Origin of the sequence: Chelatococcus albus (assembly GCF_030067675.1) — a bacterium.
In the GTDB taxonomy this organism is placed as follows: domain Bacteria; phylum Pseudomonadota; class Alphaproteobacteria; order Rhizobiales; family Beijerinckiaceae; genus Chelatococcus_A; species Chelatococcus_A albus.
Genome location: NZ_JASJEV010000002.1, coordinates 1 through 55418, shown reverse-complemented (window position 1 = coordinate 55418; position 55418 = coordinate 1). Strand labels below are relative to the sequence as shown.

At 69.6% G+C, this 55418-nt stretch carries 53 protein-coding genes and 1 tRNA gene (1 of these 54 running past the window's edge); 25 read left to right on the top strand and 29 right to left on the bottom strand.

What is annotated here, in order from left to right:
• The 4 genes in view from atpD to QNA08_RS03845 are tightly spaced (at most 34 nt apart) and all read right to left on the bottom strand, a layout consistent with a single transcriptional unit that may run on beyond the window.
• Positions 1–533 carry the beginning of a F0F1 ATP synthase subunit beta gene (atpD, locus tag QNA08_RS03860; protein ID WP_283739374.1) on the bottom strand. 904 nt of this gene lie to the left of the window's left edge, so the window shows 533 of its 1437 coding nt (coding positions 1–533); its start codon is at positions 531–533; the stop codon falls past the left edge of the window.
• A 34-nt stretch (positions 534–567) separates the two neighbouring features.
• Positions 568–1446 carry a F0F1 ATP synthase subunit gamma gene (locus tag QNA08_RS03855; protein ID WP_283739373.1) on the bottom strand — a complete coding sequence of 293 codons (879 nt, stop codon included), beginning with the start codon at positions 1444–1446 and terminating at the stop codon, positions 568–570.
• A 33-nt stretch (positions 1447–1479) separates the two neighbouring features.
• The gene (gene atpA, locus QNA08_RS03850; protein WP_283739372.1) at positions 1480–3009 is read right to left on the bottom strand and encodes a F0F1 ATP synthase subunit alpha; all 1530 of its coding nucleotides are present in this window, start codon (positions 3007–3009) and stop codon (positions 1480–1482) included.
• Positions 3009–3569, bottom strand: a complete 561-nt coding sequence (locus QNA08_RS03845) for a F0F1 ATP synthase subunit delta (RefSeq protein ID WP_283739371.1) — start codon at positions 3567–3569, stop codon at positions 3009–3011. Before QNA08_RS03845 ends, atpA begins: the two co-directional genes overlap by 1 nt.
• A gap of 305 nt (positions 3570–3874) precedes the next feature.
• On the opposite strand from QNA08_RS03845, the gene QNA08_RS03840 reads away from it, so the two are divergent.
• On the top strand, positions 3875–5086 hold the full coding sequence (locus QNA08_RS03840) for a carbohydrate kinase (RefSeq protein WP_283739370.1): 1212 nt from the start codon (positions 3875–3877) through the stop codon (positions 5084–5086).
• Positions 5083–6000, top strand: a complete 918-nt coding sequence (locus QNA08_RS03835; RefSeq protein WP_283739369.1) for a pseudouridine-5'-phosphate glycosidase — start codon at positions 5083–5085, stop codon at positions 5998–6000. The genes QNA08_RS03840 and QNA08_RS03835 overlap by 4 nt, the downstream gene beginning before the upstream one ends.
• On the opposite strand, the gene QNA08_RS03830 is transcribed toward QNA08_RS03835, so the two are convergent.
• Complete coding sequence (locus QNA08_RS03830; protein ID WP_283739368.1) at positions 5993–8200, bottom strand: primosomal protein N'; 2208 nt, start codon at positions 8198–8200, stop codon at positions 5993–5995. The genes QNA08_RS03835 and QNA08_RS03830 overlap by 8 nt on opposite strands.
• A 94-nt stretch (positions 8201–8294) precedes the next feature.
• On the opposite strand from QNA08_RS03830, the gene QNA08_RS03825 reads away from it, so the two are divergent.
• Complete coding sequence (locus QNA08_RS03825) at positions 8295–9230, top strand: tyrosine recombinase XerC (RefSeq protein WP_283739367.1); 936 nt, start codon at positions 8295–8297, stop codon at positions 9228–9230.
• A gap of 22 nt (positions 9231–9252) precedes the next feature.
• Here the strand turns inward: QNA08_RS03825 and QNA08_RS03820 are convergent, their stop codons facing one another.
• From QNA08_RS03820 to zapE, 9 genes are all read right to left on the bottom strand, one after another.
• Entirely contained in the window at positions 9253–9795 is a 543-nt protein-coding gene (locus QNA08_RS03820; protein ID WP_283739366.1) for a hypothetical protein, read from the bottom strand.
• 146 nt (positions 9796–9941) lie between these two features.
• Complete coding sequence (gene lpdA, locus QNA08_RS03815; RefSeq protein ID WP_283739365.1) at positions 9942–11342, bottom strand: dihydrolipoyl dehydrogenase; 1401 nt, start codon at positions 11340–11342, stop codon at positions 9942–9944.
• A 138-nt stretch (positions 11343–11480) separates the two neighbouring features.
• Complete coding sequence (odhB, locus tag QNA08_RS03810; RefSeq protein WP_283739364.1) at positions 11481–12728, bottom strand: 2-oxoglutarate dehydrogenase complex dihydrolipoyllysine-residue succinyltransferase; 1248 nt, start codon at positions 12726–12728, stop codon at positions 11481–11483.
• A gap of 152 nt (positions 12729–12880) precedes the next feature.
• Positions 12881–15841: a 2-oxoglutarate dehydrogenase E1 component gene (locus tag QNA08_RS03805; protein WP_283739363.1), complete on the bottom strand. Its 2961-nt coding sequence runs from the start codon at positions 15839–15841 to the stop codon at positions 12881–12883.
• Positions 15842–16139: 298 nt separating this feature from the next.
• Entirely contained in the window at positions 16140–17024 is an 885-nt protein-coding gene (gene sucD / locus QNA08_RS03800; protein WP_283739362.1) for a succinate--CoA ligase subunit alpha, read from the bottom strand.
• Positions 17024–18223, bottom strand: coding sequence for an ADP-forming succinate--CoA ligase subunit beta (gene sucC, locus QNA08_RS03795; protein WP_283739361.1), 1200 nt, complete (start codon positions 18221–18223; stop codon positions 17024–17026). The genes sucD and sucC overlap by 1 nt, the downstream gene beginning before the upstream one ends.
• Positions 18224–18299: 76 nt before the next feature.
• On the bottom strand, positions 18300–19265 hold the full coding sequence (gene mdh / locus QNA08_RS03790) for a malate dehydrogenase (RefSeq protein ID WP_283739360.1): 966 nt from the start codon (positions 19263–19265) through the stop codon (positions 18300–18302).
• 270 nt (positions 19266–19535) lie between these two features.
• On the bottom strand, positions 19536–20156 hold the full coding sequence (locus tag QNA08_RS03785) for a TetR/AcrR family transcriptional regulator (RefSeq protein ID WP_283739359.1): 621 nt from the start codon (positions 20154–20156) through the stop codon (positions 19536–19538).
• Entirely contained in the window at positions 20153–21358 is a 1206-nt protein-coding gene (gene zapE / locus QNA08_RS03780; protein WP_283739690.1) for a cell division protein ZapE, read from the bottom strand. Before zapE ends, QNA08_RS03785 begins: the two co-directional genes overlap by 4 nt.
• Positions 21359–21821: 463 nt before the next feature.
• Here zapE and QNA08_RS03775 point away from each other — a divergent pair, with 463 nt between their 5' ends.
• Entirely contained in the window at positions 21822–22055 is a 234-nt protein-coding gene (locus QNA08_RS03775; protein ID WP_283739358.1) for a hypothetical protein, read from the top strand.
• 40 nt (positions 22056–22095) lie between these two features.
• On the opposite strand, the gene QNA08_RS03770 is transcribed toward QNA08_RS03775, so the two are convergent.
• Positions 22096–22446, bottom strand: coding sequence for a LysR substrate-binding domain-containing protein (locus QNA08_RS03770; protein WP_283739357.1), 351 nt, complete (start codon positions 22444–22446; stop codon positions 22096–22098).
• Between QNA08_RS03770 and QNA08_RS03765 the strand changes: the two genes are divergently transcribed.
• Together QNA08_RS03765 and QNA08_RS03760 are read left to right on the top strand one after the other, a co-directional pair.
• A complete protein-coding gene (locus tag QNA08_RS03765; protein WP_283739356.1) occupies positions 22425–22919 on the top strand; it encodes an isochorismatase family protein in 495 nt (164 codons plus the stop codon). The two genes, QNA08_RS03770 and QNA08_RS03765, sit on opposite strands and share 22 nt — an antisense overlap.
• Before the next feature lie 322 nt (positions 22920–23241).
• Positions 23242–23655, top strand: coding sequence for an antibiotic biosynthesis monooxygenase family protein (locus QNA08_RS03760; RefSeq protein ID WP_283739355.1), 414 nt, complete (start codon positions 23242–23244; stop codon positions 23653–23655).
• On the opposite strand, the gene QNA08_RS03755 is transcribed toward QNA08_RS03760, so the two are convergent.
• Positions 23624–24259 (bottom strand): glutathione S-transferase family protein, encoded by a 636-nt coding sequence (locus QNA08_RS03755; RefSeq protein WP_283739354.1) that lies wholly within the window; start codon positions 24257–24259, stop codon positions 23624–23626. The two genes, QNA08_RS03760 and QNA08_RS03755, sit on opposite strands and share 32 nt — an antisense overlap.
• Before the next feature lie 205 nt (positions 24260–24464).
• Here QNA08_RS03755 and QNA08_RS03750 point away from each other — a divergent pair, with 205 nt between their 5' ends.
• Positions 24465–25097, top strand: coding sequence for a GNAT family N-acetyltransferase (locus tag QNA08_RS03750; RefSeq protein ID WP_283739353.1), 633 nt, complete (start codon positions 24465–24467; stop codon positions 25095–25097).
• 69 nt (positions 25098–25166) lie between these two features.
• Here QNA08_RS03750 and QNA08_RS03745 read toward each other — a convergent pair whose 3' ends face one another.
• The 6 genes from QNA08_RS03745 to QNA08_RS03720 form a co-directional block, all read right to left on the bottom strand.
• Positions 25167–25832 carry an AprI/Inh family metalloprotease inhibitor gene (locus QNA08_RS03745; protein WP_283739352.1) on the bottom strand — a complete coding sequence of 222 codons (666 nt, stop codon included), beginning with the start codon at positions 25830–25832 and terminating at the stop codon, positions 25167–25169.
• Between the two features lie 233 nt (positions 25833–26065).
• The gene (locus QNA08_RS03740) at positions 26066–26851 is read right to left on the bottom strand and encodes a succinate dehydrogenase iron-sulfur subunit (protein WP_283739351.1); all 786 of its coding nucleotides are present in this window, start codon (positions 26849–26851) and stop codon (positions 26066–26068) included.
• A 111-nt stretch (positions 26852–26962) separates the two neighbouring features.
• Positions 26963–28840 (bottom strand): succinate dehydrogenase flavoprotein subunit, encoded by a 1878-nt coding sequence (gene sdhA / locus QNA08_RS03735; RefSeq protein WP_283739350.1) that lies wholly within the window; start codon positions 28838–28840, stop codon positions 26963–26965.
• A 16-nt stretch (positions 28841–28856) separates the two neighbouring features.
• Positions 28857–29252: a succinate dehydrogenase, hydrophobic membrane anchor protein gene (sdhD, locus tag QNA08_RS03730; protein WP_283739349.1), complete on the bottom strand. Its 396-nt coding sequence runs from the start codon at positions 29250–29252 to the stop codon at positions 28857–28859.
• Between the two features lie 11 nt (positions 29253–29263).
• On the bottom strand, positions 29264–29677 hold the full coding sequence (gene sdhC / locus QNA08_RS03725; RefSeq protein ID WP_283739348.1) for a succinate dehydrogenase, cytochrome b556 subunit: 414 nt from the start codon (positions 29675–29677) through the stop codon (positions 29264–29266).
• A gap of 190 nt (positions 29678–29867) precedes the next feature.
• Positions 29868–30926: a MaoC family dehydratase gene (locus QNA08_RS03720; protein WP_283739689.1), complete on the bottom strand. Its 1059-nt coding sequence runs from the start codon at positions 30924–30926 to the stop codon at positions 29868–29870.
• Positions 30927–31093: 167 nt separating this feature from the next.
• On the opposite strand from QNA08_RS03720, the gene QNA08_RS03715 reads away from it, so the two are divergent.
• A complete protein-coding gene (locus QNA08_RS03715; protein ID WP_283739347.1) occupies positions 31094–32317 on the top strand; it encodes a lytic murein transglycosylase in 1224 nt (407 codons plus the stop codon).
• A 12-nt stretch (positions 32318–32329) separates the two neighbouring features.
• Here the strand turns inward: QNA08_RS03715 and folD are convergent, their stop codons facing one another.
• The 3 genes from folD to QNA08_RS03700 are packed head-to-tail and all read right to left on the bottom strand — an operon-like array spanning position 32330 to position 33851.
• Entirely contained in the window at positions 32330–33223 is an 894-nt protein-coding gene (gene folD / locus QNA08_RS03710) for a bifunctional methylenetetrahydrofolate dehydrogenase/methenyltetrahydrofolate cyclohydrolase FolD (protein WP_283739346.1), read from the bottom strand.
• On the bottom strand, positions 33220–33558 hold the full coding sequence (locus tag QNA08_RS03705) for a DUF167 family protein (protein ID WP_283739345.1): 339 nt from the start codon (positions 33556–33558) through the stop codon (positions 33220–33222). Before QNA08_RS03705 ends, folD begins: the two co-directional genes overlap by 4 nt.
• 2 nt (positions 33559–33560) lie before the next feature.
• Positions 33561–33851 (bottom strand): YggT family protein, encoded by a 291-nt coding sequence (locus QNA08_RS03700; RefSeq protein ID WP_283739344.1) that lies wholly within the window; start codon positions 33849–33851, stop codon positions 33561–33563.
• 138 nt (positions 33852–33989) lie between these two features.
• Here QNA08_RS03700 and QNA08_RS03695 point away from each other — a divergent pair.
• Positions 33990–34065: transfer RNA gene (locus QNA08_RS03695), tRNA-Ala, on the top strand.
• 188 nt (positions 34066–34253) lie between these two features.
• On the opposite strand, the gene QNA08_RS03690 is transcribed toward QNA08_RS03695, so the two are convergent.
• Together QNA08_RS03690 and QNA08_RS03685 are read right to left on the bottom strand one after the other, a co-directional pair.
• Positions 34254–34934 carry a flavin reductase family protein gene (locus QNA08_RS03690; RefSeq protein WP_283739343.1) on the bottom strand — a complete coding sequence of 227 codons (681 nt, stop codon included), beginning with the start codon at positions 34932–34934 and terminating at the stop codon, positions 34254–34256.
• An 81-nt stretch (positions 34935–35015) separates the two neighbouring features.
• The gene (locus QNA08_RS03685; RefSeq protein ID WP_283739342.1) at positions 35016–35732 is read right to left on the bottom strand and encodes a GntR family transcriptional regulator; all 717 of its coding nucleotides are present in this window, start codon (positions 35730–35732) and stop codon (positions 35016–35018) included.
• Positions 35733–36028: 296 nt separating this feature from the next.
• Between QNA08_RS03685 and QNA08_RS03680 the strand changes: the two genes are divergently transcribed.
• The 8 genes from QNA08_RS03680 (at position 36029) to QNA08_RS03645 (ending at position 45202) form a co-directional block, all read left to right on the top strand.
• Positions 36029–36781, top strand: a complete 753-nt coding sequence (locus QNA08_RS03680; RefSeq protein WP_283739341.1) for an aspartate/glutamate racemase family protein — start codon at positions 36029–36031, stop codon at positions 36779–36781.
• 47 nt (positions 36782–36828) lie between these two features.
• Complete coding sequence (locus tag QNA08_RS03675; protein ID WP_283739340.1) at positions 36829–38403, top strand: ABC transporter substrate-binding protein; 1575 nt, start codon at positions 36829–36831, stop codon at positions 38401–38403.
• A gap of 64 nt (positions 38404–38467) precedes the next feature.
• Complete coding sequence (locus QNA08_RS03670; protein WP_283739339.1) at positions 38468–39460, top strand: ABC transporter permease; 993 nt, start codon at positions 38468–38470, stop codon at positions 39458–39460.
• On the top strand, positions 39450–40418 hold the full coding sequence (locus QNA08_RS03665) for an ABC transporter permease (protein ID WP_422679850.1): 969 nt from the start codon (positions 39450–39452) through the stop codon (positions 40416–40418). Before QNA08_RS03670 ends, QNA08_RS03665 begins: the two co-directional genes overlap by 11 nt.
• A gap of 15 nt (positions 40419–40433) precedes the next feature.
• Positions 40434–41630, top strand: coding sequence for an amidohydrolase family protein (locus QNA08_RS03660; protein WP_283739338.1), 1197 nt, complete (start codon positions 40434–40436; stop codon positions 41628–41630).
• Positions 41630–43171 (top strand): amidohydrolase family protein, encoded by a 1542-nt coding sequence (locus tag QNA08_RS03655; protein WP_283739337.1) that lies wholly within the window; start codon positions 41630–41632, stop codon positions 43169–43171. Before QNA08_RS03660 ends, QNA08_RS03655 begins: the two co-directional genes overlap by 1 nt.
• Complete coding sequence (locus QNA08_RS03650) at positions 43168–44211, top strand: ABC transporter ATP-binding protein (protein WP_283739336.1); 1044 nt, start codon at positions 43168–43170, stop codon at positions 44209–44211. The genes QNA08_RS03655 and QNA08_RS03650 overlap by 4 nt, the downstream gene beginning before the upstream one ends.
• Entirely contained in the window at positions 44198–45202 is a 1005-nt protein-coding gene (locus tag QNA08_RS03645; RefSeq protein WP_283739335.1) for an ABC transporter ATP-binding protein, read from the top strand. Before QNA08_RS03650 ends, QNA08_RS03645 begins: the two co-directional genes overlap by 14 nt.
• 73 nt (positions 45203–45275) lie before the next feature.
• Here QNA08_RS03645 and QNA08_RS03640 read toward each other — a convergent pair whose 3' ends face one another.
• Together QNA08_RS03640 and QNA08_RS03635 are read right to left on the bottom strand one after the other, a co-directional pair.
• Positions 45276–46049, bottom strand: a complete 774-nt coding sequence (locus QNA08_RS03640) for a glutamine amidotransferase (protein ID WP_283739687.1) — start codon at positions 46047–46049, stop codon at positions 45276–45278.
• A gap of 3 nt (positions 46050–46052) precedes the next feature.
• Positions 46053–46505: a tellurite resistance TerB family protein gene (locus QNA08_RS03635; RefSeq protein ID WP_283739334.1), complete on the bottom strand. Its 453-nt coding sequence runs from the start codon at positions 46503–46505 to the stop codon at positions 46053–46055.
• A 297-nt stretch (positions 46506–46802) separates the two neighbouring features.
• Between QNA08_RS03635 and QNA08_RS03630 the strand changes: the two genes are divergently transcribed.
• The 8 genes from QNA08_RS03630 to QNA08_RS03600 all read left to right on the top strand — a co-directional run bounded on the left by QNA08_RS03630 (position 46803) and on the right by QNA08_RS03600 (position 55284).
• Positions 46803–46934: a hypothetical protein gene (locus tag QNA08_RS03630; protein ID WP_283739333.1), complete on the top strand. Its 132-nt coding sequence runs from the start codon at positions 46803–46805 to the stop codon at positions 46932–46934.
• Positions 46935–46943: 9 nt separating this feature from the next.
• The gene (gene kdpF / locus QNA08_RS19010) at positions 46944–47030 is read left to right on the top strand and encodes a K(+)-transporting ATPase subunit F (RefSeq protein ID WP_422679860.1); all 87 of its coding nucleotides are present in this window, start codon (positions 46944–46946) and stop codon (positions 47028–47030) included.
• Between the two features lie 48 nt (positions 47031–47078).
• Positions 47079–48788 (top strand): potassium-transporting ATPase subunit KdpA, encoded by a 1710-nt coding sequence (kdpA, locus tag QNA08_RS03625; RefSeq protein ID WP_283739332.1) that lies wholly within the window; start codon positions 47079–47081, stop codon positions 48786–48788.
• A gap of 26 nt (positions 48789–48814) precedes the next feature.
• Positions 48815–50866 (top strand): potassium-transporting ATPase subunit KdpB, encoded by a 2052-nt coding sequence (gene kdpB / locus QNA08_RS03620; protein WP_283739331.1) that lies wholly within the window; start codon positions 48815–48817, stop codon positions 50864–50866.
• Positions 50867–50878: 12 nt separating this feature from the next.
• Complete coding sequence (gene kdpC / locus QNA08_RS03615) at positions 50879–51487, top strand: potassium-transporting ATPase subunit KdpC (RefSeq protein ID WP_283739330.1); 609 nt, start codon at positions 50879–50881, stop codon at positions 51485–51487.
• A 16-nt stretch (positions 51488–51503) separates the two neighbouring features.
• Complete coding sequence (locus QNA08_RS03610) at positions 51504–54239, top strand: sensor histidine kinase (protein WP_283739329.1); 2736 nt, start codon at positions 51504–51506, stop codon at positions 54237–54239.
• The gene (locus tag QNA08_RS03605; protein ID WP_283739328.1) at positions 54236–54937 is read left to right on the top strand and encodes a response regulator; all 702 of its coding nucleotides are present in this window, start codon (positions 54236–54238) and stop codon (positions 54935–54937) included. Before QNA08_RS03610 ends, QNA08_RS03605 begins: the two co-directional genes overlap by 4 nt.
• A 98-nt stretch (positions 54938–55035) precedes the next feature.
• On the top strand, positions 55036–55284 hold the full coding sequence (locus tag QNA08_RS03600; RefSeq protein WP_283739327.1) for a hypothetical protein: 249 nt from the start codon (positions 55036–55038) through the stop codon (positions 55282–55284).
• Positions 55285–55418 lie beyond the last annotated feature (134 nt).

The window sequence follows — 55418 nt, the reverse complement described above, 5'->3', positions numbered from 1 at the left end:
CCGTGCGCCTTGGCGACGTTGTTGATGAGCTCCATGATGAGCACGGTCTTGCCGACGCCGGCGCCGCCGAAGAGGCCGATCTTGCCGCCGCGGGCGTAGGGGGCGAGGAGGTCGACGACCTTGATGCCGGTGACGAGGATCTGCGCCTCGGTCGACTGCTCGGCATAGCTCGGCGCCGGCTGATGGATGGCGCGCCGCGCTTCCGCCTCCACCGGTCCCGCCTCGTCCACCGGCTCGCCGATGACGTTCATGATGCGGCCGAGGGTGCCGGCGCCGACCGGCACGGCGATCGGCGCGCCCGTGTCCTTGACCGGCTGGCCGCGCACGAGGCCCTCGGAGGTGTCCATGGCGATGCAGCGGACGGTGTTCTCGCCAAGCTGCTGCGCTACCTCGAGGACGAGGCGGTTGCCCTGATTGGTGGTCTCCAGGGCGTTCAGGATCTCCGGCAGGTGGCCGTCGAACTGCACGTCCACGACGGCGCCGATGACCTGGGTGATGCGCCCGACCGTCTTGTCGCTCGCCTTGTTCGCCATTGTCGTACCCTCTCGATGCGGTCAGAGCGCGGCTTCAGAGAGCCTCGGCGCCCGAGATGATTTCGATGAGTTCCTTGGTGATCATCGCCTGACGCGTGCGGTTGTATTTCAGCGTCTGCTTCCTGATCATCTCGCCAGCGTTGCGCGTGGCGTTGTCCATCGCGGACATCTGCGCGCCATAGAACGAGGCGTTGTTCTCGAGGAGCGCGCGGAAGATCTGCACGGCGATGTTGCGCGGCAGGAGCGCCTCCAGGATCTCCTCCTCGCCCGGCTCATAGTCGTAGACCGCCTCCGCGCCCGCCGCGCCGGCACCCTCGCCGACCTGAGCGGGAATGAGCTGCTGGGCCGTCGGCACCTGCGCGATCACCGACCTGAAATGCGAGTAGTAGAGGGTGGCGACGTCGAAGCCGCCCTCGTTGAACAGCCTGAGAAGCTTCTTGGCGATGGCCTCGGCGTGGTCGAAGCCGAGCTGGCGCACGGAGCGCAGCTCGACATAGTCGACGATGTCCTTCTCGAACTGCCGCCGCAGCGCCTCGTAGCCCTTCTTGCCGACGCAGAAGAACTTCACCGTCTTGCCCTGCGCCTTGAGCGCGAGCGCCCGCTCGCGCGCCATGCGCACGATGGCCGAGTTGAAGGCGCCGCACAGGCCGCGCTCGCCCGTGCAGACGAGGAGCAGGTGCACATCGTCCTTGCCGGTGCCGATCAGGAGCCGCGGGGCCCCTTCGGTCGTGGTCAGGCGGCTGGCGAGATTCGCCAGCACGCTGCCCATGCGTTCGGCGTAGGGACGCGCCGCCTCGGCCGCACTCTGGGCGCGGCGGAGCTTGGCCGCCGCGACCATCTGCATGGCCTTGGTGATCTTCTGCGTCGCCTTCACCGAGGCGATGCGGTTGCGCAGATCCTTCAAGCTCGGCATGACGGGCGCCTATCTCTCCGCGGTCCTGGCCAATCAGCCGAAGGTCTTGGCGAAAGCCTCGACCGCGCTCTTCAGCTTGGCGGCCGTGTCGTCCGACAGATCCCGGGAGGTGCGGATGGCATCCAGGATGTCGGCGTGCTTCGCCCGCAGGACGTGCAGGAGGCCCTCCTCGAAGTCGCGCACGCGGTGGACCGGCAGCGGATCGAGATAGCCGTTGACGCCGGCATAGATCACGCAGACCTGCTCCTCCATCTTCAGCGGCGCGAACTGCGGCTGCTTCAGGAGTTCGGTCAGGCGGGCGCCGCGGTTGAGCAGGCGCTGGGTCGTCGCGTCGAGGTCGGAGCCGAACTGCGCGAAGGCCGCCATCTCGCGGTACTGCGCCAGCTCGCCCTTGATCTTGCCGGCGACCTTCTTCATCGCCTTGGTCTGCGCCGAGGAGCCGACGCGCGACACCGACAGGCCGACGTTCACGGCCGGACGGATGCCCTGGTAGAACAGGTCCGTCTCGAGGAAGATCTGGCCGTCGGTGATCGAGATGACGTTCGTCGGGATGTAGGCCGACACGTCATTGGCCTGCGTCTCGATGACCGGCAACGCGGTGAGCGACCCCGCCTTGTTGTCCTCGTTCATCTTGGCGGCGCGCTCGAGCAGGCGCGAATGCAGGTAGAAGACGTCACCCGGATAGGCTTCGCGGCCCGGCGGACGGCGCAGGAGGAGCGACATCTGGCGGTAGGCGACGGCCTGCTTCGACAGGTCGTCGTAGATGATCACGGCATGCATGCCGTTGTCGCGGAAGAACTCGCCCATGGCGCAGCCGGCGAAGGGCGCCAGGAACTGCATCGGCGCGGGATCGGAGGCGGTCGCCGCGACGATGATCGAATATTCGAGCGCGCCGTTCTCCTCGAGCACCTTCACGAACTGGGCGACGGTGGAGCGCTTCTGGCCGACGGCGACGTAGACGCAGTAGAGCTTCTGGCTCTCGTCGCCGCTCTGGTTCAGCGGCTTCTGGTTGAGGATGGTGTCGAGCGCGATCGCGGTCTTGCCGGTCTGACGGTCGCCGATGATGAGCTCGCGCTGGCCGCGGCCGATCGGAATGAGGGCGTCGACCGCCTTCAGGCCCGTGGCCATGGGCTCGTGCACCGACTTGCGCGGAATGATGCCCGGCGCCTTCACGTCGACGCGGCGGCGCTCGGTGGCCTCGATCGGCCCCTTGCCGTCGATCGGATTGCCGAGCGCGTCGACAACGCGCCCGAGCAGGCCCTTGCCGACAGGCACGTCGACGATGGCGCCCGTGCGCTTCACCGTCTGGCCTTCGGCGATGTCACGGTCGGAGCCGAAGATGACGACGCCGACGTTGTCGCTCTCGAGGTTCAGCGCCATGCCGCGGACGCCGGACTCGAACTCGACCATCTCACCGGCCTGGACATTGTCGAGCCCGAAGCAGCGGGCGATGCCGTCGCCGACCGACAGCACCTGGCCGACCTCGGTGACCTCGGCCTCGGAGCCGAAGTTCTTGATCTGCTCCTTGAGGATTGCGGAAATCTCCGCGGCGCGGATGTCCATCAGCCGACCTCTTTCATCGCGAGACGGATCGAATTGAGTTTGGAGCGCAAGCTGGCATCGACCATGCGGCTGCCGAGCTTGACGACGAGACCGCCGATGATGGCGGGATCGATCTTGACGTCGACGGACACCTCACCCCCGGCCACGCCCCTGAGCGCCGCCTTGATGTCGTCGAGAATCTTCTGGGAAGGCTCCTCGGCCAGCGTCACCTGGGCATGCGTGATGCCCTTCTTGTCGGCGACGAGGAGCTTGTAGGCCCTGACCATCTCGCGCACGGCGAAAAGGCGGCGCTTGGCGGCGACGAGGCGCAGGAAATTGGCGGCGAGCCCGCCGATGCCGGCCCTGTCGAGCACGGCGCCGAGCGCGCGCGCCTGTTCCTCGGCCGTGAACACCGGGCTCCTCACCAGGCGCTGCAGGTCAGCGCTCTCGGCGACGAGCGCGTCGAACCGGTCGAGATCGGTCTCGACCGCATCGACCGCATTCGATTCCTCGGCGAGCTCGAACAGAGCCGAGGCATAGCGTCCCGCGACGCCGGAAACGATCGAACCGCCTTGGGCCACCGGTTTTCTCTCTCTTCAAGGACCGGCACTCGTCACCGATGTCTCGGTGGCGCCCCGACCCTTTGCGCGGACTGTGATAGTGCGCGGGCGGAGCCTGAGTTCCGCCCGGAAGGCGCGGGTGCACTAACACATGGTTGCGGGGCGTGCAACGGCACGTCGGTGCTTATTCCGCGCCATCTCGGGCCGCTCCCCGCAGCATGTCCGCCCGCGGAACCGTCGTGGCTCCGGCAAAGACGCTGCGCGCTGCCTCTTCGGCTCCCGGGCGACGGTTTCTTTATTGATGTGAAGTGATATTTATATCTTCCATGTCGACTGCATTGACCGATCGTGAATGCCAGGTCCTCGACGCCCTGCGGGCCGATCCGCTGCTCGATGCGGCGGCGGTGGCGCGGCGCATCGGCAGCACCCGCGCCGCGGTCGCGGTGCACATTTCCGCCCTGATGAAGAAGGGTTTCATCGCCGGACGCGGCTATGTCCTCCGCTCGCCGGGCGCGGTCGTGGTCGTCGGCGGTGCCAATCTCGACATCAAATGCCGGACCTCCGCGCCTGCCCTCGCCGCCACCTCCAATCCGGGCGCGATCACGAGCACGCCCGGGGGCGTCGCCCGCAACATCGCCGCGAACCTCGCCCGGCTCGGCGTGCCGGTCCGCCTCTTCGCCGCCGTGGGCGAGGACGAGAGCGGCGACCGCATCATGCGCGAGACCGCCACGGCCGGCGTCGACCTGTCGCTCGTCCTGCGCCTGCCGCGGCCGACGGGCCTCTACACGGCCGTCCTCGGACCCGAGGGCGACCTCGTCGTCGCCGTCTCCGCCATGGACATCATGGCGGAGCTCACCCCGGAGCGCGTCCGCGCGCGGGCCGGCGCGCTGGCGCAGGCAGCACTCGTCGTCGCCGATGCCAACCTGCCGCAGGACACCCTCCTCGCCCTCTGCGAGACGACCGCGGCCGAGGGCGTGCGGCTCGTGCTCGAGCCCGTCTCCGTGCCCAAGGCAGAGCGCCTGCGCCCGCTCCTCGCCGCGCGCCTTCCCGTCTTCCTCGTGACGCCGAACCGCGACGAACTCGCTGCCCTCGCCGGGCGGGAGGTCGCAGACGACGGCGCTCTCACCGAGGCCACCGCCACACTCCATGCCCGCGGCGTCGCCCATGTCGCCGTCGGTCTGGGGCAGAGGGGCGTCCTCGTGTCGTCGGCGGATGCACCCGCCCGGCCTGTGATCGTTCCTGCGGCGGCCACGGCGGCCGTCGACGTCACGGGCGGCGGCGACGCGGCCCTTGCCGGCATGTTGTGGGCGCTCCTCGCCGGCCACGACCTCGCGACCGCGGCGCGCGCCGGCCAGGCGGCAGCGGCCCGGGCGGTGGCGAGCGTCGATTCGGATGCGGCGCTCGATGCGGCCGCCCTCGCTGCCGCCATTGGAACGGACGGCGCGGAGGGGCGGCCCGCCCCGTCCGCGCACCTTGCTCCCGACAGCGGCCTTGCCCCCGCGTCGCCCCTCCCTGCGAAGCCCATGGACATCCGATGACCGACCTGCCGCTCGACTTCTCCCCCGAGGTCGCCGAGGCACGCGCCTCCGGCCGCCCCCTCGTCGCACTCGAATCGACGATCATCGCCCACGGCATGGCCTATCCCGCCAATCTCGACACCGCGCGCCGGGTCGAGGCCATCATCCGCGAGAAGGGCGCCGTACCCGCAACCATCGCCGTCCTCGGCGGCCGCCTGAAGGTGGGCCTCGGCGACGCCGATCTCGAGCGGCTCGCCACGGCGAAGAACGTGATGAAGGCGAGCACGCGCGAACTGCCCCTCGCGCTCGCGACGCGCCGCGACGCCGCGACCACCGTCGCCTCGACGATGCGCATCGCGGCGCTCGCCGGCATCGCCGTCTTCGCCACGGGCGGCATCGGGGGCGTGCACCGGGGCGCCCCGGCCACCTTCGACATCTCCGCCGACCTGACGGAGCTCGCACGCACGCCCGTTGCCGTCGTCTCGGCCGGCGCCAAGGCAATCCTCGACCTCGGCCTGACGCTGGAGACATTGGAGACGCTCGGCGTGCCGGTGATCTGCGTCGGGACGGATGCCTTTCCCGCCTTCTACTCACGCGACAGCGGCCTTGCCGCCCCCGCCCGCCTCGACACGGCCGGGGAGATCGCCGCCCTCCTGGCGGCGCAGCGGCGCCTCGGCCTCGAGGCGGGGGCGCTCGTCGCCAATCCGATTCCGGCGGCCGCCGAGATCCCGGCGCCCGAGATCGAGCCGGTCATCACCGCGGCACTCGCGGAAGCCGCCGCCCGCGGCATCGCCGGCAAGGACGTGACGCCCTTCCTCCTCGCCCGCGTCGCCGTGGCGACCGAGGGCCGCAGTCTCAAGGCCAACATCGCCCTCGTCGAGAACAACGCCCGTCTCGGCGCCGAGATTGCCGCAGCCTACGCCGCCCTCACATGAAGCTCATCGGGTCGACGTCGATGGTGACGCGGATGCGCGCGGGGGGCTTCGGCGCGCGCGTCATCCAGCTGCGCAGGAACCCCTGCAGATCCGCGTCACGCGTGCCGCGCACGAGCAGGCGGAAGCGATAGCGCCCCCGCACCAGCGCAAGCGGCGCCTCGGCGGGGCCGAGAACGTCGATGCCCGGCGGCGCCGCCGCCGCGCGCGCCAGGGCGCGGGCGTGGGTCTCCGCCTCCGCCCGGTCCGCAGCCGCCACGACGATGCCGGCGAGCCGGCCGAAGGGCGGCAGACCCGCCGCCTCGCGCTGAGCCGTCTCCTCGCGGTAGAAGCGCTCGGCATCGCCAGAGACCAGGGCCTTCAGCACCGGATGCTCGGGCTGGTAGGTCTGGATCAGCGCCCGGCCGGGCTTCTCGCCGCGGCCGGCCCGGCCCGTCACCTGCTGCAGCAGCTGGAAGGTGCGCTCGGCCGCACGCGGATCGCCGTTGGCGAGGCCGACGTCGGCGTCGACGACGCCGACGAGAGTGAGCTGCGGGAAATTGTGCCCCTTGGCGACGAGCTGCGTGCCGATGACGATGTCGACCTCGCCTTCGGCGATGGCCTTGAGCTCCGCCCTGAGCCGTTCGGTGCCGCCGGGGAAGTCGCTCGACAGGACGATGCTGCGGCAGTCCGGGAAGAGCTCCGCCACCTCCTCGGCGAGCCGCTCGACGCCCGGCCCGCAGGCGGCGAGCACGTCGAGCCCGCCGCAGGCCGGACAGGCCTCCGGCCGCCGCTCCACATGGCCGCAGTGGTGGCACACGAGCGCCCGACGGAACCGGTGCTCCACCAGCCAGGCCGAGCAGTTGGGGCACTGGAAGCGGTGGCCGCAGGCGCGGCACAGCGTCAGCGGCGCATAGCCCCGCCGATTGAGGAAGAGGAGCGCCTGCTCGCGGCCGCCCACCGTCTCACGCACCGCCCGCACGAGGGGCGGCGAAAGCCAGCGCCCCGGCTCGGCCGGATCGCGCCTCAGATCGATCGCGTCGATGTCGGGCAGGCTGCGGCCGCCGAAGCGCTCGGGCAGGTGGAGATGCGCATAGCGGCCTCGTGCGGCGTTGACGCGCGTCTCGATGGAGGGGGTTGCCGAGGCGAGGACGACGGGGAATCGCTCGATGCGCCCGCGCACGATCGCCATGTCGCGGGCGTGATAATGGACCCCGTCCTCCTGCTTGTAGGCACCCTCGTGCTCCTCGTCGACGACGATGAGGCCGGGATCGCGAAAGGGCAGGAAGAGGGCCGAGCGCGCGCCGGCGACGACCTTCACCTCCCCCGATGCAACGCCTGCATGGATGCGCTCGCGCCGGCGACCCGGGACGCCCGAGTGCCATTCCGCCGGCCGCACGCCGAAGCGCGCCGCGAAGCGGTCGAGGAATTGGGCCGTGAGCGCGATCTCGGGCATGAGGATGAGGGCCTGCCGGCCCTGCCGCAAGGCCTCCGCCACCGCCTCGAAATAGACCTCCGTCTTGCCTGAGCCCGTGACGCCCTCGACGAGCGTGACGGAGAAGCCGCCACCGCGCATCGTCGCCCGCAGGGCCGCCGCCGCCCTCTCCTGAGCGGGCGAGAGGGCGGACCGGGCGTGCTCGGTATCGGGCGGCGGCGCCACCGGCTCGGGCGGCAGGGCGATCGTCTCGAGGGTCCCGGCGTCGACGAGACCGTCGACGACCGCCTGGCTGACGGCCGCCCGCTCGGCAAGCTCGCGGCGGGTGAAGACGAGCCCGCCCTCGGCCGCCGCGATGACGCGTGCGCGGCCCGGCGTCAGCCGCTCGGGCGGCGGCCCCGCGAGGCGGACCCCGATGCGCACCGCCTCCGCCCGATCGGGCGCCGGCAGGCGCAGCGCGAGCCGCATGGCGAGCCCCCGCGGCGCCACCGTGTACCAGGCGATCCAGTCGAGGAAACGGCGCATCGCCGCCGTGAAGGGCGGCACGTCGAACCGGGCGACGACGCGCTTGAGATTGGCCCCCGTCCCCTCGCGCAGGGCCCAGACGACGCCGACCGTCTCGCGCGGCCCGAACGGCACCACGACCACATCGCCCGCGGCGAGATCGAGATCATCCGGTACGGCATAGGAATAGGCCGTGTCGAGCGCCACGGGCACGAGGATGTCGGCGATGCGCGGCCCGCCAGCCGCCGCCTCGTCCCCCCCTCCTGTCGCCGGCACCTCGTTCATGCGCGAGGCATAGCACCGATTCGCCCCGCCGCGTCAGGACACAAGGCGGCGCGCCGCTAACCCGCCGTTATCCGCTTGGATGGACAATCGCCGCATGTCGCCAGACCTGCCCGACGATACCGCCCGCGCCGCGGGCGCCTGGCTTGCCCATCTCGCCGCCGAGCGGCGCCTGTCGCCGAAGACGGTCGAGGCCTATGCGCGCGACCTGCGGCAGTTCCTCGCCTTCCTCGGCACCCATCTCGACGCGCCACCGACGCTCGCCGCGCTGCGCTGCCTGACGCCCCTCAACCTGCGCGCCTTCCTCGCAGCGCGCCGGCGCGAGGGCATCGGCAGCCGGTCCCTCATGCGCCAGCTGGCGGCGCTGCGCTCCTTCGCCAAGCATCTCGAACGCGGCGGAGAGGCCTCGGCCTCCGCCTTCGCCGCCGTGCGCAGCCCCAAGGTGGCGCGAGGCCTGCCAAAACCCCTCACCGCCGCGGCCGCCCGCGCCGCGGCCAACCCCGACAGCCGGGCCGGCGAGGAAAAGGAGCCGTGGATCCTGTTGCGCGACGCGGCGGTCCTTGCCCTGCTTTACGGCTCGGGCCTGCGCATCGGCGAGGCCCTGTCGCTGACGCGCGCAGCCGCTCCCGTCGGCGGCGCCGACAGCGTGACGGTGACGGGCAAGGGGGGCAAGACGCGCACCGTGCCGGTGCTGCCGCAGGTCGCCCGCGCGATTGCCGACTACATCGCCGCCTGTCCCTACCACCTGCCGGCGGAGGGGCCGCTATTCGTCGGTGCCAGGGGCGGGGCGCTCAGCCCGCGCATCGTCCAGCTCGCCATGCAGCACCTGCGCGGCGCCCTCGGCCTGCCCGACACGGCGACGCCGCATGCGCTTCGCCATTCCTTCGCCACGCATCTGCTTGGCCGCGGCGGTGACCTGCGCGCCATCCAGGAGCTCCTGGGCCACGCCTCGCTCTCGACGACACAGGTCTACACCAAGGTGGACGCGACGCGCCTGCTCGCCGCCTACGACGCCGCCCACCCGCGCGCCTGAGGCGGCCGCAGGAGGCTGCGCCTCACGTCGCGCGACCGAAGCGGCGGGCGCGCAGGCGCAGGAGCACAAGGCGCCGTCGCAGCCGGCCGTCGAGACCGAGGCGTCGCCGCATCCCGGCGGCGGCGGCCCGGATGGCGCGGCGCGCGGGCTCGGTCTCGCGATGCGCCCAGTCCCTCAAGGCAAGAACCCGGACGTAGACCCAGGCGAACCACGGCAGCAGCAGGAGCTTGTCGCGACACAGGTCGAAGAGGAAGGCCGTGACCCCGAGCCCCAGGATCTTGGCGAGGACGAGGAGTGCCACCGCCGAGATCCAATGCTCCTGCGCGAAGAGCCAGAGGGCGAGGAACTTGACCGGCAGGAGCAGCCCCGCCGGAACGGCGAAGAGCGCGGCCGCGGCGAGCGGCGGCAGACGCTCGACGGCGGCCGCCACGGTCGCCTTCCAGGCGACCCAGGGCAGGAGCCTGACGATCGCGGCGATGACTGGCGCGAGCCTGTCCCACAGCCAGGCTTCGACGAGAAAGAGGACGGCGAGGACGAACCAGAAGAGCTTCAGCAGGCGGCGCATGCGGCATCGTTCCGTGGCGCGGCCGATCCTGCCCGCCCATCGCGTTCTTTCCAGGGCGGTTCCATGGCACCTGCATGAACGACAGAAGCCCGGGATGGAGGTCCCGGGCTTCCTGTTCATGCGCGGCACCGCCGGCCGGCCGGCGCTCACATGTGGATGGCGCGCTTCTCGACGGCGAGCGCCGCCTCCTTCACCGCCTCCGAGCGCGTCGGATGGGCGTGGCAGGTGCGGGCGAGGTCTTCCGAGGAGCCGCCGAATTCCATGAGCACGGCCGCCTCGTGGATCATCTCGCCGGCCTCGGCGCCGACGATGTGTACGCCGAGCACGCGGTCGGTCTTGGCATCGGCGATAACCTTCACAAAGCCTTCCGCCTGCTGGTTGACCTTGGCGCGGCCGTTGGCCGTGAAGGGAAACTTGCCGACGGTGTAGGCGATGCCCGCCTCCTTGAGCTCCTCCTCCGTCTTGCCGACGGCGGCGACCTCCGGGAAGGTGTAGACGACGCCGGGAATGACGTCGTAGTTCACGTGGCCCGCCTTGCCGGCGAGGATCTCGGCGACCGCCACGCCCTCGTCCTCGGCCTTGTGGGCGAGCATCGGCCCGGCGATGACGTCGCCGATGGCGTAAATGCCGGGCACCGACGTGCGGAAGTGGCCGTCGACGACGACACGGCCGCGGTTGTCCGTCTCGACGCCCGCCTCGGCGAGGCCGAGCCCGTTCGTGTAGGGCACGCGGCCGATGGCGACGAGCACCACGTCGACCTCGAGCGTCTCGTCCTCGCCGCCGGCGGCCGGCTCGATGGTGACGGTCGCGCCCTTCTTGCCCTGCTCCACCCTGGTGACCTTGGAGCCGAGCTTGAAGGTGAAGCCCTGCTTGGCGAGCATGCGCTGGAACTGCTTGGCCACCTCGCCGTCCATGCCCGGCAGGATGCGGTCGAGGAACTCGACGACGACGACCTCCGAGCCGAGGCGTCGCCACACGGAACCGAGCTCGAGGCCGATGACGCCGGCGCCCACGACGAGGAGCTTGCCGGGCACCTGCGCGAGTTCGAGTGCCCCGGTCGAGGAGACCACGACCTTCTCGTCGATCGTCACGCCCGGCAGCGGCGCGACGTCCGAGCCCGTGGCGATGACGATATTCTTCGTCTCGAGCGTTGTGACCGAGCCATCCTCGGCCTTCACCTCGACCGTGCCCGGCGCGGCAATGCGCCCGGTGCCGTTGAAGGCGTCGATCTTGTTCTTCTTCAGCAGGAACTCGACGCCCTTGGTGTTGCCGTCGACGCCCTCCTGCTTGAAGGCCTGCATGCGCGCGAGATCGAGCGTCGGCGCCGAGACGCCGATGCCCATCTTGGCAAAGTCGTGGCTCGCCTCCTCGAACATGTGCGAGGCGTGCAGGAGCGCCTTGGAGGGAATGCAGCCGACGTTCAGGCAGGTACCGCCGTGCGTCTTGCGCTTTTCGACGACGGCCGTCTTCAGGCCGAGCTGCGCCGCGCGGATGGCACAGACATAGCCGCCGGGGCCGGTGCCGATGACGACGAGATCGTAGGACATCGCTCGACTATCCTTGCTGCGTGGTCCGCCGCCGGTTCAGGCCCGGCGATCCGGGCGCCCGGTCGGGCCGGGTGCGCCACGGGTCGAGGGAGAGGAATGCCCGGCCGCAGTGCCGGGCATGACGAAGGAAGGGTGGGCTCAGAGGTCGAGGACGAGGCGCGCCGGATCCTCGAGGTTCTCCTTGACGCGCACGAGGAAGGTCACGGCTTCCTTGCCGTCGATGATGCGGTGGTCGTAGGAGAGCGCCAGATACATCATGGGGCGGATGACGACCTGGCCGCCGCGCGCCACCGGGCGCTCCTCGATGCGGTGCATGCCGAGGATGGCCGACTGCGGCGCATTGAGGATCGGCGTGGAGAGGAGCGAGCCGTAGATGCCGCCGTTCGAGATCGTGAAGGTGCCGCCCTGCATCTCCTCGATCTTGAGCTGGCCGTCACGGGCACGCTTGCCGAATTCGCCGATCTTCTTCTCGATCCCGGCGAGCGAGAGCATGTCCGCATCGCGCACGACGGGCACGACGAGGCCCTTCTCCGTGCCGACGGCAACGCCGATGTGGTAGTAGTTCTTGTAGATGATGTCCTGGCCGTCGATCTCGGCATTGACGGCGGGAAGCTCCTTGAGGGCCTGCACGCAGGCCTTCACGAAGAAGCCCATGAAGCCGAGCTTCACGCCGTGCTTCTTCTCGAAGACATCCTTGTACTGTGCGCGCAGCGCCATGACGGCGGACATGTCGACGTCGTTGAACGTCGTCAGCATGGCGGCGTTCGCCTGCGCCTCCTTGAGGCGGCGGGCGATCGTCTGACGCAGCTTCGTCATGCGCACCCGCTCCTCGCGGGCAGCGTCGTCCGGCGCCGAGGGGGCGCGCAGCTGCACGGGCGCCGCTGCCGGGGCGGGTGCGAGGCCGCCGGCGATCACGGCAAGCATGTCGCCCTTGGTGACGCGGCCGTCCTTGCCGGTGCCGGCGACGCTCGCCGGCGAGATACCGCTTTCGGCGGCGAGACGGGCGACAGCCGGGCCGTGCTCCATGGCAGCGGCCTTGGCCGCCGCCGGAGCGGCGGGAGCGGGTGCGGCCGCCGGAGCGGACTTCGCCTCGGGCTTGGGAGCTTCGGCCTTGGGCGCCTCGGCCTTCGCCGCAGCGGCGCCGGCGGCACCTTCCGCGATCGAGCCGAGCAGCGCGCCGACGCCGACCGTCTCGCCGTCCTTCACGACGATCTCGGAGAGGATGCCGGCGGCCGGCGCATTGACCTCGAGCGTCACCTTGTCGGTTTCGAGCTCGACGAGCGGCTCGTCCGCCTTGACGGCGTCGCCCGGCTTCTTGAACCAGCGGCCGATGGTGGCCTCGGAGACGGATTCGCCCAGGGTGGGCACGCGGATTTCGGTCGCCATGATCGTCGTTTCGTTTCGGTCGGGCCGATCGGCCGGGTTGATCGTCGAGGGGGCCGGTCAGGCCCTCTGGGCCTCCTCCACGGCCCGGAGGTCGCGGAGGCAATTGCTGCCGACGGGGCGCGCGAGCACCGCGGCTCCCGTCGCGATCCGCGCTACGCCGCGAAGGCCTCGTCGAGGAAGGCCTGCAGCTGCGCGAGGTGCTTCGACATGAGGCCCGTCGCGGTGGCGGCCGAGGCGGCGCGGCCGACATAGCGCGGACGCTTCACCTTGGCGCCGGCGTGGTCGAGCACCCATTCGAGATAGGGCTCGACGAAACTCCAGGCGCCCATGTTCTTGGGCTCCTCCTGGCACCAGACCACGTCCGCCTGGCGAAAGCGGGCGAGTTCGGTCGCCAGCGACTTCGCCGGGAAGGGGTAGAGCTGCTCGACGCGCAGGAGATAGACGTCGTCGATGCCGCGCTTCTCGCGCTCCTCGTAGAGGTCATAGTAGACCTTGCCGGAGCACAGCACGACGCGGCGGATCTTCTCGTCCTTGGCGAGCTTGATCGGCTCCTTCGGCAGCCGCTCGGCATCGTCCTTGACGATCCGGTGGAAGGACGTGCCGTCGGCGAGTTCCGCCAGCGTCGAGACGCAGCGCTTGTGGCGCAGCAGCGACTTCGGCGTCATCAGGATGAGCGGCTTGCGGAAGTCGCGTTTCAGCTGCCGGCGCAGGATGTGGAAATAGTTTGCAGGCGTCGAGCAGTTCGCCACCTGCATGTTGTCCTCGGCGCAGGCCTGGAGGTAGCGCTCGAGACGGGCGGAGGAGTGCTCCGGCCCCTGCCCCTCGTAGCCGTGCGGCAGGAGCATGACGAGGCCCGACATGCGCAGCCACTTGCGCTCGCCCGAGGAGATGAACTGGTCGACGACCACCTGCGCGCCGTTGGCGAAGTCGCCGAACTGCGCTTCCCAGAGCGTCAGACAGTTCGGCTCCGAGAGCGTGTAGCCGTATTCAAAGCCGAGAACCGCCTCCTCCGAGAGCATCGAGTTGATGACCTCGTAGCGCGCCTGCCCCTCGCGGATGTGGTTGAGGGGCGTGTAGCGCTCCTCGTTCTCCTGATCGACGAGGACGGAATGGCGCTGGCTGAAGGTGCCGCGCTCGCAGTCCTGGCCGGACAGGCGCACCGGGTGACCTTCCAGCATCAGCGAACCGAAGGCGAGCGCCTCGGCGGTGGCCCAGTCGATGCCATCGCCGGTCTCGATCATCTTCTTGCGGTTGTCGAGGAAGCGCTGGATCGTGCGGTGGACGTGGAAGCCCTTCGGCACTTCGGTGATGCGCTCGCCGATTTCCTTCAGCGTCGCGACGGCGATGCCGCTGGCGCCACGGCGCGGGTCGTCGGCGTCCTCGCTGGTCGCCTTCAGGCCGGCCCAGCGGCCGTCGAGCCAGTCGGCCTTGTTCGGCTTGTAGGCCTGGCCCGCTTCATATTCGGATTCGAGCTTCGCCTTCCAGGTCGCCTTCTGCTCCTCCACCTCGGCCTCGGTCACCACGCCTTCGGCGACGAGCTTCTTCGTGTAGAGGTCAAGCGTCGAGGGATGCTGCCGGATCTTCTTGTACATCAGCGGCTGGGTGAACGCGGGCTCGTCGCCCTCGTTGTGGCCGAACCGCCGGTAGCAGAACATGTCGATGACAACCGGCTTGTGGAACTTCTGCCGGAACTCGACCGCGATCTTGGCCGCGAAGACGACCGCCTCCGGGTCGTCGCCGTTCACGTGGAAGACCGGCGCCTCCACCATCTTCGCCACATCCGACGGATAGGGCGAGGAGCGCGAGTAGCGCGGATTGGTGGTGAAGCCTATCTGGTTGTTGATGATGAAATGGACGGAGCCGCCAGTGCGGTGCCCCTTCAGGCCCGACAGGCCGAGGCACTCGGCCACCACGCCCTGGCCGGCGAAGGCGGCGTCGCCGTGGATGAGGAGCGGCATCACCTTGGCGCGCTCGACCGTGTCGTTGAGCTGGTCCTGCTTGGCGCGCACCTTGCCGAGCACCACGGGATCGACGATCTCGAGATGCGAGGGGTTGGCGGTCAGCGACAGGTGCACCCGGTTGCCGTCGAACTCGCGGTCCGACGAAGCGCCGAGGTGATACTTCACGTCGCCCGAACCCTCCACGTCGTCGGGCGCGTAGGAGCCGCCCTTGAATTCGTGGAAGATGGCACGGTGCGGCTTGCCCATCACCTGGGCGAGCACGTTGAGGCGGCCACGGTGGGCCATGCCGAGGACGATATCCTCGACGCCGAGCGCGCCGCCACGCTTGATGATCTGCTCGAGCGCCGGGATCATTGCCTCGCCGCCGTCGAGCCCGAAGCGCTTGGTGCCCGTGTACTTCAGGTCGAGGAACTTCTCGAAGCCCTCGGCCTCGACGAGCTTGTTGAGGATCGCCCGCTTGCCCTCGCGCGTGAAGGTGATTTCCTTGTCCGGCCCTTCGATGCGCTCCTGGATCCAGGCCTTCTCGGCCGGATCGGAGATGTGCATGAACTCGACGCCGAGCGTCTGGCAATAGGTGCGCCGCAGGATCGCCAGCATCTCCTCGATGGTGGCGAACTCGAGCCCGAGGACGTTGTCGATGAAGATCTTGCGGCTGTAGTCGGCGGCGGTGAAGCCGTAGGTCGCCGGGTGCAGCTCCTCATGATCCTTCGGCGGCTCGATGGCGAGCGGATCGAGGTCGGCATGCAGGTGGCCGCGCATGCGGTAGGCGCGGATCATCATCAGCGCGCGCACGGAATCGCGCGTCGCCTGCTGCACGGCCGCAGGCGTGAGCTCGACGCGCTTGTCCTGCGCCTTGCCCCGGATCTTGTCGCTGATCGCCTTCTCGAGCGTCGCCCAGTTGCCGTCGAGCGCCGAGACGAGCTCGCCGTTGGCGTGCACCGGCCAGTTCGGCCGCCGCCATGAGGCTCCCCGCGCGTTCTGCTGCACGAGGGCGGCGTCCTCCTTCAGCCCGGCGAAGAACGCCTGCCACTCGGCGTCCACCGAGGCGGGGTTCTGCTCGTACCGGGCGTAGAGATCCTCGATGTAGGCCGCGTTGCCACCATAGAGGAAGGAGGTCTGGGCGAAGATGTCGTTGGCGTCCTGGCGTGCCATGGTCATCGGTCCTGCCGGCCCCGTGGAGCCCTTGCCCGGGCTTTCCAGGGGGGATGGGGCCGGTTGGCCGGCCCCGGAAGCCGCCGCTCCTGTTCTGGCGGCGGGTGGATCGCATCGGTCCGGAGCGTGTTCTCGGCCAAGCGGGCGGTCTGCCCACCGAGATTACGCGTCGAGCCGGGAATCTAGGGTGGTTTCGCGTGTCCGCTCAATAAGAAACCGCTCTGGAACGATGCGAGACTGGTGAATTCGACCCGGGCCCGCCCCTATATGGGTTCGCGGGCCCGGCCCGGTGAAGGCATCAGCCCTTCAGCACCTCGACAAGGGTCTTGCCGAGGCGCGCCGGCGACGGCGACACACGGATGCCGGCCGCCTCCATGGCCGCGATCTTGTCCTCCGCGCCGCCCTTGCCACCCGAGATGATGGCGCCGGCATGGCCCATGCGGCGGCCGGGAGGCGCCGTGCGGCCAGCGATGAAGCCGACCATCGGCTTCTTGCGGCCCTTCCTGGCCTCGCGGGCGATGAACTCGGCCGCGTCCTCCTCGGCCGAGCCGCCGATCTCGCCGATCATGATGATCGATTCGGTCTTGGGGTCGGAGAGGAACATGTCGAGCACCTCGATGAACTCGGTGCCCTTGACGGGGTCGCCGCCGATGCCGACGGCGGTCGTCTGGCCGAGGCCCTCGTTCGTGGTCTGGAACACCGCCTCGTAGGTCAGCGTGCCCGACCGCGACACGATGCCGACCGAGCCCGGCTTGAAGATGTTGCCCGGCATGATGCCGATCTTCGACTGGCTCGCCGTCACCACGCCCGGGCAGTTCGGCCCGATGAGGCGCGACCTGGAGCCCGACAGCGCCCGCTTCACCTTCACCATGTCGAGCACGGGGATGCCCTCGGTGATGCAGACAATGAGCGGGATCTCGGCGGCGATCGCCTCGCAGATCGCATCCGCGGCGCCCGCCGGCGGCACGTAGATCACGGACGCGTCAGCGCCGGTCTTCTCGCGCGCCTCGGCCACGGTGTCGAACACCGGCAGGCCCAGATGCGTGGAGCCGCCTTTGCCGGGCGAGGTGCCGCCGACCATCTTCGTGCCGTAGGCGATGGCTTGCTCGGAGTGGAAGGTGCCGTTCTTGCCGGTGAAGCCCTGGCAGATGACCCTCGTGTTGGCGTCGATCAGGATCGACATTACGCGACCTCCCTCACGGCCTTGACGATCTTCTGGGCGGCATCGTCGAGGTCGTTGGCCGAAATGACGTTGAGCCCCGATTCGTTGATGATCTTCTTGCCGAGCTCGACGTTGGTGCCCTCCAGGCGCACGACGAGCGGCACGGTCAGGCCCACCTCGCGCACCGCCGCCAGCACGCCCTCGGCGATGACGTCGCAGCGCATGATGCCGCCGAAGATGTTGACGAGGATGCCCTTCACGTTCGGGTCGGCGGTGATGATCTTGAAGGCCGCGGTGACCTTCTCCTTGCTCGCGCCGCCGCCGACGTCGAGGAAGTTCGCGGGCTCCTCGCCGTAGAGCTTGATGATGTCCATCGTCGCCATGGCAAGGCCCGCGCCATTGACCATGCAGCCGATCGTGCCGTCGAGGGCGATATAGGCGAGGTCGTGCTTGGAGGCCTCGATCTCCTTCTCGTCCTCCTCGGTGAGGTCGCGCAGGGCAACGACGTCCGGATGGCGGTAGAGGGCGTTGGAGTCGAAGGACACCTTGGCGTCCAGGCACTTGAGCTGCCCGTCCCTGGTGACGATCAGCGGATTGATCTCCAGCATGCTCATGTCCTTCGCGACGAAGGCGGCATAGAGCTTGGAGACGAGGCCCTCGGCCTGCTTGGCCAGGTCGCCGTTGAGGCCGAGTGCCTTGGCGACGCGGCGCCCGTGGTGCGGCATGACGCCGGTCGCCGGATCGACGGAGAAGGTGACGATCTTCTCGGGCGTCCTGTGGGCCACCTCCTCGATGTCCATGCCGCCTTCCGTCGAGACGACGAAGGCGACCTGACCCGTCCCGCGGTCGACCAGGGCCGAGAGGTAGAATTCGCGCTCGATGTCAGAGCCGTCCTCAATGTAGAGGCGGTTGACCTGCTTGCCGACAGGCCCCGTCTGAACGGTGACGAGCGTGGCGCCGAGCATCTGCTCGACGAAGGTCTTCACCTCGTCCACGGATTTCGCCAGGCGCACGCCGCCCTTCTCGCCGGCGCTCGCTTCCTTGAACTTGCCCTTGCCGCGGCCACCGGCGTGGATCTGGCTCTTCACCACCCACAGCGGGCCGCCGAGCTCCTTGGCGGCGGTCTCCGCCTCGGCCGCCGAGAACACGGCCTTGCCGCGCGACACCGGCGCGCCGAATTCCCTCAGGACCGCCTTCGCCTGATATTCATGAATGTTCATGCGTCGTCCCCGGATGAACGGGATGGCGTGGCGACGGCCCCGGCAGCGTGCGACCGCCCGGAACCGCCGCGCGGGATCAGGCCGCGAGGGCCGGGTTGATGGACTTGCAGGCGTCGACGAGGCCGCGCACGGAGGCGACGGACTTCTCGAACATCGCCTTCTCCTCGGCGTTCATCTCGATCTCGACGACGCGCTCGACACCGTTCTCGCCGATGACGATCGGCACGCCGACGAACATGTCCTTGACGCCGTACTGGCCGTCGAGATGGGCGGCGCAGGGCAGCACGCGCTTCTTGTCCTTCAGGTAGCTCTCGGCCATCGCGATGGCGGAAGCCGCCGGCGCGTAGAAGGCGGACCCCGTCTTGAGCAGGTTGACGATCTCGCCGCCGCCCTTGCGCGTGCGCTCGACGATGGCGTCGAGCTTGGCCTGCGTGGTCCAGCCCATCTTGACGAGGTCGGGCAGCGGGATGCCCGCCACCGTCGAGTAGCGCACCAGCGGCACCATGTCATCGCCGTGACCGCCGAGCACGAAGGCGGTGACGTCCTCGACGGACACGTTGAACTCCTCCGCCAGGAAGTAGCGGAAGCGGGCCGAGTCGAGCACGCCGGCCATGCCGACGATCTTGTTCTTGGGCAGGCCGGAGGCCTTCTGCAGCGCCCAGACCATGGCGTCGAGCGGGTTGGTGATGCAGATGACGAAGGCGTTGGGGGCATATTGCTTGATGCCCGCGCCGACGGCGTCCATCACCTTGAGGTTGATGCCGAGAAGATCGTCGCGGCTCATGCCGGGCTTCCGCGGCACGCCGGCGGTGACGATGATCACATCGGCGCCGGCGATGTCGGCGTAGGACTGCGTGCCCTTGTAGCCGGCGTCGAAGCCGTCGACCGGCGAGGATTCGGCGATGTCGAGGCCTTTGCCCTGCGGAATGCCTTCCGCGATGTCGAAGAGGACGACGTCGCCGAGTTCCTTGAGGCCGGCGAGATGGGCGAGCGTGCCGCCGATCTGTCCGGCGCCGATCAGAGCGATCTTCTTGCGGGCCATGTGCGAACCATCCTTGGGTACGTGGGAAGGAAGCCCCGGAAAGCCGGCGCTTCTTTGACTCAATCCGCGCTCGCCATCAAGTCGCGGCGATCGGGGCGGAAACGGGGCGAAGGGCGGCGACGCTCGCCGCGCCCAGCCTGCCTGACGTGCCGAAATTTCGCACGCGATCAACGGCTTGCGGGGCGCGCGAATGGGAAGGTGCCGGCTGCGCGTCGCCGCCAGAGGAAAGGAACAGATTTCAATTTATGTAATCAGAAACTTGTTTTTGCGTCACACCAGCCCGCTTGCGAGTGCCCGCAGGGCGACGCGCACGACATGGGCGAGCCGCGTCTCCAGGAGGTCACGCGGCCGGTCCACGTCGAGGCGGATCGCCGTCGGATGGGTGAAGCGAAACAGCGCATCGGTGAGCAGGGACAGCGCCTGCTCCCGGTCGCGGGGCTCGAAGGTGCCCGTGGCGATGCCCTCGTCCACCACGCGCCCGACCAGCATGCGCACGCGGCCGCGATGGCGGCGGGCGATGCTGCGGTTCGCCTCCGTCGCATCGACATAGAGCGCGAAGACGGCGCTGTCGCTCTCGGCGAGATCGCGGTAGTCACGCGCCAGCGCCAGGATCAGGCGCTCGAGCTTGTCGTCCGCGGGGTCAGGTGCGCTGGCGATGTCGGCGAGCAGGGTTTCCACGGGCCTGAGCGCCTGCGCCACCACCGCATCGAGCAGATGCTGCTTCGACGGGAAATAGCGGTAGACATTGGCATGCGTCATGCCGGCGGCTTCGGCGACGCCCACCACGGTGACCCGCTTCGGGCCGAAGCGACGCAGGTGCTCGGCGGCGATGGCGACGAGGCGCGAATCCACCGTCTCGGCACCCGCTCCCTGCCGTCCCGCACCGCTCATGTCTCGACCAGTCCCGTCGTATCGCCCGAGGCGGCGGAGTCCGGCCGGCCGTGTGGCAGCGCCAGATACTCCTGCGAACGCATCTCGATGAGGCGCGACACGGTCCGGTCGAACTCGAAGACCTCGCGCCCCTCGGCCGCGGTATAGAGGAGATGCGCCTCGGCCTCCGCCGAGGCGAGGAGCTTCACCCGGTTATCATAGAAGGCGTCGATGAGCGTGATGAAGCGCTTGGCCTCGTTGCGCTGGACCAGCCCCATGACGGGGATTCCGTCGACGATCACGGTGTGGAAGCGCTCGGCGAGCGCCAGATAGTCCGAAGCACCGAGGGGCTTGGCGCACAGATCGGCGAAGGCGAAGCGTGCCACGCCGTCGAGGGCTGAGGGTACGTCGACCGCATGGCCCTTGACCGTGAGTTGCATCGGCTGGCCGTCGCTGCGACCGGTGAGGCGGCGGAAGGCCTCCGTCAGGGCCGCATGCGCCCGGGCATCCGCAGGCACGTGGAAAACGGGCGCGCCGGCGAGCTTCTCCAGACGGAAGTCCGTGCGCGAATCGAGCCTCGTGACCTCCATGCGTCGCTCGATGAGCCCGATGAAGGGCAGGAAGAGCGCCCGATTGAGCCCTCCCTCATAAAGGCGCGTCGGCTCGACGTTGGAGGTCGCCACCACGACCACGCCCTCGCCGAACAGCGCCGTGAACAGACGGCCGAGGATCATCGCGTCGGCGATGTCGGTCACGGCGAATTCGTCGAAACACAGAACCCAGGCTTCGGCCGCAAGCTCGCGCGCGACATGGGGAATGGGATCGCCGTCCTTCTCCCGCCCGTCCTTGACACGCTGGCGGAAGGCATAGATGCGCTCGTGCACATCCGCCATGAAGGCGTGGAAATGGGCCCGGCGCTTGCGCTTCGCCGGCACGGCCTCGAAGAAGAGGTCCATGAGCATCGTCTTGCCGCGCCCCACCGAGCCCCAGACATAGAGGCCCCGGATGGGCTCGGCCTCCCGTTCGCGCCGGCCGAAGAGCCAGCCGAGCGGATTGGCCTTGCGCGCGAGGCGGTGCTCTCCCAGCCTGACAGCCAGGGCATCGAGGCGCGCGACGAGCTGCTGCTGGGCCGGATCGCGCTCGATGGTCCCGGTCGCGACCAGGGCATCATAGCGCGCACGAACCGGCGAGGCGCTTTGTGCTAGGGAGGAGGCGGGCTGGATCGTCACAGGGCCAAGCCATTAACCGCTCACGGCCCTCGGCTCAACGCCGCATTGCGCAGATCGACCTGCGCCCACCCCCAGAATGGGGCCCGCACGCCGCCGAGCCGGCATAGCACCTCCTTGCATGGCTGCAATGTCAGAATGCAGCCTCCGCCAGAGCCACCGTGGGCGCGCCGGCCGGCCGATCGCGCATCGCGTCGACGAAAGACAAGCGATATCAACAGCATATCGAGCAGACGCGCACTCGCCGGAGGCCGTGCGGCGGGCGCGAAACACTCCGCTACCGCCACCGGGTCGGTGGCGATTCGATCGGGCACTGCATAGTTCCTCCCTGACGAATGTGCGAAAGCGCACACCGCGGAGGCTCGGCCGACTCCATGTCCTTCCAACGACGCGCCGCACGGCGCGCTTCGGACCAACCGGCAGCCGCTGTCGGCGGCCGCCCTCCGAGAGGACAATCGTCATGCGCAAGATCACTGTTGCCGTTGTCGCCGCCCTCGGCGTGTCGATCGCCGCGCCCGCCATGGCCGACGGCGGTGGCCGCTATGTCGAGGATACCTACCGTTACATATCGAATGACAGGGTGCGGCAGCAGGACGGCCGCAACGCCGCGGCGACGGCGGAGGCGCAGGCCAATGTCGAGGCCTGGCAGCGGCTGCGCGCCAACCAGACTGGCAGCGTTCGCCCGGCCCCCTGATACCGGGGACACGGCCCCTCCGCCATCGACCGCCGGCCGCTCACGGCCGGCGGTTTTGCTCGGGCCGAGACCGAGCAGCCTCGGAGAAGCTCCTGACCACGTCCTCGACCCAGTTCACGACCGCGCCGACCGCCGGCGCCCGACGCCGCTGCGGATGCACGAGCAGCCATAACCCGCGCTCGACGACCACCGCGCCGCCCCCGTGCCTGACCAGTCGCGCGTCCGCATCGGCCAACGCCGTCGGCAGGAGTGCAAGACAGCCGGCCGTCGCCGCCGCCTCCGCCAGTGCCTCGAGCCGGTCGCTTCGGAAAGCGGTGCGCTCCTCCGGGAAGTGGCCCATGAGCCAGCGCATTTCTGGCAGATGCGCCAATGGCTCGTCATAGGCTGCCAACGGGACTGCCAACGACAAGTCGCGCCGCCCTGCTTGCCGGCGCACGTGCCGCCGGGGCCTGCGTCATCCACATCGTCCACCGCGGAGCCGCGGGCGGGGCGTTCGACCGGGTGGGGTGGCGCGGCGCCATCGTCGATGCCCTGATGCCGCGCGACGGCGAAATGGCGATCGAGAAGCCGCGGCCCAGTTCCTTTTCCGGCACTGATCTCGGCGCGCGCCTCGTCGCGCTCGGCCGGCCGCCGCTCGTCGTCGCCGGCTGCACGACGCACATGCGTGTCTCCACGACGGTACGCGCCGCGCTCGATGAAGGCTTCGCCGTCACCGTTGCCGCCGACGCCTGCGCGACGCGCGACCTGCCGAATCCCCCGGGCGGCGTGATCCGCGCCGAGACGATACACGCCGCCGCGCTCGCCGCTCTCGCCGACCGCTTCGCGCTGGTCACGAAGGTCGGGGTTCTGGCGGGATCCGCCTGAAGACCGACAGCCTCCCGACAACGACGAACGCCTCCTGCCGCCAACTGACAGGAGCACCGCGCTAAAAGATCGATCCCAAGGGACGGCACCTTCGGCCGCCGTCCGATTCACGAGGTCGATCAGGCACGGTCCGACCCGACGCGCGATGGAGCGCTTCCCGATTCCGCCGGATCGGGAAGCGCCCCTGACCTGTTGAAATGAGAGCATTCTCGCTGACGCCAGCCTTTGCTTCCGCGTCAGGACGGCACCCGTGTCGGCGAAAATGCTCGCAGCGTCCGGGAGGCCGTGCGGCGACCGTTGTCCCCGCCATGGGAGAACGTTCATGCCCGCTCCTTGCGTCGAAGTCGTCGTCTATCGCGTCAACTCCCCCGACGAGGCGGAGGCGGCGCGCCGGGAGGCCATGCCTGTCGTGGCGCGGCTTCCCGGCTTCCTGTCATGGCAAGCGCTGCGGGGCTTCGACGAGCCCGGCCTCTTCGCCGACGTCGTACTGTGGGAGACCCATGCAGCCGCCAAGGCCGCGGCCGACACCTTCGGCCGCGACCCGAATCTCGCCCGCTTCTCGCGCCTCGTCTCACAGCTCATCGTGATGTCCCATCACAAGGCGAGCATGACCGTGGAACGGGGAGCCGGCATGGCCTCGCCGGCCCGCACCGGCGGCAGTGCGGAGGCCGCAAGGCGGGCGGATACGCCCGACATGCCGGCCTTCAGGCTGGTGACGTCGCCTTACGCGGCATGAGGTCGTAGGGGTGGGCCCAGCCCGGCAGGGCTGCGATTCGCCCGGCCCAGGCATTGATCTGCGGGAAGGCGGTGCGGTCGATCCCCGTTTCCTCCGGATAGTAGAGGTAACCGACCATCGAGATGTCCGCGATGGTCGGCCTCTCGCCGAGGATGAAGGGACGGGTTGCGAGATGCTTCTCGACGATCCCGAAGGCGCCGAGCACGCGCCCGCGCAGAAATTCAGTGACCGGCGTCTCGCCGGTCTTCTGGATGCCGATCTGGAAGCGCAATGTGGCGAAATAGCTCGTGAACTTGTGGTTATCGAAGAGGATCCAGCGCAGGATCTCGAGCTTCTCGTCCTCGTCGCGGCCGCCGAAGCGGCCCGTGCGCTCGGCAAGGTAGGTCAGGATGGCGCCGCTCTGGCTGAGGCGCCGGCCGCCATGCTCCAGCACCGGCACCTCGCCGAGCTCGTTCAGACGCTCGCGGAAGGCTTCGCCGCGGGTCTCTCCATTGAAATAGTCGACCCAATGCGCTTCCCAGTCGCAGCCGGCGAGCGCAAGCATCAGCGCTGCCTTGTAGGCATTGCCGGATTCACCCATGCAATGGAGCCTGTATTCGGCCATGATCACCTCTTCCCGATTTGGTGAACGTCCACTGCGCAGTTGAGCCCGTCTCATGCCGTCGCGCCACCCCGAGGCGGCACCGCGACCGATCAAACTTTGTGCGCGCACCCATCTTGCATTTCATGTTGCGCCGCACAAAATACGCCGCGTTTAGGGAGTCGACGCTCGGAGGGTCGCAGTGCGATCCAACCGAGAGGACGACGTTATGGGTTACACCCATACGGGACCGGCGGACCGGTCTCGCGGCACGATCCGCAAGCTCTTCGGCACGGACATGCCGCTCTTCCGCGAGCATCTCCTGCGTCTCGACCCGCAGAGCCGGCGCGACCGGTTCGTGGGGGCCGTGAGCGATGCCTATCTTGCGGCCTATGCGGAGCGGTGCTTCGCCTCCGAGGGCCTCGTCTACGGCTATGTCGAGGACGGGCGTGTGCGCGGCGCCGCCGAACTGCAGCCCTATGGCGAATGGTCCGATCTGCGCGCCGAGGCGGCCTTCAGCGTGGAAGCTCCCTGGCGTTGCCAGGGCATCGGCAGCGCCCTGTTCGAGCACCTGCTGGTCGCAGCGCGCAACAGGCGCGTGCGGCAACTCGCCATGAGCTGCCTTGCCTACAATCGCCCGATGCAGGCGCTGGCGCGCAAGTACAGGGCCGACCTCGCGCTCGAGAGGGGCGAGGTCGTCGGCACGGTCGCGACCGCAGGTCCGACCCCCTTCACGCTGATGCAGGAGGCTGTCGACGACGCCCGCGGTTTCATGAGTGCGGCCGCCGACCTGCAGCAGCGCATCTGGCAACCGCTCGGCGCCGCCCCTGCGGCAACGCCGGCGACGCAAACGGCGCGCTGAAGCGCTCCCTCGAGCTTCGATGCGAGACGCCGCGCACCCGCGCGGCGTCGCTCGCAACAGGCCAGTGCCTCAGCGGCTGATGCTGAGCGGAGCGCCGGACTTGGCGATGACGCCGCTGAAGCCGCCGCCGCCGCCCTTGAGGCGTGCGACCACCGTGTCGCGCGAGAAGAGATAGACCTCCCCGTCGCGCAGATCCCAGGCATTGACGGCCTTCAGGTCCTGGTTGGCGCAGCCCGAGGTCGAGGCGCGGTAGCGGTCGAGGGCCGGCGAGCTCGACAGCGACACCTTGCACGAGCCGCCCGTCGCCTCGCGCGCCGTCCAGGTGCCGGTGACGGAGGTCCGGCTGGCGGGCGCGGCGGCGGCCGCCCCGGCGGGGCTCTGCGCGCCCGATGGCGTCCCGAGGCTTGCGACCGGGCCCGGCGTGCCACCGAGTTGCGAGCCGGCCGGCGGCGGCGCCGGCGGCTCGGCCGCCACGACCGTCCCCGGGGCTGGCGGCAACGGGCTCGCGATGACGGCCGAGGAGGAGCCGGGCGCGGGCGCGGGCTCATAGTCGTCGGGCGGCGGCGCCGAGGCGCGCGGCGCGGCGCCATAGCCCCCCGACGGCGGATAGGCCGGCCCGGATGCGTAGGGGCCCGAACCGAACCGGCTGGACCCGGCACAGGCGGCCAGGAACATGACCGGCAGGATCAGGAGGGCACGCGCGACGCGCGGTGCGGCGGCTCGCGGAAGGAACATGCGGCTCATCGGTCTGTGCTTCCCCAGCGGCGGTGCCCGCATGACCCCTCAGCATGGTGGCGGGATCATGGCACGGTCACGCATGGAACGGTCTTAGAGCATTTTCCCGCGATGTGGGAACCGGCTCGCCGACGAAAATGCAGGCGAGCGGCGCATGGCGCCCAAATGAGAGCGGCGCCCGAAGGCGCCGCACGCTCCCTTCGCAGGGCGGAACCGGTCCCGGAACGGCGCGGTCAGACCTGCCGCTCCACCATCATCTTCTTGATCTCGGCGATGGCCTTCGCCGGGTTGAGGCCCTTCGGGCAGGCGTTTGCGCAGTTCATGATGGTGTGGCAGCGATAGAGGCGGAAGGGATCTTCCAGATTGTCGAGGCGCTCGCCGGTGGCCTCGTCGCGGCTGTCGATGAGCCAGCGGTAGGCCTGCAGCAGCACGGCCGGGCCGAGGTAACGGTCGCCGTTCCACCAGTAGCTCGGGCAGGAGGTGGAGCAGCAGGCGCACAGGATGCACTCGTAGAGCCCGTCGAGCTTCTCGCGGTCCTCCTTCGACTGGCGCCACTCCTTCTCGGGCGCGGGCGTCGTCGTCTTGAGCCAGGGCTCGATCGAGGCATGCTGGGCGTAGAAGCGTGTGAGGTCGGGCACGAGATCCTTCACCACCGGCATGTGCGGCAGCGGGTAGATCTTCACCACGTTGTTTGACGCGCATTCGTCGATGCCGCGCGTGCAGGCGAGCGTGTTCGACCCGCCGATGTTCATGGCGCAGGAGCCGCAGATGCCCTCGCGGCAGGAGCGGCGGAAGGTGAGCGTCGAGTCGACCTTGTTCTTGATGTAGATCAGCGCGTCGAGGACCATCGGGCCGCAGTCGTCGCGGTCGACGGTATAGGTGTCGATGCGGGGGTTCTCGCGCGTGTCCGGATCCCAGCGGTAGACGCGGAACTCGGTCGTGCGGGCCGCGCCGGCGGGCTTCGGCCAGACCTTGCCCTCGGTGATCTGCGAGTTCTTGGGAAGGGTGAACTGGGCCATCGTTCTCGGCTCTACCTTGTCATGCCCGGGCTCTTCCCGGGCATCCCGGTGCGGCGGGCACCGCCTCGTTGACGGAGATGGCCGGGCCGAACCCGGCCATGACGGGCACCATCAATACACGCGCGCCTTCGGCTCGATGTACTCGATGTCGTTCGACATCGTGTAGGTGTGCACCGGCCGGTAATCGATGGTGACGGACTTCTTGTCCTCGTCGATCCAGGCGAGCGTGTGCTTCATCCACTCCTTGTCGTCGCGCTCGGGGAAGTCCTCGCGCGCGTGCGCGCCGCGGCTCTCCTTGCGGTTCGCCGCGCCCTCCATCGTCACCACGGCCTGGGTGATGAGGTTGTCGAACTCGAGCGTCTCGATGAGATCGGAGTTCCAGACAAGCGACCTGTCGGTGACGCCGATATCGGCGGCACCCGCCCAGACCTCGTGGATGAGCTTCTGCCCCTCCTCCAGCACCTCGCCGGTACGGAAGACAGCGCAGTTCGACTGCATGGTGCGCTGCATCCTGAGGCGCAGCTCCGCCGTCGGCGTCGCCCCGCGGGCATTGCGGAACCGGTCGAGCCGCGTGAGCGCAAGATCGGCCGAGCCGGCCGGCAGGTCAGCGTGCTTGTCCCCGGCCTTCACCAGTTCCGCGGCGCGCAGCCCCGCAGCCCGGCCGAAGACGACGAGGTCGATGAGCGAGTTCGAGCCCAGGCGGTTCGCCCCGTGTACGGAGACGCAGGCCGCCTCGCCGATGGCCATCAGGCCTGGCACCACGTGGTCCGGGTTGCCGTCGTGCTTGGTCAGCACCTCGCCGTGATAGTTCGTCGGAATGCCGCCCATGTTGTAGTGCACGGTGGGCAGTACCGGGATCGGCTCCTTTGTCACATCGACGCCGGCGAAGATCTTGGCGCTCTCCGAGATGCCGGGCAGGCGCTCGTGCAGGATCTTCGGGTCGAGATGGTCGAGGTGCAGGTAGATGTGGTCCTTGTTCTTGCCCACGCCCCGGCCCTCGCGGATCTCGATCGTCATCGAGCGCGAGACCACGTCGCGCGAGGCGAGGTCCTTGGCGGAGGGCGCGTAGCGCTCCATGAAGCGCTCGCCCTCGGAATTGGTGAGGTAGCCGCCCTCGCCGCGGGCCCCCTCGGTGATGAGGCAGCCCGAGCCGTAGATGCCGGTCGGGTGGAACTGCACGAACTCCATGTCCTGCAGCGGCAGGCCGGCGCGCAGCACCATGGCGTTGCCGTCGCCGGTGCAGGTGTGAGCGGAGGTGGCCGAGAAATAGGCGCGGCCGTAGCCACCCGTCGCCAGGATGACGAGATGGGCGCGGAAGCGGTGGATGGTGCCGTCGTCCATCTTCAGGGCGACGACGCCGCGGCAGCGGCCCTCGTCGTCCATGATCAGGTCGATGGCGAAATATTCGATGAAGAACTCGGTGTCGTTGCGCAGCGCCTGGCCGTAGAGCGTGTGCAGGATGGCGTGGCCCGTCCTGTCGGCGGCGGCGCAGGTGCGCTGGGCCGTGCCCTTGCCGAAGTGGGTCGTCATGCCACCGAAGGGGCGCTGGTAGATCTTGCCCTCCTCCGTGCGCGAGAAGGGCACGCCCCAGTGCTCGAGCTCATAGACGGCTGCCGGCGCGTTGCGCACGAGATATTCGATGGCGTCCTGATCCCCGAGCCAGTCCGACCCCTTGACGGTGTCGTACATGTGCCAGCGCCAGTCGTCCTCGCCCATATTGCCGAGCGAAGCGGAGATGCCGCCCTGCGCCGCCACCGTGTGCGAGCGCGTGGGGAACACCTTGGTGATGCAGGCCGTCTTGAGGCCCGCCTGGGCGCAGCCGACGGTGGCGCGCAGGCCCGCGCCGCCGGCGCCGACGATCACCACGTCGAAGCTGTGGTCGGTGATCGGATAGGCTTGGCCGGTATAGGCCGGACGCGCCGGGCGCTTCGGGGCGGAACCCGCCTCGGCCGCCTTGGTCTTCCTGGAGGTGGTCGCTGCCTTGGCCATCACATTCTGGTCCCGGTTACATCCCGAAGGAGATCTTGAGGACGGCGAAGGTCGCGGCTGCGCCGACGGCGATCGCGAAGAAGGTATTCGCCATCACGGCGAGGACCTTGGCCCCCTCGCCGTGCACGTAGTCCTCGATGATGACCTGCATGCCGAGGCGCATATGATAGACGCCCGACAGGACGAAGAGGAGGATGAGAAGCGCGACGAGCGGCTGCTTCAGGGTCGCCACCGCCGCCGCGTGATCCTTGCCGACGAGCGAGATCACGACGGCGAGGAAGGCGATGGCGAGCGGGACATTGGCGACGGCGGTGAGACGCTGGTGCCAGAAGTGCCGGGTGCCGGACTTGGCCGAGCCGAGGCCGCGGACGCGCCCCAGCGGCGTGCGCATGGACATGTTGGAACGGGCCATGGGGTGTCTCCTCAGCGCACCGCGTAGGCGATCAGCCACACCGCGAGGGCGAGGGCGATCGAGCCGACCAGCGTCAAGCGGGCGAGGTTCATCCGGGTGGCGAGGTCGTAACCCTTGCCGAGATCCCAGACGAAGTGGCGCAGACCGCCGAGCATGTGGTGCAGGAGCGCCCAAGTGTAGCCGAACAGCACCAGCCGGCCGAGCCACGAGCCGGCGACCCCCTGGAAGGTCGCGTAGGCCGCCGGGCCGCTCGCCATGGCGACGAGCCACCACACGAAGATGAGCGTGCCGACGTAGAGCGCCGACCCGGTGATGCGGTGCGCCACCGACATCGCCATCGTCCAGGTCCAGCGATAGATCTGCAGATGCGGCGAGAGGGGGCGGAACTCTTCGGGTCGCGCCCCGGGCGCTTTCGCCTCGGCCATGGGTCGGCTCTCCGACTAGGGGACAAAGGGAAGACTGCCCGGCCCCGCGATGCGGGTGGCAGTCTGGAGTCGCTCGAAGCTGCGTGGGTTCCTAACCCGAACCGGGCGGCCGCCGCAATGCAACATGCGACGGAGCGCGTGACAAATCTGATATATTGTCACTTGAGCGCCTGCGCACCGTCTCGCCCCCTCAGCGGGGGATGAGCGCCCAGTAGTCGAAGTCGAGGATCACCGCCGGATCGTACTCGCCGCCCGTCCTGTCGGGAAAGTCGGCGCAGGGCCTGTTCTTCGTCGCCACCGTGCGGATGCGCAGCGCGCCGACGTCCGGCCGGCCGGCGGCCTCGGCGACGTCGAGGATCTCGCTCCAGGCATAGACAGTGTCGCCGGCGAAGAGGGGCGCCACGTGCCGGCCGCCGTTGATGGCGGCGATGTGGAAGGCGTTGCCGAGGCCGTTGAAGGACAGCGCACGCGCGAGCGAGATGACGTGTCCGCCGTAGATCAGCCGGCGGGCGAAGCGCGTGCCGGCGGCGGCATGCTGGTCGAAATGGACCTTGGCCGTGTTCTGGTAGAGGCGGGTGGCGAGCTGGTGCTCTGCCTCCTCCACCGTCATGCCGTCCACGTGGTCGATGCGCTCGCCCCGGGCATAGTCGCCCCAGCGATGCAGGCTGCCGGCGAGCACGTCGTCATAGGCCTCGCCGTCGATCGGCGGGCAGCCGACACCGAGGGTTGAGGGATCGGCCGCCGCCGGCAGGTCCGGCACGTGCTCCTCCGGCGCCGGCGCCGCCTCGTCGCGCTTGCGCACCATGACCCAGCGCACGTAGTCGAGCACGCCGTAGCCGTGCTGGTTGAAACCGCGCGAGCGCACGTAGACGACGCCCGTCTTGCGGTTGGAGTTTTCCTTGAGGCCGATCACCTCCGACACGGTGGAGAGCGTGTCGCCGGGATAGACCGGGCGCAGGAAATGGCCATTGGCATAGCCGAGATTGGCGACCGCGTTGAGGGAGACGTCAGGCACCGTCTTGCCGAAGACGACGTGGAAGACGAGGAGGTCGTCGAGCGGGCTCCGCTCGTAGCCGATGCGATGGGCGAATTCGTCCGAGGACTGCACCGCGAAACGCGACCCGTAGAGCGCGGTGTAGAGGGCCGCGTCCGCCGCCGTCACCGTGCGGGGTGTGGCGTGGTGAATGGTCTCGCCGAGGCGAAAATCCTCGAAGAAGCGACCGGGATTGGTCTTCGTCGTCACCGTCATCATCGCCTGCCCCCGTCCTCCTCCTCGTTCCCCCTCTTCGTAGCGGATCGGCGGCGGGAGGCCAGTGCGACTTGCGGCTGACGCCCGGTCGCGCGCCCCCCTCCCGCGCCTTGACGCCCGCCGACCGGCTGGCAGAGTGGTACGGCCTTCCACGGGAGCGGACGACGATGCCACGCACGACTGCCGGATCAGCGATCGTGGCGGCTTTCCTGGCCGCTGTCACCGGGGCGCCGGCTGCGGCCGCGACCTGCGGCGGCGCCGCCGGATTCGACGCCTGGCTTGCCTCCTTCAAGCGCGAGGCCGCGGCGCAGGGTGTCAGGCCGGCAACCATCGCCGGCGCGCTCGACGGCGTCACCTTCGATCCCGGCATCGTGGCGCGCGACCGCGGCCAGGGCGTGTTCCAGCAGAGCTTCCTGCAATTCTCGGGGCGCATGGTCGCCGCCTACCGGCTGCAGAAGGGCGCCCAGCTCATCAAGCAATATGCCCGCATCCTCGACCGCATCGAGGCGGAGTACGGCGTGCCCGGCGCAGTCATCGTCGCCTTCTGGGGGCTCGAGACCGATTTCGGCGCCAATATCGGCGACGGCAACACCCTGCGCGCGCTCGCGACCCTCGCCTGGGACTGCCGCCGCCCGGACATGTTCCGGCGCGAGCTTCTCGCGGCGCTGCGCATCATCGACCGCGGCGACCTGACGCCCGCGCAGATGCGGGGGCCCTGGGCGGGCGAACTCGGCCAGCTCCAGTTCCTGCCCGCGCACTACTACGACTACGGTGTCGACTATGACGGCGACGGGCGGCGCGACCTCCTGCGCAGCGTGCCGGACGTGCTCGCCTCCGGCGCCAACTACCTGAAGAGCCTCGGCTGGCGGGCCGGCGAGCCCTGGCTGCAGGAGGTGCGCCTGCCTGCCGAGCTTCCCTGGGACCAGGCGGACCTCGCGATCCTGCACCCGCGCTCCTACTGGATCCGCGCGGGCGTGACCGCGGCGGACGGCGCAACGCTCCCGGCCGACGGCCTGCCCGCCTCCCTCCTCCTGCCCATGGGGCGCAACGGCCCGGCCTTCCTCGCCTATGCCAATTTCCGTGCGTTCCTCGGGTGGAACCGGTCCTTGGTCTATGCAACGACTGCCGCCTATTTCGCCACGCGCCTCGACGGCGCCGGCCCCGTCGGTCAGGGACGCGCCCCCGTGCAGACCCTGAGCGCGAGCGAAGTGGCCGAGCTGCAGCGGCTGCTCGCCGCCCGCGGCTACGACATCGGCAAGGTGGACGGCAAGCTCGGCCTCACGACACGCGCAGGCGTCAAGCAGGCGCAGCTCAAGCTCGGCCTGCCGGCCGATTCCTACCCGACGCGCGAACTCCTCGAACGCCTGCGCACCACGAACGGCACGAACTGAGACGGCTGAACGTCAGGGCGCTGCGAAAGGCAGCCCCCGCCGCCGGCAGCAGGATTCGAGCGTGTTGTGCAGGAGGCATGCAATCGTCATCGGCCCGACGCCGCCGGGCACGGGCGTGATGGCGCCGGCAACTGCCGAGGCTTCGGCATAGGCGACATCGCCGACAAGCCTGTTCTTGCCTTCGCCGAGCTCCGGCGCCGGCACACGGTTGATGCCGACGTCGATGACGATGGCGCCGGGCTTCACCCAGTCGCCCTTGATCATCTGCGGCCGGCCGACAGCCGCGACGAGGACGTCGGCCCGGCGGCAGACCCCCGGCAGGTCGCGCGTCCTGGAATGGGCGACCGTCACCGTGCAGCTCTCGGCGAGGAGGAGCTGCGCCATGGGCTTGCCGACAATGTTCGAGCGTCCGACGACGACGGCGTCGAGGCCGGCGAGATCCCGCCGGACGGACTTGATGAGCATCAGCGAGCCCAGCGGCGTGCAGGGCACGAGCCCGCCGCCGCCCGTCGCCACACGCCCGACGTTGACGGGGTGAAAGCCGTCCACGTCCTTGGCAGGATCGATCGCCTCCAACACCTTCTGCGCGTTGACATGAGGCGGGAGCGGCAGCTGCACGAGGATGCCGTCGACAGCCTCGTCGGCATTGAGGCGTGCGACGAGCGCGAGGAGCTCGGCCTCGCTCGTGGTCGCCGGCAGGCGGTGCTCGAAGGAGCGCATGCCCGCCTCCACCGTCTGCTTCGCCTTGTTGCGCACGTAGACCTGGCTCGCCGGATCCTCGCCCACGAGCACGACGGCGAGCCCGGGCTGCACCCCGTGTACACGGCCGAGTTCGGCCACCCGGCCTGCGATGCGCTGGCGCAGCCCCTCCGCGAAGGCCTTGCCGTCGATGATGGTGCCCGTCATGCGTTCCGTCCCCCGATCCCCGTTGCGGCGGCGAGCACCGCCGCGAGCGCGTCCGCATCCCCGTCGATTTGCACGCTCTTGACCCGTGCGGTGTGCCCGGCGACGACGGCGACCGCCGAGGGCGGCACGCCGAGGCTCTTCGCCAGCAGCCTCTCGAGCGCGGTGTTCGCGGCGCCGTCCTCCGGCACGGCGCGCACGCGCGCCTTCAGCACCGACCGGCCGTCGCTCAAGGTCGCCAGCCCCTCGAGCGCGTCGCGGCCGCCGCGCGGCGTCAGGCGCACGACGACCATGAGCCCGTCGCCCGCGGGCGCCCACGGCAGTGCCTCGCCGGCCATGGTCAGATCACGATCGGATAGACATAGAGCTGGATCACCCGCTGCACGAAGAAGATGAGAAGCAGCAGGATGATGGGCGAGACGTCGATACCGCCGAGATTGGGCAGGATGTTGCGGATGGGGCGCAGCGCCGGTTCCGTCACCTGATAGAGGAAGTTCCAGATCGAACGCACGAACTCGTTGCGCACGTTGATGACGCTGAAGGCGACCAGCCAGCTCACGATCGCCGAGGCGATGACGAGCCAGCTGTAGAAGTCGAGGGCGACCATGAGGACGTCGAGAAGGGCGCGCATGAACATCTCTGCAAGGATGTGACGCTCTCGTTTAGCGCCCGCGCCGGCTGTGAACAACCCGACGCCGGCGCCCGTCACGCCACCGCGAAGCGGATTGACAGCCTCCCCCGGGCCAGCCTAAAAGGCGCCCACCTGAAAGGGGCTGTAGCTCAGTTGGGAGAGCGCTGCAATCGCACTGCAGAGGTCAGGGGTTCGAATCCCCTCAGCTCCACCAGGTTCCAGGAATTTCCGCACAATCCACCCTCGGTGACCTCCGCCGTCGCACGGCGGTCCGGCGGTAACCTCTTGCCGGGCGCTCCCGAGCGTTCGGAATCGTTGCGATGGCGGTCACCCCGGCGTGCCGACACGCTCAATAGTCGCCACAGCGCGCAGGCTCCTGAGCACATGGGCTGAGAAGAGCGATCACCGCTCTCCTTCGGCGCGTTGGACGCGATCCGAAGGCCGCGCCCGGCGCTCCCATTCCTCCGTGCTCATCGTCGGCAGGTCGAAGTAGTCTCGGGTGCGGGCGTAGCCGTGCCCGCCCATGCGCCCGAGCGCGTCGAGCGCGAAGGGATCGACATGGAGCTTGTCGCGATCGACGATGTCCTCGCGCAGATGCGCCGCGACGACCTCGCCGAGAAAGATGACGCGCGAGCGGCTGATCTCCAGCGTCATGTAGCGCCGGCACTCCAGGGCCGCCGGCGATTCGAGGATGCGCGGGCATTTCACATGCGTGCCGGGCACCGCGGTCAGCCCGGCGGCGGCGACCTCGTCGACGCCCGGCGCGAAGGGGACCGCGCACACGTTCATGGCGGCGACGAGGGCGTCGGAGACGATGTTGACCGTGAACTCCTCGGTCAGGCGCACGTTGCGCGCCGTATCCTTGAAGCGCATGTCGGCCCTGTTCTCGACCCCGAGGGCGACGATCGCCGGATCCGCCGACAGGCAGTTGAAGAAGCTGTAGGGGGCGGCGTTGACGCGCCCCTCCTCGTCGGTGGTGGTGACAAGGGCGATCGGCCGCGGCACGACGGTGCCGATAAGCAGCTTGTAGCGCTCGCGGGCACTCAGTCGTGCGAAGTCGAAGGAGAGGTGGGTGGCAGTCATGGCATCACCGGCGGCTGGCTTTCGGGGCGGGCGCAAGGGCGGCCGCAGGCGACCTGGCAGGACGAGGCGCAGTTTGGGTGGTCAGGGTGCGTAGGCGTCGAGGATGGCGCGGATGTCGCGCTGTGGGGTGCGGGCGGAGGCGAGGAGGGCGCGCTCGGTGACCGCGTCGAGATGGTGCTCCATGACGGCGATGGCCTTGCCGGCATCGCCGGAGCGCAGGGCGGCGACGATCTCCAGATGCTCGTTGACGGCGCAGTCGGGGGAGTGCGGCCGCCCGTAGAGCGCCAGGATGAGCGAGCAGCGCGACACGAGCTCGTTGATGTAGCGGGCGATGACGGCATTGCCCGAGAGCTCGGCCAGGAGGATGTGGAACTCGCCGGCGAGGCGGATCGATTCGGCGGCGCCGCGCGCCCGCGCCTCCCCCTCGCGCGCCACATGCGCCTCGAGGAGGGCGATCTGCCTGGGCGTGACGCGGCCGACGAGGCGGCGCACCACGTCGCGCTCCAGGCTGCGGCGCACCTCGAAGATGTCGCAGGCCTCCTCGAGGCTCGGCCGGGCGACCGTGGCGCCACGGTTGAGCTTCAGCTCCACGAGGCCCTCGGCGTGCAAGCGGCCGAGGACGCCGCGCACGATGGTGCGGCTGACGCCGAAGCGCTCGCCGATCACGTCCTCCGGCAGCTTGTCTCCCGGGCGCAGCGCCTGCTCGATGATGGCCCGGCGCAGGGCGCGGTAGACGGCCTCGCCGCGCGGCAGGTCGTGGCGTCTGTTCGGCTTGCTGGGGGTGGCTCCGTCGCTCATGGCGGGTGAGGCATGGGGTGAGGCGGTGTGCGGGGGCGTGCGCCATCGTTTGTATCCGATCCGGTCTGGGGTTCTAGCCTCAATTTTCGTATCCATACATGATCTATAATTGTATACAATTACTGCCTTCGATCGCAAGGCATGCGCCACCATGCGGCGCCGCGCCGGCCCGGGGCTCCGCGGGAGGAGGGGCCGGGCTGCACGCATCGCGGTCGCGGGCTGCCTGCAATAGGGACTGGCGCCGGGCGCGCGGTTGTGCATCATGAGTCTGAATGCATACGCGAATGTACACAAAAATGACCGCCGCCCCGCGCAGCCTGCTCCTCATCAACGGCAACACCGATGCCGCCCTCACGCGCCGCCTCGTCGAGCGCGCCCGCGCCCTCCTGCCCCATGACCGGGAGGTCGTCGGCGCCACGGCGCTCTACGGGGCTGACTATATCGACACTCGTGCGGATGCGGTGGTGGCGGCTCATGCGATCGTCGAGACGATCACGGCGGAGCTTCGCCAGCGCCCGGCGGCGCACTTCGACGCCTGCCTCATCGCCTGTTTCGGAGAGCCGGGGATCGGTGCGGCGCGCGAACTCTTTCCCTTGCCGATCATCGGCATGGCCGAGGCATCGATCCTGTCGGCGCTCCAGCTCGGGGAGCGCTTCGCCATCGTCACGGCGGGCGCGCGCTGGCCGGGCATGCTGCGCGAGCTCATGCGGCAGCAGCGACTGGAGGAGCGCTGCTGTGCCGTCCTCGCGCTCGACGGACGCGCCCCCCACCTCGCCACGCGCCCGCACGAGGCACGCGACGCCATCGGCACGGCGGTCGTGGAGGCCGTCGAGGTGCACCGGGCGGAGGTTGTCATCATCGGCGGCGCCGCCCTCGCGGGCTTTGCGCAGGACCTGCAGCCGCGCTGCGACGTGCCGCTCGTCTGCTCATTCGCTGCCGCGCTGGCGCAGGCGGAGGCGCTCGCCGCCCTCCGCCGCGCCGGAACGGCGCCGCGGCGCGACGGGAAGACACCCCCAACCGTGCGGGAGATGGAGGCGGCGGGACGCTGAACGAGCCCGCCGCGACAACGACAACGAGACCCAGAGGAGAACCGGGCATGAAATCGCTGAAACTGATGCTGGCGGCGACGGCAGCCGTCATGACGCTCTCGACGGCCGCCCCGGCCAACACCCTCAAGTGGGGCGCGGCGCGCGATATCGACTCCCTCGACCCCTATGCCTTTGGCAGCACCTTCACACTGGCTTTCCTGAACCACGTCTACGAGGGGCTCGTCCGCTACGACGCCAATCTCAAGATCGAGCCCGCGCTCGCGGAATCCTGGGAGATCGTCGAGCCGACTGTGTGGCGCTTCAAGCTGCGCAAGGGCGTCAAGTTCCACAACGGCAGCGATTTCACAGCCGACGACGCCATGGCCTCGCTCAAGCGCATCAGTCACGAGACCTCGCCGCTGAAGGGCAACCTGCCGGCCTACAAGGACGCCCGGAAGATCGACGACCACACCGTCGACATCATGCTCAACTCGGCCTACCCGCTGCTCCTCAACGACCTCACCAACGTCTTCATGTTCGACAAGGAGTGGCTCGTCGCCAACAACAGCGAGCTGCCGACCGATGTCGCCAAGGGCGTCGAGGGCTACGCCACGCATCACGCCAACGGCACCGGGCCGTTCATGCTGGAGTCGCGGCGGCCGGATGCCAAGACCATCCTCGTCGTCAATCCCAAATGGTGGGATGCGCCCAGGCACAATCTGACGCGCATCGAGTTCACGCCCATCGCCTCGGCGCCGACGCGCGTTGCGGCCCTCCTGTCGGGTGACATCAACTACACCGAGGCCGCACCGCTCCAGGACCTGCAGCGCCTGCAGGCCTCTCCCGAGGTGAAGACCCTGCTCTCCACCGAGCTGCGCACCGTCTTCTTCGCGCTCAACTTCAAGGACAGGCTCACCGAGTCCGACGTCAAGGACAAGAACCCGCTGAAGGACAGGCGCGTGCGCCGGGCCCTCTACCAGGGCCTCGCCATGGACCAGATGCAGAAGCGCGCCATGCGCGGCCTCTCGCGCAACACGGGCGCGCTCGTCGCCCCGGCCATCCCCGGCTATACGCCCGACATGGACGCGCGCCTGCCCTTCGACGCCGAGGGGGCGAAGAAGCTGCTCGCCGAGGCGGGTTACCCGAACGGCTTCTCCCTCTCGCTCGTCTGCTCGACCGACAGCTACGTCAATGAGGAGGAGATCTGCCAGTCGGCCGCCGCCATGTGGGCGCGCATCGGCATCAAGGCGAACCTGAGCTCCGGTCCGCGCAGCATCCAGAATCCCAAGCGCGTCAAGGGCGAGTTCGACATCACGACGCTCGGCTGGGCCAACGAGCCGATGATCGACGCCTATTCGATCCTCGTGCAGGTCATGCACGGCAAGACGGGCTCGGCCGGTGTGTTCAACTGGGGCAACTGGGGCCATCCGCGCATCGACGAGCTCACCGACAAGGCCGCCAACGAGCTCAATCCGGAGAAGCGCATTCCGATGATGAGCGAGGCGCTGAAGATCGCGAAGGAGGAGATCCTGTTCCTGCCGCTGCACCAGCAGCCCATGGCCTGGGCGACCCGCACGGACGTGACCGGCGCGGTGCAGCTCTCCGACAACAAGGCGCGGCACTGGTTCACCCGCATGAAGTGAGGCCTGCGAAGCGGTCCGGTCGCCGCCCGCGGCCGGACCGCGCGCCCTGCCCAAGGAGGGACCGATGCTGGCCTTTCTCCTTCGACGTCTCGCCAATGCCGTGGCGGTGATGCTGACGGTGGCGCTCATCGCCTTCGTCATCTTCCGCTTCGTCGGCGATCCCGTCGAAATGATGCTCAACGAGCAGGCCACGCAGGCGCAGCGCGACGCCCTGCGCGAGCGGCTGGGGCTCAATGCGTCCCCGGCCATGCAGTTCGCCCGCTTCGTCACCAACGCGATCCAGGGCGATTTCGGAATTTCCTACCGCAATCAGCAGGATGTCTTCACCCTCATCGCCGAGCGCTTCCCGGCGACGCTCGAGCTCGTGCTCGTGGCGACCATCCTGTCGCTCGCGCTGGGCATCCCCTTCGGTGTCGTTACGGCCATCCGCCGCAATTCGGTGCTGGCGCAGGCCCTGCAGCTCGTCTCGATCGTCGGCATCTCCCTGCCGAGCTTCGCCCTCGGCATCCTCCTGATCCTCGTCTTCTCCGTGCAGCTCGGCTGGCTGCCCGGCTTCGGGCGCGGCGAGGTGGTCGATCTCGGCTTCTGGTCGACGGGCCTGCTCACGGCCTCCGGACGCAAGGCCCTCGTCCTGCCGAGCATCACGCTCGCGCTCTTCCAGATCACCCTCGTCATGCGCCTCGTGCGCGCCGAGATGCTGGAGACGCTGCGCACCGACTTCATCAAGTTCGCCCGCGCCCGTGGCCTGCCCGACCGCGTCGTGCATTTCCGCCACGCGCTCCGCAACTGCCTGATGCCCGTGATCACGGTGACAGGCATGCAGATCGGCAATCTCATCGCCTTCGCCCTCATCACCGAGACGGTGTTCCAGTGGCCGGGCACGGGCCTGCTCTTCATCCAGGCGGTGACCTTCGTCGACATCCCGGTGATGGCCGCCTATCTCGTCATCGTCTCCTTCATCTTCGTGGCGCTGAACACCGTCGTCGACATGCTCTATGCCGTCGTCGACCCGCGTCTGCGCATGCAGGGCAGCGGGGGAGGCGGCCATGGAGGTTGACGCGATGACCGCCCCGCCCACCCCCGCCGCAACCCCTCCCGCCAGGCCCGGCCTCCTGGCACGCCTCGCCGACAGCGACCTGTGCTGGAGCCTGCACAGGAGCCCGCTCGCGCTCGCCGCCGGCCTCGTGCTGATCCTCGTATCGCTTGCCGCCCTGTTCGCGCCGCTCCTCGCGACGCAGAACCCTTACGACCTCGCGCAGCTCGACCTGACGAACGCCGAGCTGCCGCCCATGTGGCTCGAGGACGGGCAGGCGGCCTACGCGCTCGGCTCCGACAACCAGGGCCGTGATGTCTACTCGGCCATCCTCTACGGCTCGCGCATCTCGCTCGTCATCGGTGCCGCCACCGTCGCGCTGTCGCTCGCGATCGGGCTCATCGTCGGCCTGTCGGCCGGCTATTCCGGCGGCTGGGTCGACAATCTGCTCATGCGCATCGGCGACACGCTGCTCAGTATCCCGACCATTCTGGTGGCGATCCTCGTCACGGCGGTGTTCCGGCAGCTCCTGCCCCCGGGCCTGCGCGAGGCCTTCTCCGCCATCATCCTGGTCGTCGCCATCTCGATGACGAACTGGGTGCAGTACGCCCGCACGGTGCGCGCCTCGACGCTCGTCGAGCGGCGTAAGGAATATGTGCAGGCGGCGCGCCTCATCGGCGTGAGGCCGCTGCGCATCATGATCGGCCACATCCTGCCGAACCCGCTCACCCCCGTGCTCGTCACGGCGACGCTCAACCTCGGCCTCGCCATCCTCATCGAGGCGACGCTGTCCTTCCTCGGCATCGGCATGCCGCCGACGGAACCCTCGCTCGGCACGCTGATCCGCATCGGCAACCAGTATCTGTTCTCCGGTCAGTGGTGGGTCGTCGTCTTCCCGGCCGCCTACCTCAGCCTCATCGTGCTCGCGGTCAACCTGCTGGGCGACTGGCTGCGCGACGCCCTCAATCCCAAACTCCGCTGACACAGGGACCCGACGATGCCTGCAAGCATGCTGCTCACCAACGTCCGCCCAGCGGGCGGTCCGACAACGACCGTCCTCGTGCGCGACGGCCGCATCGCGGTGGTCGGGAAGGGAGCGAAGGCCGACAGCGTGGACGTCGTCGACGCCGGCGGCGCGCTCATGCTGCCCGGCCTGGTCGAGGCGCATACGCATCTCGACAAGACGCTCTACGGCATGGCCTGGTACCGCAACGAGGTCGGCCCGCGCCTCATCGACAAGATCGACAACGAACGGGCGATGAAGAAGAAGCTGGGCATCGATCCGGCCCGCCAGTCCGCCCGGCAGGTCGTGCTCTCGGTCGGCCACGGCACCACGCACATCCGCACGCATGTGGACGTCGACACCGAGGTCGGCCTCGCCGGCATCGAGGGCGTGATGCGCACGCGCGAACGCTATCGCAACATCATCGACATCGAGATCGTCGCCTTTCCGCAGAGCGGCCTCCTGGTGCGCCCGGGCACGGTCGAACTGATGGAGGAGGCCCTGAAGATGGGGGCCGAGGTCGTCGGCGGGCTCGACCCCTCCGGCATCGACCGCGACCCCAAAGGCCACCTCGACGCGATCTTCGGCCTCGCCGAGCGCCACGGCCGCCCCCTCGACATCCACCTGCACGAAGCGGGCGAACTCGGCGCCTTCGCGGTCGAGCTCACCATCGAGCGCACCAAGGTGCTCGGCATGCAGGGCAGGGTGACACTGAGCCACGCCTTCTGCCTCGGCATGCCGGATCCGGTCGCGGTCGGCGCCCTGATCGACGGGCTGGCGGAGGCGGGCATCCACGTCATGACGACGGGCCCGGCCTCGCGCCCGGCGCCGCCGGTCAAGCGGCTCGTGGAGGCGGGCATCACGGTCTGCTCCGGCAACGACGGCATCCGTGACACCTGGGGCCCCTACGGCAACGGCGACATGCTGGAGCGGGCCATGTTCGTCGGCCTGCGCAACAACCTCCGTCGCGACGACGAGCTCGAGCTCGCCCTCGATGTCTGCACCCATGGCGGCGCCAGGGTCATGGCGCTCGCGGACTACGGCCTCGAGCCCGGCTGCCGGGCCGATTTCGTCCTCGTCGACGCCGAGACCGTGGCGGAGGCGGTCGCCGGACGGCCGCCGCGCAAGCTCGTCGTCAAGAACGGCCGCATCGTCGCCCGCGACGGGCGGGCGATCGTGGAGGCACCGTGATGGCGCGCCGCGAGCCCCTGCCCACGCACCACCAGTCAGTGCCCTCCGACCGTATCGACGGCCCCGTTCTCGTCACGGCGCGCTGGGTCGTCGGCCACGCGAAGGGGAGCCATCAGCTCCTCGAACGCGGTGAGGTCGTCTTCGAGCGCGACAGCATCGTCTTCGTCGGCCACGGCTACAGCGGGGAGGTGGCGCGCCGCGTCGATTTCGGCGAGGCGCTGATCGGCCCGGGCTTCATCGATCGCGACGCCCTGTCCGATCTCGACACGACGATCCTCGGCTTCGACAACCAGCCGTCCTGGGAGAAGGGCCGCGTCTGGCCCAAGTCCTACATGGATCGCGGGCCGTACGAGATGTACACGCCCGACGAGCTCGCCTTCCAGAAGCGCTACGCTTTCGCCCAGCTCATCCGCAACGGCATCACCACGGCCCTGCCGATCGCCTCGCTGTTCTACCGGGAGTGGGGCGAGACCTGGGACGAGTTCGCGGCGGCGGCGGACACCGCCGGGGACCTCGGGCTGCGCGTCTATCTCGGACCCGCCTACCGCACCGGCAACACCTTCATCCACGACGACGGCCGCATCGACTTCTTCTTCGACGAGCCGCGCGGCCTCGCCAATCTCGACGAGGCGATCCGTTTCTGCCGAACCTTCGAGGGACGGGCGGGAGGCCTCGTGCGCACCATGCTGGCGCCCGACCGCATCGAAACGTCGACGGCAGAACTGCTGCGCCGCTCGGCGGCCGCGGCGCGCGACCTCGACGTGCCGATCCGCCTGCACTGCTGCCAGTCGAAGCTCGAATACGATGCCGTGCTGCGGCAGCATGGCATGAGCCCGCCGGAATGGTTGAGGAGCCTCGGCTTCCTGTCGGAGCGGGCGCTCCTGCCCCACGGCGCCTATGTCTCGGGCTCGAGCCGCATCGACCGGCCCGGCCGCGACCTCGAGATCATCCGCGACGGCGGCGCCTCTGTCGTGCATTGCCCGCTCGTCTCGGCGCGGCACGGCAGCACGCTCGAATCCTTCGCGCGCTACCGCGCCATGGGCCTCAAGATCGGCCTCGGCACCGACACCTGGCCGGCCGACATGGTGCTCAACATGCAGGTTGGCATGATGCTGTGCCGGGTGGTCGACGCCTCGGCGACGGCGGTGCGCTCCGAGCACTATTACGACGCCGCCACGACCGGAGGGGCGGAGGCCCTGCGCCGACCGGACCTCGGCCGGCTCGCGCCCGGTGCGAAGGCCGATCTCGTTGTCTTCGACCTCGGCCACGACCGCATCGGCCAGGTGATCGATCCGATCCAGACGCTGATGGTCGGCGGGTCCGGTCGCGACGTCGACACCGTCGTCATCGACGGGCGCTTCGTCATGAGCAGCGGCGTCATCCCCGGTTTCGACGCGGCCGAGGCGCATCGGCAGGCGCAGGCGCAATTCGACCGGCTCACGGCGCGCTATCCGGAGCGAACCTGGAAGCACCCGCCCGTCGAAGAGATCTTCTCGTCGAGCTACCCGCGCGTCGAGCCGAACCAGGAGAGCACCGCATGACCCATTCCGCCGCCGAGGCACGGGGCGCGACGCCCCTGCCATCACCCGCCGCGCGGCCGGTCCTCGAAGTGCGCGGCGCCCGGGTGGAGTTCCCCACACGGCGCGGCACGCTCGTCGCCACCGACGGGGTGTCCTTCGACATCGGCCCCGGGGAGATCCTGGGCATGGTCGGCGAGTCGGGCGCGGGCAAGTCGCTCACCGGCATGGCGGTCATTGGCCTCCTGGAGCCGCCCGGGCGCCTCGCCGCCGGCGAAATCCATCTCGACGGCGAGCGCATCGACAACCTGCCGCCGCGCCGGCGCCAGGCGATCCGCGGCCGCAGGATCGGCGCAATCTTCCAGGATCCGCTGACGAGTCTGCACCCGCTGTTCACGGTGGGCCGGCAGCTCGTCGAGACCATCCGCTTCCACCTCGACGTCTCCGAGAAGGAGGGACGCGAGCGGGCGCTGGCCCTTCTCAAGGACGTCGGCATCCCAGCGGCAGAAGAGCGCATCAACCACTATCCGCACCAGTTTTCGGGCGGCATGCGCCAGCGCGTCGTCATTGCCCTCGCCCTCGCCGCCAATCCCTCTCTCGTCATCGCCGACGAGCCGACGACCGCGCTCGATGTGTCGATCCAGGCGCAGATCACGGCCCTCCTCAAGCGCCTGTGCCGCGAGCACGGCACGGCCGTATTGCTCGTCACCCACGACATGGGCGTCATCGCCGAAACGGCCGACCGCGTCGCGGTGATGTATGCCGGACGCATCGTCGAGATCGGTCCCGTGCTCGACGTCATCCGCCGGCCGCGCCATCCCTACAGCCGCGGCCTGATGGCCTCCATCCCGGGCCTGCGCGAGCGGGCGGAGCGGCTCAACCAGATCGAAGGCTCGATGCCGCGCCTCACCACCATGCCACCGGGCTGCGCGTTCCACCCGCGCTGCCCGGAGGCCGGTCCGCGCTGCCACGTGGCGCGCCCCATGCTCGCCGCCGTGCCAGGGGAGGTCACGTCCGCCGCCTGCTGGCTGCACCAGGGAGGTGTGACCCGTGCCGCGCAATAATGCCGCGACCGCCGCGCCCCTCCTCGAGGTCGAGGACCTCGCCTGCTGGTTCGACATTTCGCCGCCGCTCATGGAGCGGATGCTTGAAGGCAAGCCCCGGCAGATCCTGAAGGCCGTCGACGGCGTGAGCTTTTCCGTCGCGCGCGGAACGACCTTGAGCATCGTCGGCGAGTCGGGCTGCGGCAAGTCGACGATCGCGCGCCTCCTCGTCGGCCTGCACAAGCCGACGCGCGGCTCGATCCGCTTCAGCCAGGGGGCGCATGGCGCGCTCCGCGTGCAGATGATCTTCCAGGACCCCTATGCCAGCCTCAATCCGCGCTGGCGCGTCGGGGACATCGTTGCCGAGCCGATCCGCACCCTGAAGCTGCGTCCGGACGAGGCGGCGACCCGCCGGCGGGTGGACGAGCTGCTCAGCCTCGTCGGTCTCTCGCCGGCGGACGGCCGGAAATATCCGCACGAGTTCTCCGGCGGCCAGCGCCAGCGCATCTCGATCGCGCGGGCACTCGCCACCGAGGCCGAGTTCCTGGTCTGCGACGAGCCGACCTCTGCCCTCGACGTGTCGGTGCAGGCGCAGATCCTCAACCTGATGCGCGATCTGCAGCGCAAGTTCGGGCTGACCTACGTGTTCATCAGCCACAACCTCTCGGTCGTGCGCCACATGTCGGAACGGGTGGCGGTGATGTATCTCGGCCGGCTGGTCGAGGAGGCGGCAGCAGAGACGCTGTTCGCCGACCCGCGCCATCCCTACACGCGCCTGCTCCTCGACACGATCCCCGATCTCGAGGCGCCGAACCGCCATCGCCAGCCGATGGGCGGGGAGGTGCCGAGCCCGATCGCCCCGCCGCCGGGCTGCACCTTCCATCCCCGCTGCCCACTCGTGCGCGAGGCCTGCCGCAAGGGGCGCCCGGACCTGCGCCTGATGCCCGACGGCGCGCGTCTCGCCTGTATCGCGACGCAAGAGGCCGAGGCTCGCCTCGCCGTCCCCGCCTGACCAACCGAGGAGAGCAGGCTTCGCGACGGATCCGGCGGGCGGCACTGCCGCGGGGCGCGGCCAGATGTCCCGATCAGGGGGTGCAGAGCGGGCGCACGGACCGCGGCGGCTTGCCCGAGCCCGCCGCGAGCCAATGATCGAGAAAGGCGTGAAGCCACGCCGCCACCGCGGCATCGTGCATGAAGCGGCCGCGGTGGTGCATGGCCGGCGGCTGGGCGCCCGGCATCTCCAGGCGTTCGGCGCCGCGCGTCGTCCAGCGATAGACCATGGCGTGCGTGACCTCCGGGTGGAACTGGAAGCCGAAGGCCGCCGGCCCCACGCGGATTGCCTGGACGGGAAAGTCGTCGCCCTGGGCGAGAAGCTCCGCTCCGGCTGGGCAGTCGAGCCCCTCCCGATGCCACTGGTACACGTGCGAGGGCCAGAAAGCGCCTGTCTCGGCGGCGAAGCGCTCGCCCGCCGGCGTCGGATGCAGGGCGTAGTAGCCGATCTCAGCCCGGCCTTCGGGATGCGCCTCGACCCGGCCGCCGAGGTGGCGCGTCAGCATCTGGGCGCCCAGGCACAGGCCGAGGAACGGCTTGCGCTCCTTCAACGGCACGCCGATCCACTCGATCTCGGTGCGGATGAAGTCGTCGCCGTCATTGGCGCTCATCGGCCCACCGAAGATCACCGCCCCGGCATGGTCGGCGAGTGTCTTCGGCAGGGGATCACCATAGCGCGGCTTGCGGACGTCAAGGGCATAGCCGCGCTCGATCAGCAGGCGCCCGACGCGGCCGGGCGTCGAATGCTCCTGGTGCAGGACGACCAGGACCGGCAGGCGCCGTTCAGGCGGCTCGGGGGGGGAACGGATGGCTCATGCCGCCGCGCCGGTGCCCTCCGCAAGTGCGGCGGCCCGCGCGCCGGCTGCCGCCGATTCGTCCAGATCGAGAAGTTGCGCCGCGCGCCAGATGAGGTCGTCCTCGAACTCGTGGATCCGGCCGTCCGCCTTGGCGACCTCCCAGGCGAGGCCGATGAGCTGGAGGCGCGCGGCGTGATCGAGGCCGCGCTTGGCGAGGTCGACGAAATGCTCGATGTCGCCGCTTGCCCGGTCGGCGGCGTCGGCGCGGTTCACCAGCATCCGCGCGGCGGCAGGGCCCAGGGCGAACCGCTCGGCGAGCAGCGCCACGAGACGGTCGCGCTCGCTCGCCGCGACAACACCATCGACCCGGGCGACGTGCACGAGAAGGGCGGCGAGCGCCATGCGCTCGTCGGACACCTCCGGCGCCACCTCCTCTGCCTGGCGGAAGCGTTCGGCGACTTGGCGCACGAAGGCGCGAAGACCGGTTGTCGGCGATGTGGCGGGGGCGTGCGACGGTGATGCTTGTTGCGACATGGGACGGCGTTGATCCGCGAGGTCGATCACTGTGGCTCGGCCCGGCGCGCAAGGCGAGCCGCTTAGAGGAGACGGCGTAACGGCGCATTTGTCCACCGCTCGATCGCGACGGTCCTGCGCCTGCCGTGCATGCTCGCCATGCGCCCGGCGCACCGGCGGACGCCTGCTCTCCCCGTGGGAGAGGAGCTTTACGGCTTCCTTACACCCCGGCAGTGCCTTTCCCATCGAAGCTTGAGGCCGATCGGAGCATGTCACGGGCACCTGCAACGGGAGTGCATCATGCTCGACCTCGTCTATCTCGTGCTGGGGCTCGGCTTCTCCATCCTGATGAGCCTCTACGCCCTCGCCTGCGAACGCCTGTGAGGGCGCGTCATGGTGGAGCCTCTTCTCGGCCTCGCCGTGGCGCTGATCGTCGGCGGCTACCTCGTCGCCACGCTTCTCCGCCCCGAACGTTTCTGACCGCGCCCATCCGAAGGCGCGGGGCGGCCTATCCAGGAATCCCGTCCCATGACTCTCGCCGGCTGGCTGCAGATCGCCTGTCTCTTCCTGCTCGTCCTCCTCGCGGTGAAGCCCCTCGGCGGCTACATGGCGCGGCTCTTCTCGGGCGAGCGCACGCTCCTCGCTTCCCTCCTCGGCCCCCTCGAGCGCGGCTTCTACGCCGCGGCCGGCGTCGATGCGAGGAAGGAACAGGGCTGGCTCGCCTATGCGCTCGCCATGCTCACCTTCAACGCCGCGGGCTTCGCGTTCCTTTACGCGCTCCTGCGCCTGCAGGATGTCCTGCCGGGCAATCCGCAGGGCTTTGCGGGGGTCGCGCCGGACCTCGCCTTCAACACGGCGGCGAGCTTCGTCACCAACACCAACTGGCAGTCCTATGGCGGCGAGACGACCATGAGCCACCTGTCCCAGATGGCAGGGCTCACGGTGCAGAACTTCCTCTCCGCCGCCACGGGCATGGCCCTCGCCGTGGCGCTGATCCGCGCCCTCGCACGCGGCGGCGTCAAGACGCTCGGCAATTTCTGGGTCGACGCGACGCGCGCCACGCTCTATGTGCTCCTGCCGCTCGCCTTCCTCGTCGCCCTCGCCTATGTCGCGACCGGCGTGCCGCAGACGCTCGCCGGCGCGGTGGAGGCGACCACCGTGGAAGGCGCGCGGCAGACGATCGCGCTCGGCCCGGTCGCCTCGCAGGAAGCGATCAAGCAGCTCGGCACCAACGGTGGCGGCTTCTTCAATGCCAATTCGGCCCATCCCTTCGAGAACCCGACGCCGCTGTCGAATCTCATCACCCTGTGGTGCATCCTCGTCCTGCCGGCGGCGCTCACCGACACCTTCGGCCGCATGGTCGGCGACCGGCGCCAAGGCGCCGCGCTGCTCGCGGCGATGGCGCTCCTGCTCGCCGCCGCGATCGGCGCGACCTATTGGGCGGAGGCTTCGGGCAACCCGCTCCTGACTGCACTCGGCCTCGATCCGGCGGCGGGCAACATGGAAGGCAAGGAGGTGCGCTTCGGCGTTGCCGCTTCCGCGCTCTTCGCCGCCGTGACCACGGCCGTTTCGTGCGGCGCGGTCAACGCCATGCACGCCTCGCTCACGCCTATCGGCGGCCTCGTGCCGATGTTCCTGATGCAGCTCGGCGAAATCCTGCCCGGCGGTGTCGGCTCCGGCCTCTACGGCATGCTCGTGATGGCCATCCTGTCGGTCTTCGTCGCCGGCCTGATGGTCGGCCGCACGCCGGAATATCTCGGCAAGAAGATCGGCGCAAAGGAGATGAAGCTCCTCGTTCTGGCGATCCTCGTGCTGCCGCTCGCGATCCTCGGCTTCTCGGCGGTCGCCGCCATGCTGCCGAGCGCGCTCGCAAGCCTCGCCAACGCCGGCCCCCACGGCCTGTCGGAGATCCTCTACGCCTACACCTCCGGCGCGGCGAACAACGGCTCCGCCTTCGCCGGGCTGTCGGCGAACACCCTCTGGTACAACACGACCATCGGTCTCGCGATGCTCATGGGCCGCTTCGCCTATGTCGTGCCCGTCATGGCCATCGCCGGGTCGCTCGCCGCCAAGACGCGGGTGCCCGTCTCGGCCGGCACGCTGCCGACGCACACGCCGCTCTTCGTCGCCCTCCTCAGCGGCGTGATCCTCGTTCTCGGCGGCCTGCAGTTCTTCCCCGCCCTCGCCCTCGGCCCCCTCGTCGAGCATTTCCTGATGCTCGCGGGCAAGCTCTTCTGAGGCACAGCCCCATGTCTGCGAAAGCCATGTCTGCGAAAACCCATTCCCCGTCGCTCTTCGACGGCGCCGTCCTCGCCCGCGCCGCGTGGGACGCCCTGGCGAAGCTCGACCCACGCAAGCTCCTGCGCAACCCGGTGATCTTCGTCACCGAGATCGTAGCGGCCCTGGTCACCGCCATCTTCGCGCGCGACCTGACGGTGGGCGGCGGCGATCCCGCCTTCTCCGGCCAGATCGCCGCCTGGCTGTGGTTCACCGTGCTCTTCGCCAATTTCGCCGAAGCAGTGGCGGAGGGGCGCGGCCGGGCACAGGCCGACTCCCTGAAGCGCGCGCGCACCGACGCCGTGGCAAAGCGCCTCCTCGATCCCGGCGACCGCAGCCTCTTCGAGAAGGTCTCCGCCCTCGCCCTGCAGGCGGGCGACGTCATCCTCGTCGAGGCGGGCGACGTCATCCCGGCCGACGGCGAGGTGATCGAGGGCGTCGCCTCGGTCAACGAGTCGGCGATCACCGGCGAATCGGCGCCGGTCATCCGCGAGTCGGGCGGCGACCGCTCGGCGGTGACCGGCGGCACGACCGTCCTCTCCGACTGGATCGTGGTGCGGATCACGGCGGCCGCCGGCTCCACCTTCCTCGACCGCATGATCGCCCTCGTCGAAGGCGCGGCGCGGCAGAAGACGCCGAACGAGATCGCCCTGTCGATCCTGCTTTCGGGCATGACGCTCGTCTTCCTCGTCGCCGTCGTCACGCTCTGGGGCCTCGCCGGCTATTCCGGGACGACGCTGTCGGTGACGGTGCTCGTCGCGCTCCTCGTCACCCTCATCCCGACGACGATCGGCGGCCTCCTCTCGGCCATCGGCATCGCGGGGATGGACCGGCTGGTGCGCTTCAACGTGGTCGCCACCTCCGGCCGCGCCGTGGAAGCCGCCGGCGACGTCGACACACTGCTCCTCGACAAGACGGGCACCATCACCTTCGGCAACCGCCTTGCCACGGCCTTCATCCCGGCTCCCGGCTTCACCGACGCGCAAGTGGCGGAGGCTGCGCTCTTCGCGAGCCTCGCCGACGAGACGCCGGAAGGCCGCTCGATCGTGGCGCTCGCCTCGAACCACTACGGGCTGAAGGACCTGGTTGGTCGTGCCGGCGCCGGCATGGTCGTGCCCTTCTCCGCCCGCACGCGGCTGTCCGGCATCGACCTCGGCAACCGCGTCATCCGCAAGGGCGCCGTCGATGCCGTGCTGAAGCACCTGAACACGACCTCGGCAGCCGCGCCGCGTGCCTTCCACAAGGCCGTCGACGAGATCGCCCGCTCCGGCGGCACGCCGCTGGCGGTCGCCGAGAACGGCCGGCTCGTCGGCGTCATCCATCTCAAGGACGTGGTGAAGCCCGCCATCAAGGAGCGCTTCGATGCGCTGCGCGCCATGGGCATCAAGACGGTGATGGTGACGGGCGACAACCCGGTGACGGCGGCCGCCATCGCCTCCGAGGCCGGGGTGGACGACTTCATCGCCGAGGCGACGCCAGAGGACAAGCTCGCCTACATCCGCGCGGAACAGGCGAAGGGCCGCCTCATCGCTATGTGCGGCGACGGCACCAACGACGCGCCGGCGCTGGCGCAGGCGGATGTCGGCGTCGCCATGCAGACCGGCACGCAGGCAGCGCGCGAGGCCGGCAACATGGTCGACCTCGACTCGGATCCGACGAAGCTCATCGAGGTCGTGGAGATCGGCAAGCAGCTCCTCATGACCCGCGGCTCGCTGACCACCTTCTCGATCGCCAACGACGTGGCGAAGTACTTCGCCATCGTCCCGGCGCTCTTCGCCGCCACCTATCCCGAGCTGCAGGCGCTCAACGTGATGGGCCTCGCGACGCCGCAGAGCGCCATCCTGTCGGCGGTCATCTTCAACGCCCTCATCATCGTGGCGCTCATTCCGCTCGCGCTGAAGGGCGTCGCCTATCGCCCGGTGGGCGCGGCCGCACTCCTGCGCCGCAACCTCCTCGTCTACGGCCTCGGCGGCTTCGTCGTGCCCTTCCTCGGCATCAAGCTCATCGACCTCGCCGTCGCCGCCCTCGGTTTCGCGTGAAGGAGACAGCCCATGATCGCGCATCTTCGCCCGGCCCTGACGCTCGTCCTCATGCTGACGGCCGTGACCGGCATCGCCTATCCACTCGCCGTCACCGGCGTGGCACAGGCGGTTTTTCCCGGGGCCGCCAACGGCAGCCTCGTCACCGACGGCAAGGGTACCGTCGTCGGCTCGGCGCTCATCGGCCAGGCCTTTTCGGGGGAGCGCTACTTCCACCCGCGCCCGTCGGCCACCACCGGGGCCGACCCGGCCGATCCGTCGAAGACTGTCTACGCCCCCTATAACGCCGCCGCCTCGACCGGCTCCAACCTCGGCCCGACGAGCACCAGGCTCGTGGAGCGGGTGCGGGCGGACGCCGAGCGCCTGACGGCCGAGACCGGCGCACGCCTGCTGCCGGCCGACGCCGTGACCGCCTCGGGCTCCGGCCTCGATCCCCACATCTCACCTGCCCATGCGCTGCTGCAGGCCTCGCGCGTCGCCCGCGCGCGCGGCCTGCCTGTGGACCGGGTGGAGGCTCTGGTCGCCGCACATACGGAAGGGCGCACCTTCGGCATCCTCGGCGAGCCGCGCGTCAATGTCCTCCTCCTCAACCGGGCGCTCGACGCGCTACCCTCCGGCTGACGGAGGTTCGACCGGCATGGCAGAAGCCGAAGAGGCAGGCGACAAGCGGCCCTCACCCGAGGCGCTCCTCGCGCTCGCCGAGCGCGAGGAGCGAGGCCGCGGGCGCCTGCGCGTCTTCCTCGGTGCGGCGCCGGGTGTCGGCAAGACCTACGCCATGCTCTCCGGCGCCCGGCGCCTCAGGGCGGAGGGCGTCGACGTCGTCGTCGGCCTCGTCGAGACGCATGGGCGCGCGGACACCGCCGCCCTCATCGAAGGCATCGAGGTTCTCGCGCGCAAGCCCGTGCCCTATCGCGGCCGGGTGCTCATGGAGTTCGATATCGACGCAGCCCTCGCCCGCAGGCCTGCGCTTCTCGTCGTCGACGAGCTCGCCCACACGAACGCGCCTGACAGCCGCCACCCCAAGCGCTATCAGGACGTCGAGGAGCTCGTCGCCGCCGGCATCGACGTCTGGACCGCTCTCAACATCCAGCATCTCGAGAGCCTGTCGGACGTCGTCTCGCGCCTCACCGGCGTGCGTGTGCGCGAGACCGTGCCCGACACCGTCCTCGAAGCGGCGGACGAGGTCGTGGTCGTCGACATCACGCCGGACGAGCTGATCGCGCGGCTCAAGGAGGGCAAGGTCTACCTGCCCGAGAACGCGCGCCGCGCCGTCGATCACTTCTTCAAGCCGGCCAATCTCACCGCCCTGCGCGAGCTGGCCCTGCGCCGCACCGCCGACCGGGTAGACGACCAGATGGTCGCCTACCTGCGCCAGAACGCCATCGAAGGGCCGTGGCCGACGGCCGAGCGCCTGCTCGTCTGCGTCGGCCCGGATCCTCTGTCGGCAACCGTGGTGCGCACGGCCGGAAGGCTCGCGAGCGGCCTCAATGCGTCGTGGGTGGCGGTCCACCTTGACCGGCCGGACGCCCGGCCCCTGCCGGCCGAGGTGCGCCAGCGCCTCGACGAGACGCTCAGGCTCGCCGAGCGGCTGGGCGCGGAGACGGCGCGCCTCACGGCCAGGGACCTGCCCGAGGAGCTCCTGCGCTACGCCCGCCGCGAGAACATCACGCAGATCGTCCTCGGCCGCTCGCGCGCCGGCCTCCTCGCGCGGCTGATGCGCCACTCCCTGCCGGACGAGATCGTGCGCCGCGCCGCCGACATCGGCGTGCACATCGTCACCGATGCCGCGGCGGCCATGGGCCGGGAGCGCCGGCCACGGTCGAAGCCGGAGCCGCGCCGCCTCGCCCATGGCCTCGCCGGGGCGGCGCTTGCTGTCGCCGCCGCCGTGGCGCTCGGGCTCGGCATCAGCCATGTCATCGACCTGCCCAACATCTCGATGATCTTCCTGGCGGCGGTGGTGCTCTGCGCGCTCCTCCTCGGGCGGCTCAGCGCCGTCGCAGCCGCTGTCCTTTCCTTCCTCGCCTACAACTTCTTCTTCATCGAGCCGGTGCACACCTTCACGGTGGCCAAGCCGCACGAATTGTTCGCCCTCGTGATCTTCCTCTTCGTGGCGACGACGGTGGGCTCGCTTGCCGGCCGCGTGCGCGACCAGGCGGAAATGACGCGCCGGCGCGTCGTCACCACCCAGGCGCTCTACGACTTCAGCCGCAAGCTCTCGGGCACGGCCAAGCTCGAGGACGTGCTGTGGGCTGTCGTCGCGCAGGTGCAGGGCACGATCGGAGGACGCATCCTGCTCTTCCTGCCCGAGGGGCGGGACATCGCGCTCGCCGCCTCCTGGCCGCCGGAGGATCAGCTCGAGGCGACCGAATGGGCGGCGGCGCGCTGGGCCTATGTCCGCGGAGAGGTGGCCGGCTGGCGCTCCAAGACGCTGCCGAAGGCGCAGCATCAGTTCCGCCCCCTGCGCACGTCGCAGGGCACAGTGGGGGTGATCGGCGTGCAGCCCAAGGACACGACGAAGCCTCTCGCGGGCGAGGACGAGCGGGCGCTTGAAGCGATCCTCGACCAGGCGGCGGTCGCCATCGAGCGCACGCGTCTCGTCGACGAGACGGCGCAGGCGAAGGCGGCGGTGGAAAGCGAGCGCCTGCGCTCGGCCCTCCTCTCCTCCATCTCGCACGACCTGCGCACGCCGCTCGCCTCCATCCTCGGCGCCGTCACCAGCCTGCGCGACCTCGGCGGGCGCATGCCGCAGGAGGCGCGCGACGACCTCCTCGCGGCGATCGAGGAGGAGACGCGGCGGCTTTCGCGCTTCGTCTCCAACCTCCTCGACATGACACGCCTCGAAGCCGGCGCGCTCGACCTGGCGCGCGACTGGATCGACATGGCCGACGTGCTGCGCGCCGCGATGCGCAGCGCCGCCACCGCCTTCCCGGGCCGGGCGATCGATGTGCGCCGGCAGCCGGGCGCCATGCTCGTCAAGGGCAACGCCGCCCTCCTCGAACAGGTGCTGTTCAACCTTCTCGACAATGCCGACAAATATGCCGGCCGCGGCACGCCCACGGTGGTCTCGCTCACGCGCGAGGGAGATCGCGTCGTGCTCGCCGTCACCGACGAGGGTCCCGGCATCCCGGCGGACCAGCTCGACCGCGTCTTCGACAAGTTCCACCGCGTGGCGCACGGCGACGGCCGGGCGGCGGGCACCGGTCTCGGTCTCGCCATCTGCCGCGGTATCGTCGGCGCGCTCGGCGGCACGATTCGGGCCGAAAGCCCCGTGGCAGAAGGCAGGGGCACGCGCCTCGTCGTGACGCTCCCCGCCGGCGAGCCGGTCATCGAGGCCGAGGCGAAGGACGGCGATGCGAAGGAGGCAACCACGTGACGACGGCGACGCGCGTGCTCGTGGTGGACGACGAGCCGCAGATCCAGCGCTTCCTCAAGCCGAGCCTGACGGCGGCCGGCTACGAGGTCGCCGCCGCCGCCGACGGCCGCGAAGCCCTCAGGCTCATCGCCACCACGGCACCCGACGTCGTCGTCCTCGACCTCGGCCTGCCGGACATGGACGGCAAGGAGGTCATCGCCGCCGTGCGTGAATGGTCGCAGGTGCCGATCATCGTGCTGTCGGCGCGTGATCGCGAGGCCGAGAAGATCGCCGCCCTGGACCTCGGCGCCGACGACTATGTCAACAAGCCCTTCGGCATCGGAGAGCTCATGGCGCGGCTGCGCGCCGCCCTGCGCCACAAGGCGCGCGAGGCGGGCGAAACGGAGGTGTTCCGCTCCGGCGAGCTCGTCGTCGACACGGTGAAGCGCCTCGTCACGCGCAGGGGCGAGCGCGTGCGCCTGACGCCCAAGGAATACGACCTCCTGCACGTGCTCACGCGCCATGCGGGCCGCGTCGTCACCCACCGCCAGCTCCTGCAGGCGGTCTGGGGCCCGGCCCATGTCGAGGACACGCAGTACTTGCGCGTCTTCGTCGGGCAGTTGCGGCAGAAGATCGAGGAGGACCCGGCCGAGCCGCGCCTCGTCCTCACGGAGCCGGGGGTGGGCTACCGCTTCGCACCGGCCGGCGAGGGCTCATAGGACGGCGCCTCCCGGGGTGGCGCCTCCGCCCGGGCGTGTCGGGCTTGCCATCGGCGCCTGACGGACGATGATACCGCATGACCAGGAGGACGCGCGCGATGAAGACCCTCGACGCCATCGATGCCCACCTGCGCATCCTTGCCACGCCGGATGCGCCCGTCGTGCCGGACATGAGCACCATGGAATGCTCCCTGGTCTGCGACCGGCTGCGTCGTACGGAGGCGAGCCTCGCCCGCTGGCGGCGCCTGCTCGACCGGACGGGCAATGGCCTCGCGCGGGCGCCTGCCGCACGGCGGATCGCGCGTCTCAGCGGGGAATCGGTGCGCCTGCGCGCCCGGCTCGGTTGACGGACGCAGCGCATGATCCACGCGCCGGCGGCGCGACAGTCATCCGGCGATGTCGGGTGTCCAACCCGGACACATGGGTTGCAGAACGTACCTAAGACATGGGTGACAACCTCGGGCCGAACGGGTTGTCGAGG

Coding starts and splice junctions, on each gene's coding strand:
- QNA08_RS03855 (WP_283739373.1), bottom strand. CDS start 1,446: ATGCCGAGCTTGAAGGATCTGCGCAACCGCATCGCCTCGGTGAAGGCG.
- atpA (WP_283739372.1), bottom strand. CDS start 3,009: ATGGACATCCGCGCCGCGGAGATTTCCGCAATCCTCAAGGAGCAGATC.
- QNA08_RS03840 (WP_283739370.1), top strand. CDS start 3,875: ATGTCGACTGCATTGACCGATCGTGAATGCCAGGTCCTCGACGCCCTG.
- QNA08_RS03835 (WP_283739369.1), top strand. CDS start 5,083: ATGACCGACCTGCCGCTCGACTTCTCCCCCGAGGTCGCCGAGGCACGC.
- QNA08_RS03830 (WP_283739368.1), bottom strand. CDS start 8,200: ATGAACGAGGTGCCGGCGACAGGAGGGGGGGACGAGGCGGCGGCTGGC.
- QNA08_RS03825 (WP_283739367.1), top strand. CDS start 8,295: ATGTCGCCAGACCTGCCCGACGATACCGCCCGCGCCGCGGGCGCCTGG.
- QNA08_RS03820 (WP_283739366.1), bottom strand. CDS start 9,795: ATGCGCCGCCTGCTGAAGCTCTTCTGGTTCGTCCTCGCCGTCCTCTTT.
- lpdA (WP_283739365.1), bottom strand. CDS start 11,342: ATGTCCTACGATCTCGTCGTCATCGGCACCGGCCCCGGCGGCTATGTC.
- odhB (WP_283739364.1), bottom strand. CDS start 12,728: ATGGCGACCGAAATCCGCGTGCCCACCCTGGGCGAATCCGTCTCCGAG.
- QNA08_RS03805 (WP_283739363.1), bottom strand. CDS start 15,841: ATGGCACGCCAGGACGCCAACGACATCTTCGCCCAGACCTCCTTCCTC.
- sucD (WP_283739362.1), bottom strand. CDS start 17,024: ATGTCGATCCTGATCGACGCCAACACGAGGGTCATCTGCCAGGGCTTC.
- sucC (WP_283739361.1), bottom strand. CDS start 18,223: ATGAACATTCATGAATATCAGGCGAAGGCGGTCCTGAGGGAATTCGGC.
- mdh (WP_283739360.1), bottom strand. CDS start 19,265: ATGGCCCGCAAGAAGATCGCTCTGATCGGCGCCGGACAGATCGGCGGC.
- QNA08_RS03785 (WP_283739359.1), bottom strand. CDS start 20,156: ATGAGCGGTGCGGGACGGCAGGGAGCGGGTGCCGAGACGGTGGATTCG.
- QNA08_RS03775 (WP_283739358.1), top strand. CDS start 21,822: ATGCGCAAGATCACTGTTGCCGTTGTCGCCGCCCTCGGCGTGTCGATC.
- QNA08_RS03765 (WP_283739356.1), top strand. CDS start 22,425: ATGGCTCGTCATAGGCTGCCAACGGGACTGCCAACGACAAGTCGCGCC.
- QNA08_RS03760 (WP_283739355.1), top strand. CDS start 23,242: ATGCCCGCTCCTTGCGTCGAAGTCGTCGTCTATCGCGTCAACTCCCCC.
- QNA08_RS03755 (WP_283739354.1), bottom strand. CDS start 24,259: ATGGCCGAATACAGGCTCCATTGCATGGGTGAATCCGGCAATGCCTAC.
- QNA08_RS03750 (WP_283739353.1), top strand. CDS start 24,465: ATGGGTTACACCCATACGGGACCGGCGGACCGGTCTCGCGGCACGATC.
- QNA08_RS03745 (WP_283739352.1), bottom strand. CDS start 25,832: ATGTTCCTTCCGCGAGCCGCCGCACCGCGCGTCGCGCGTGCCCTCCTG.
- QNA08_RS03740 (WP_283739351.1), bottom strand. CDS start 26,851: ATGGCCCAGTTCACCCTTCCCAAGAACTCGCAGATCACCGAGGGCAAG.
- sdhA (WP_283739350.1), bottom strand. CDS start 28,840: ATGGCCAAGGCAGCGACCACCTCCAGGAAGACCAAGGCGGCCGAGGCG.
- sdhD (WP_283739349.1), bottom strand. CDS start 29,252: ATGGCCCGTTCCAACATGTCCATGCGCACGCCGCTGGGGCGCGTCCGC.
- sdhC (WP_283739348.1), bottom strand. CDS start 29,677: ATGGCCGAGGCGAAAGCGCCCGGGGCGCGACCCGAAGAGTTCCGCCCC.
- QNA08_RS03720 (WP_283739689.1), bottom strand. CDS start 30,926: ATGACGGTGACGACGAAGACCAATCCCGGTCGCTTCTTCGAGGATTTT.
- QNA08_RS03715 (WP_283739347.1), top strand. CDS start 31,094: ATGCCACGCACGACTGCCGGATCAGCGATCGTGGCGGCTTTCCTGGCC.
- folD (WP_283739346.1), bottom strand. CDS start 33,223: ATGACGGGCACCATCATCGACGGCAAGGCCTTCGCGGAGGGGCTGCGC.
- QNA08_RS03705 (WP_283739345.1), bottom strand. CDS start 33,558: ATGGCCGGCGAGGCACTGCCGTGGGCGCCCGCGGGCGACGGGCTCATG.
- QNA08_RS03700 (WP_283739344.1), bottom strand. CDS start 33,851: ATGCGCGCCCTTCTCGACGTCCTCATGGTCGCCCTCGACTTCTACAGC.
- QNA08_RS03690 (WP_283739343.1), bottom strand. CDS start 34,934: ATGACTGCCACCCACCTCTCCTTCGACTTCGCACGACTGAGTGCCCGC.
- QNA08_RS03685 (WP_283739342.1), bottom strand. CDS start 35,732: ATGAGCGACGGAGCCACCCCCAGCAAGCCGAACAGACGCCACGACCTG.
- QNA08_RS03680 (WP_283739341.1), top strand. CDS start 36,029: ATGACCGCCGCCCCGCGCAGCCTGCTCCTCATCAACGGCAACACCGAT.
- QNA08_RS03675 (WP_283739340.1), top strand. CDS start 36,829: ATGAAATCGCTGAAACTGATGCTGGCGGCGACGGCAGCCGTCATGACG.
- QNA08_RS03670 (WP_283739339.1), top strand. CDS start 38,468: ATGCTGGCCTTTCTCCTTCGACGTCTCGCCAATGCCGTGGCGGTGATG.
- QNA08_RS03665 (WP_422679850.1), top strand. CDS start 39,450: ATGGAGGTTGACGCGATGACCGCCCCGCCCACCCCCGCCGCAACCCCT.
- QNA08_RS03660 (WP_283739338.1), top strand. CDS start 40,434: ATGCCTGCAAGCATGCTGCTCACCAACGTCCGCCCAGCGGGCGGTCCG.
- QNA08_RS03655 (WP_283739337.1), top strand. CDS start 41,630: ATGGCGCGCCGCGAGCCCCTGCCCACGCACCACCAGTCAGTGCCCTCC.
- QNA08_RS03650 (WP_283739336.1), top strand. CDS start 43,168: ATGACCCATTCCGCCGCCGAGGCACGGGGCGCGACGCCCCTGCCATCA.
- kdpF (WP_422679860.1), top strand. CDS start 46,944: ATGGTGGAGCCTCTTCTCGGCCTCGCCGTGGCGCTGATCGTCGGCGGC.
- kdpA (WP_283739332.1), top strand. CDS start 47,079: ATGACTCTCGCCGGCTGGCTGCAGATCGCCTGTCTCTTCCTGCTCGTC.
- kdpB (WP_283739331.1), top strand. CDS start 48,815: ATGTCTGCGAAAACCCATTCCCCGTCGCTCTTCGACGGCGCCGTCCTC.
- kdpC (WP_283739330.1), top strand. CDS start 50,879: ATGATCGCGCATCTTCGCCCGGCCCTGACGCTCGTCCTCATGCTGACG.
- QNA08_RS03610 (WP_283739329.1), top strand. CDS start 51,504: ATGGCAGAAGCCGAAGAGGCAGGCGACAAGCGGCCCTCACCCGAGGCG.
- QNA08_RS03600 (WP_283739327.1), top strand. CDS start 55,036: ATGAAGACCCTCGACGCCATCGATGCCCACCTGCGCATCCTTGCCACG.